This is a genomic window from Flavobacterium sp. YO64, from assembly GCF_004119505.1.
In the GTDB taxonomy this organism is placed as follows: domain Bacteria; phylum Bacteroidota; class Bacteroidia; order Flavobacteriales; family Flavobacteriaceae; genus Flavobacterium; species Flavobacterium oncorhynchi.
Genome location: NZ_NRQV01000029.1, coordinates 1 through 49632 on the forward strand (window position 1 = coordinate 1; position 49632 = coordinate 49632).

At 34.1% G+C, this 49632-nt stretch carries 36 protein-coding genes; 26 read left to right on the forward strand and 10 right to left on the reverse strand.

Features of this window, described 5'->3' with window-relative positions; all coding sequences use genetic code 11:
- Positions 1-236: 236 nt before the first annotated feature.
- The 4 genes from BOW57_RS16940 to BOW57_RS16955 form a co-directional block, all read right to left on the reverse strand.
- Positions 237-1067 carry a DUF4747 family protein gene (locus tag BOW57_RS16940; RefSeq protein ID WP_129055932.1) on the reverse strand — a complete coding sequence of 277 codons (831 nt, stop codon included), beginning with the start codon at positions 1065-1067 and terminating at the stop codon, positions 237-239.
- A 280-nt stretch (positions 1068-1347) separates the two neighbouring features.
- Positions 1348-2436, reverse strand: coding sequence for an efflux RND transporter periplasmic adaptor subunit (locus BOW57_RS16945; RefSeq protein WP_129055935.1), 1089 nt, complete (start codon positions 2434-2436; stop codon positions 1348-1350).
- A gap of 100 nt (positions 2437-2536) precedes the next feature.
- Positions 2537-5827, reverse strand: coding sequence for an efflux RND transporter permease subunit (locus BOW57_RS16950; protein ID WP_129055937.1), 3291 nt, complete (start codon positions 5825-5827; stop codon positions 2537-2539).
- A gap of 12 nt (positions 5828-5839) precedes the next feature.
- Complete coding sequence (locus BOW57_RS16955; protein ID WP_129055939.1) at positions 5840-7225, reverse strand: TolC family protein; 1386 nt, start codon at positions 7223-7225, stop codon at positions 5840-5842.
- A gap of 162 nt (positions 7226-7387) precedes the next feature.
- On the opposite strand from BOW57_RS16955, the gene BOW57_RS16960 reads away from it, so the two are divergent.
- The 3 genes from BOW57_RS16960 to BOW57_RS16970 all read left to right on the forward strand — a co-directional run bounded on the left by BOW57_RS16960 (position 7388) and on the right by BOW57_RS16970 (position 9689).
- On the forward strand, positions 7388-8425 hold the full coding sequence (locus tag BOW57_RS16960) for a sensor histidine kinase (RefSeq protein WP_089054061.1): 1038 nt from the start codon (positions 7388-7390) through the stop codon (positions 8423-8425).
- Positions 8425-9123, forward strand: coding sequence for a LytTR family DNA-binding domain-containing protein (locus BOW57_RS16965; RefSeq protein WP_129055941.1), 699 nt, complete (start codon positions 8425-8427; stop codon positions 9121-9123). Before BOW57_RS16960 ends, BOW57_RS16965 begins: the two co-directional genes overlap by 1 nt.
- Positions 9124-9215: 92 nt before the next feature.
- The gene (locus BOW57_RS16970; protein ID WP_129055943.1) at positions 9216-9689 is read left to right on the forward strand and encodes a PepSY-like domain-containing protein; all 474 of its coding nucleotides are present in this window, start codon (positions 9216-9218) and stop codon (positions 9687-9689) included.
- Between the two features lie 121 nt (positions 9690-9810).
- Here the strand turns inward: BOW57_RS16970 and BOW57_RS16975 are convergent, their stop codons facing one another.
- The 5 genes from BOW57_RS16975 to BOW57_RS16995 all read right to left on the reverse strand — a co-directional run bounded on the left by BOW57_RS16975 (position 9811) and on the right by BOW57_RS16995 (position 14048).
- Positions 9811-10575, reverse strand: a complete 765-nt coding sequence (locus BOW57_RS16975; RefSeq protein ID WP_129055945.1) for an SDR family oxidoreductase — start codon at positions 10573-10575, stop codon at positions 9811-9813.
- A gap of 149 nt (positions 10576-10724) precedes the next feature.
- Positions 10725-11648 (reverse strand): AraC family transcriptional regulator, encoded by a 924-nt coding sequence (locus BOW57_RS16980; RefSeq protein WP_129055948.1) that lies wholly within the window; start codon positions 11646-11648, stop codon positions 10725-10727.
- A gap of 170 nt (positions 11649-11818) precedes the next feature.
- Positions 11819-12379, reverse strand: a complete 561-nt coding sequence (locus BOW57_RS16985) for a 2'-5' RNA ligase family protein (protein WP_129055950.1) — start codon at positions 12377-12379, stop codon at positions 11819-11821.
- A gap of 24 nt (positions 12380-12403) precedes the next feature.
- Complete coding sequence (locus BOW57_RS16990) at positions 12404-12718, reverse strand: hypothetical protein (protein ID WP_129055952.1); 315 nt, start codon at positions 12716-12718, stop codon at positions 12404-12406.
- Between the two features lie 433 nt (positions 12719-13151).
- On the reverse strand, positions 13152-14048 hold the full coding sequence (locus BOW57_RS16995; RefSeq protein ID WP_129055954.1) for an alpha/beta hydrolase: 897 nt from the start codon (positions 14046-14048) through the stop codon (positions 13152-13154).
- A 445-nt stretch (positions 14049-14493) separates the two neighbouring features.
- Here BOW57_RS16995 and BOW57_RS17000 point away from each other — a divergent pair, with 445 nt between their 5' ends.
- The 9 genes from BOW57_RS17000 (at position 14494) to BOW57_RS17040 (ending at position 25837) form a co-directional block, all read left to right on the forward strand.
- Positions 14494-16089 carry an MFS transporter gene (locus BOW57_RS17000; RefSeq protein ID WP_129055956.1) on the forward strand — a complete coding sequence of 532 codons (1596 nt, stop codon included), beginning with the start codon at positions 14494-14496 and terminating at the stop codon, positions 16087-16089.
- Between the two features lie 47 nt (positions 16090-16136).
- On the forward strand, positions 16137-17453 hold the full coding sequence (locus tag BOW57_RS17005) for an MFS transporter (protein WP_129055958.1): 1317 nt from the start codon (positions 16137-16139) through the stop codon (positions 17451-17453).
- A gap of 99 nt (positions 17454-17552) precedes the next feature.
- Complete coding sequence (kduI, locus tag BOW57_RS17010) at positions 17553-18392, forward strand: 5-dehydro-4-deoxy-D-glucuronate isomerase (RefSeq protein WP_129055960.1); 840 nt, start codon at positions 17553-17555, stop codon at positions 18390-18392.
- A gap of 4 nt (positions 18393-18396) precedes the next feature.
- Positions 18397-19188 (forward strand): gluconate 5-dehydrogenase, encoded by a 792-nt coding sequence (locus tag BOW57_RS17015; protein WP_129055962.1) that lies wholly within the window; start codon positions 18397-18399, stop codon positions 19186-19188.
- Between the two features lie 23 nt (positions 19189-19211).
- On the forward strand, positions 19212-20615 hold the full coding sequence (uxaC, locus tag BOW57_RS17020; protein WP_129055965.1) for a glucuronate isomerase: 1404 nt from the start codon (positions 19212-19214) through the stop codon (positions 20613-20615).
- Positions 20616-20811: 196 nt separating this feature from the next.
- Positions 20812-21834 carry a sugar kinase gene (locus BOW57_RS17025; RefSeq protein WP_129024950.1) on the forward strand — a complete coding sequence of 341 codons (1023 nt, stop codon included), beginning with the start codon at positions 20812-20814 and terminating at the stop codon, positions 21832-21834.
- An 11-nt stretch (positions 21835-21845) separates the two neighbouring features.
- Positions 21846-22514 (forward strand): bifunctional 4-hydroxy-2-oxoglutarate aldolase/2-dehydro-3-deoxy-phosphogluconate aldolase, encoded by a 669-nt coding sequence (locus BOW57_RS17030; RefSeq protein WP_129055967.1) that lies wholly within the window; start codon positions 21846-21848, stop codon positions 22512-22514.
- 219 nt (positions 22515-22733) lie between these two features.
- Positions 22734-24179: a tagaturonate reductase gene (locus BOW57_RS17035; protein ID WP_129055969.1), complete on the forward strand. Its 1446-nt coding sequence runs from the start codon at positions 22734-22736 to the stop codon at positions 24177-24179.
- Between the two features lie 35 nt (positions 24180-24214).
- On the forward strand, positions 24215-25837 hold the full coding sequence (locus tag BOW57_RS17040; RefSeq protein ID WP_129055971.1) for a UxaA family hydrolase: 1623 nt from the start codon (positions 24215-24217) through the stop codon (positions 25835-25837).
- A gap of 189 nt (positions 25838-26026) precedes the next feature.
- Here BOW57_RS17040 and BOW57_RS17045 read toward each other — a convergent pair whose 3' ends face one another.
- Positions 26027-27055 (reverse strand): LacI family DNA-binding transcriptional regulator, encoded by a 1029-nt coding sequence (locus BOW57_RS17045; protein ID WP_089054078.1) that lies wholly within the window; start codon positions 27053-27055, stop codon positions 26027-26029.
- Positions 27056-27343: 288 nt separating this feature from the next.
- Between BOW57_RS17045 and BOW57_RS17050 the strand changes: the two genes are divergently transcribed.
- From BOW57_RS17050 to BOW57_RS17115, 14 genes are all read left to right on the forward strand, one after another.
- Positions 27344-28774 (forward strand): glycoside hydrolase family 28 protein, encoded by a 1431-nt coding sequence (locus BOW57_RS17050; RefSeq protein WP_129055973.1) that lies wholly within the window; start codon positions 27344-27346, stop codon positions 28772-28774.
- 44 nt (positions 28775-28818) lie between these two features.
- A complete protein-coding gene (locus BOW57_RS17055) occupies positions 28819-31950 on the forward strand; it encodes a TonB-dependent receptor (RefSeq protein WP_129055975.1) in 3132 nt (1043 codons plus the stop codon).
- Between the two features lie 12 nt (positions 31951-31962).
- Positions 31963-33636 carry a RagB/SusD family nutrient uptake outer membrane protein gene (locus tag BOW57_RS17060; RefSeq protein ID WP_129055977.1) on the forward strand — a complete coding sequence of 558 codons (1674 nt, stop codon included), beginning with the start codon at positions 31963-31965 and terminating at the stop codon, positions 33634-33636.
- Between the two features lie 103 nt (positions 33637-33739).
- On the forward strand, positions 33740-34675 hold the full coding sequence (locus BOW57_RS17065) for an alpha/beta hydrolase (RefSeq protein WP_129055979.1): 936 nt from the start codon (positions 33740-33742) through the stop codon (positions 34673-34675).
- A 10-nt stretch (positions 34676-34685) separates the two neighbouring features.
- The gene (locus BOW57_RS17070) at positions 34686-35651 is read left to right on the forward strand and encodes a DUF4861 family protein (RefSeq protein ID WP_089054083.1); all 966 of its coding nucleotides are present in this window, start codon (positions 34686-34688) and stop codon (positions 35649-35651) included.
- A 334-nt stretch (positions 35652-35985) separates the two neighbouring features.
- A complete protein-coding gene (locus BOW57_RS17075) occupies positions 35986-37185 on the forward strand; it encodes a glycoside hydrolase family 105 protein (protein WP_129055981.1) in 1200 nt (399 codons plus the stop codon).
- A 13-nt stretch (positions 37186-37198) separates the two neighbouring features.
- Complete coding sequence (locus BOW57_RS17080; RefSeq protein ID WP_129055982.1) at positions 37199-38404, forward strand: glycoside hydrolase family 105 protein; 1206 nt, start codon at positions 37199-37201, stop codon at positions 38402-38404.
- A 24-nt stretch (positions 38405-38428) separates the two neighbouring features.
- Complete coding sequence (locus BOW57_RS17085) at positions 38429-39649, forward strand: glycoside hydrolase family 105 protein (protein WP_129055984.1); 1221 nt, start codon at positions 38429-38431, stop codon at positions 39647-39649.
- Between the two features lie 301 nt (positions 39650-39950).
- Entirely contained in the window at positions 39951-41549 is a 1599-nt protein-coding gene (locus BOW57_RS17090; RefSeq protein WP_129055987.1) for a glycoside hydrolase 43 family protein, read from the forward strand.
- Positions 41550-41557: 8 nt separating this feature from the next.
- On the forward strand, positions 41558-43561 hold the full coding sequence (gene pelA / locus BOW57_RS17095) for a pectate lyase (protein ID WP_129055989.1): 2004 nt from the start codon (positions 41558-41560) through the stop codon (positions 43559-43561).
- A gap of 140 nt (positions 43562-43701) precedes the next feature.
- Positions 43702-45048 (forward strand): glycoside hydrolase family 28 protein, encoded by a 1347-nt coding sequence (locus BOW57_RS17100; RefSeq protein WP_129055992.1) that lies wholly within the window; start codon positions 43702-43704, stop codon positions 45046-45048.
- Positions 45049-45276: 228 nt separating this feature from the next.
- A complete protein-coding gene (locus BOW57_RS17105) occupies positions 45277-46023 on the forward strand; it encodes a rhamnogalacturonan acetylesterase (RefSeq protein ID WP_164973734.1) in 747 nt (248 codons plus the stop codon).
- A gap of 946 nt (positions 46024-46969) precedes the next feature.
- The gene (locus tag BOW57_RS17110) at positions 46970-49180 is read left to right on the forward strand and encodes a hypothetical protein (protein WP_129055994.1); all 2211 of its coding nucleotides are present in this window, start codon (positions 46970-46972) and stop codon (positions 49178-49180) included.
- Between the two features lie 22 nt (positions 49181-49202).
- The gene (locus BOW57_RS17115; RefSeq protein ID WP_129055997.1) at positions 49203-49601 is read left to right on the forward strand and encodes a hypothetical protein; all 399 of its coding nucleotides are present in this window, start codon (positions 49203-49205) and stop codon (positions 49599-49601) included.
- The last annotated feature ends 31 nt before the right edge of the window (positions 49602-49632 follow it).

The window sequence follows — 49632 nt, forward strand, 5'->3', positions numbered from 1 at the left end:
AGTAAAGGTTTTGGTCTCTTCAAGAAATTCAATAAAATCATTATCTGAAGAGGACATTATGATAGCCATTGCTGTAAAAAATAACGAAAAAATTATTGACAAAACAGTCATTGCAACATTATAAAATGACAACGTAAATTTCATATTTATATAATCGGGAAGAAAATAATATGTTATCAGAGTTGCAAAAAATGCAATTCCAAAATCCCAACAGTATATAAATGATTTTACACGTCTCATTCTTGATGATTTGTTCTTTTCTTAATTTTATCAAAAGTACTAGATAAATATTTTATAATATTATCAAATCCACTTTTTTCAATAGAATTTGGCAACATGTGAGTAATATCTTGATTTTTTTTAGCAGTACTAATTGTTATAAGTTCTCCATATTGATCAGATCCACTAGCTTCAGCAAAACCATATCCATCTTCAGACATTGCCATTTTGGCAATTGTTTCATCATCAAGTGAAATACCAGAATCATTTGAAGATTCCTGAATTTCTTTATATCTAGTTATTCCATTTTTTTGCATTCTTTCATCTGTTGCTCTCCATAAATCTGCATTATTAGGATTTGAAGGAACTAATCTTATAGCGACTCTTTTAATATTGGTAAGTTTTTTTGCTTTCTCAATAAAAGAATATTTTTCACTGATGCTGGATATAAAAAAATCAAAGATCTGTCCTTTATGATTATTCTTAAAGAGGTTTGTAAAAATTCTAACAAACATAGTTTTAGAAATTACGTTTTTAACTTCTTCAAAAGCAATAACCATTTCATCTGTATTAACCACAAAAAGAGATTTTGCAACTATATTATTAACCATTCCTCCTTTTTTTACAGTACCAGTTGATTCATCTAAAACCTCACCTCTCCCATAAGGATCGTATTTTACAAGATAGCCTTTTATGTAAGGACCTTTAACTTCTACTTCAACTATTTTGTATGAATAATTATTAAATCCCTCGGAAGCTGCGCTCTTTATTCCATCAACAATAAATGGCTGCTTTGGGCGGTTATCACTAATAATAAGGTGTAACCTATTGAAAAACATTTTTGACATTTTATTATTTTATTTTTGGTTATATTTTTTCAAATTTAATATTTTGGTTAATAAAGATTTTATGGAAAACCATAATATTTATAGGAATTAATCCTTTAGTTATCAAAATTATCAATTAGTCAAAATAAATATACAAGTATTTATACCTGATTATTAAAATAAAAAAGAACAGTTCCTCCAAAAAAGAAGAACTGCCCTTTTTATGCAAATTTTTAAATTTGCATTCCTAAGAATGCGTACAGTTTTTAGCAATCACTAAAATTAAAGACTAAAACGCAGGTTATTCGTTTATAGCATCTCCTTCTTTAGTTTCTTCGCTGGCAATTTTTACCAGTTTATCTTTTGGATTCAAATCGCCAAATATTTCTATTTTATCGTCAATTTCTCTTCCTTTTTTTACGTTAACTCTTGTCGCTTTACGATTAAGGACTTTGATTACAAAAACTCCTTCGGCAGCATTTACCACTGCTGATTTTGGAACTACAAATGTGCTGTCTTTTGCATTCAACGGCAGCAAAACTTCGGCAACCATTCCCGGTAATAAATTTCCTTTTGTGTTGTGAACGTCCATTTCTACACGTTCAGAACGTAATTTTATATCTAAAGCGCCAGACATTCTTGTAATTTTAGCGGTAAAAGTATCAGGCAGAGACTTTACATTAAAACTCATTTCTTCACCATTATGTAAATATCCTGTATACAATTCCGGAACAGAAACTGCCAAACGCAATTTACTTTGTTCCTGAATCGTTAATAACGGTAAATCTGAACCTTTTCCTGCTGGTCCGACAAATGTTCCTAAATTGACATTTCTAGCTGCTACAACACCATCAAAAGGAGCACGAATTTCAAGATAACCTCTCATAATTGCGACTTCTTTATGCGCCGCAATTGCCGCTTGTAATTGTGCATAATCAGAGTTCTTTTTTCCGCTTGCCATTTCAAGATCGTTTTTAGAAATCGTTCCTTCCACTTTGCTTGTTTCGTACAAACGATTGTAAGTGCTTTTGCTCGTAGCATAAATCGCTTCCATCGATTTTAATCTCGATTCGGCCGCAGCCAATTGCGAACTGATTTCTGGCGCTTCAAGTACAATTAAAAGCTGCCCTTTTTTTACTTTAGAACCAATATCAACTTTTAATGTTTTTACAAAACTGCTCACTTTTGCGTATAAATCTACTTGCTGGAAACCTGTTAATTCAGCAGGTAAGCGCAGTTCAGTAGTTAGCTTTTCTTTTTCTAAAAGAAACGTCTCTGTTTTAGGTTCGATTTCTGCCGCAGCGGTTTCTTCTTTTTTTGAATTACAGCTGTTCAGGAAAAATAATGCTGCAAAAAACAGCGCGGTTGGTTGTAATATTTTAGTCTTCATTTTATGATTTTGTATAAAAGATGATGTAATGTCTTATTTAATAAATAGGCAGAAAGGATAAAAGTGTCCGAGGTATTTTCACCACGTGGGACTTTCGGCTTTATGACTTTCCAGCTTTCGGCTTATTTAAGGATGAGATATAATGGATACTTTCTTCGTCTTCAGGATCTAAAGAAACAGATTGTGTTGATGCTTTTTCTTGTGCCCAGGCAAATATTTGCGGCAGAATTAATAGTACGGCAAAAGTCGAAAATAATAAACCGCCAATAACTGCACGTCCTAACGGAGAAACTTGATCGCCTCCCTCGCCATGACCAATTGCCATTGGTAACATTCCTGCAATCATTGCAACGGATGTCATAATAATTGGACGAAGACGCAGTGCTGCGGCTTCACGCGCTGATTCTAATGCGTTGCCGTTTATTTTTCGCAATTGCTCTGCATTGGTAACTAATAAAACAGCATTTGCAATCGAAACTCCGACAGACATAATAATTCCCATATAAGACTGTAAATTTAAAGTTGAGCCTGTTAATGTCAGCATGATTAAAGCTCCTAAAACTACCGCAGGAACTGTTGTTAAAATTACCAGCGAAACTTTGAATGACTGGAAATTAGCGGCTAACATTAAGAAGATTACAAAAATGGCAACCAATAATCCTACTTGCAAACTGCTTAATGTTTCCTCCAGTACTTTACTTAAACCAATAGGATTAATGAACAAACCACGAGGAAGTTCTCCTAAAGATTTAATTGTTACAGAAACATCTTTCGCTGCCGTCCCCAAATCGGTTTGATTGATGTTTGCTGTAACTGTAATGTATGGCATTGCCCCTAAATTGTCATTTTCACCGCTTACAAAGCCAGGTGTAATTTTTGCAACGTCGCTCAAAACAGGACGAAGCGAATTTTTTAATAACGGAATTTCTCCCATATCCGTTTTGCTTTTCATTTGATTCAATGGTACTTGAACCTGAACGTTGTATGATAATCCGGCTCTTTCATCAACCCACATATTTTTTTCGGTATATCGAGATGATGAAGTCGAAGCCACAAGCGAACGCGAAATATCATTCATATCTACTCCAAGTTCAGCAGCACGGGTTCTGTCAATATCAATGTTCATTGCTGGATAATGAATAGGCTGACCAATTTGAACGTCTCTGAAATACGAAATCGCTTTTAGTTTATCGACAATTTGATTGGCGTATAATTCATTTCGTTTTTTGTCTTTTCCTGCAATTCTAATTTCAATTGGAGTAGGAGAACCTTGGCTTAATACTTTATCCGTTAACTCGATTGGCTCAAAAGAAACTTTAGTGTCTGGCAGTACTTTTTTAAGTCGTGCTCTAAAGTCATCTTTAAAATCATCCATATCAACGTGATAATCCTTTAAACTTACCTGAAAAACGGCTTCATGCGAGCCTGCCATGAATAAATAAATTGGATTGATAGAGAATAAAGACGGGTGTTGTCCTACATACACAGAAGAAATTCCGATATGCTCTGGTCCAACCATTTTTTTCAATTCTTTTAAAACAATTACGGCTTGTTCCTCTGTTCGTTCCAAACGCGTTCCGTCAGGAGCACGAAGTCTTAATTGAAACTGACTTGAATTTACTTTTGGAAAAACATCTTTTCCGATAAAAGTAAGTAACACAATAGCTAAAACTGTTGCAGAAACCAAATAGACAATACTCGTTGCTTTTTTATGAACAAACAATCGATCTAGAGTTCTCATAAAGCGAACTCTGAAACGCTCAAAAGCACTTATTTTTCCGTCTTGATTGGTATCTTCTCTTTCAACCATTACTTTTTTCTGGCTGATTAAGTCTTTTTCAGATTCTGGTGTTAAACCGCAAGCATTAAATTCGGCTTCATCGTCTGTGATTTCTGGCGTGTGCTCATGTTTTGGATGTGCCTTCATTAACCAGTTTGCCATTACGGGCACAAATGTCTGCGAAAGCAAAAATGAAATTACCATCGAGAATCCAATGGCTAAAGCCAAAGGCAAAAATAAAGCTCCCGGAATTCCAACCATTGTAAATGCTGGTGCAAAAACGGCAAGAATACAAAGCAAGATCAATAATTTTGGTAATGCAATTTCTTGACAGGCGTCCCAAATAGCAAGTGCTTTTGGTTTTCCCATATCGAGATGCTGGTGAATATTTTCGATTGTAACCGTACTTTCATCCACCAAAATTCCAATTGCCAGCGCCAATCCGCTTAAAGACATTAAGTTGATAGTCTGTCCGAATAGTTTCAAGAATAAAACTCCCGAAATAATCGAAATAGGAATGGTTAAGATTACAATTAATGCGGCACGTTTATCTCCAAGGAATAATAAAACCATTAAACCAGTTAAAACAGCTCCAATAATCCCTTCGGTAATTAAACTTTTAACGGAATTAATTACATAAACAGATTGGTCAAATTCATAAGATAATTTTACATCTTCGGGTAATGTACTTTGAATCTTTGGAAGTTCGGCTTTTAATTTCTGAACCACATCCCAAGTCGAAGCATCTCCCGCTTTTGCAATACTAATATAAACCGAACGTTTTCCGTTTACTAATGCATAACCTTGCGTAATATCGGCACCGTCTTTTACGGTTGCAACATCGCCTAATTTTAAGTTTTGAACACTTCCTTTAAATAACGGAATGTTTTCAAAATCTTTAACTTCTTTAATCGTATTGTTAGTTGGTGTAATATAGTTTTTATCACCTATTCTCACGTTTCCAGAAGGAGCTGTTTGATTGTTTACACGAATAGCTTCTACAATTTGATCAGGTGTCATATTGTGCGAACGCAATAGATCTGGATCAACGTTTACCTCAATTGTTCTTGGGCTTCCGCCGAATGGTGCCGGCGATAATAAACCAGGAATCGAAGTAAACGAAGCACGAACATAAACGTTGGCTAAATCCTGTAATTCGTTATTTGATCTGATTTTACTGCTCAATACCAATTGACCAATTGGCAGTGAAGAAGCATCAAAACGAATGATAAACGGAGGCTGTGTTCCAGGAGGAAATGCTGCCTGAATCCTGTTCGAAAGCGAACTTAATTCGGCTGCAGCCTGCGCCATATTTGTGTTTTCATAATAGGTTAATTTCATAATCATTAACCCTTGAATATTTTTGGTTTCTACTGATTTTACACCATTGGCAAAAGGCAGAATGTTGACATAAGTCTTAGCGAAATAAGCTTCCATTTGATCTGGAGTATAGCCTCCAAATGGATGCGCAATATAAATAACCGGCAAATTCATTTTTGGCAGAATATCTACCTTAATGTCTTTGATGGCACCAATTCCGAAGAAAAATAGACCCGCAACCAATACTAATATGGAGATGGGTTTGCGGAGTGCAAAACGTATTAAATTCATTAGGATCTATAATTAAAATTCATTTATAAATAAGTCAAAATTGCCTGTTGCAGCTACTTTCAATAAATACGACTGCCATACATTATTGTTGACAATATCGCGATCGATTTCGGCAAGGTTTAAAGTGTAAATTGTTTGAGTCAAATCTGTTAAATCTGTTAAACCATTTTTGTATAAAGTCGATTTTTGAATGTAAGCTCTTTTTGCCGCATCAACCTGAATAGGTGCTTCGGCATAATTATCCATTGTAATTTTGATCTTATCTTCAGCAAAAGTCAATTGCGATTTCAATTCTCTGTCAGCCTGATTGTATTCTTCCTGCAAAGCTTGCGAAACAAATTTTTGAGCGCTCACTTGTTTGCTTGATCTAAAAGGAGTAGTTAAATTCCATGTAATTCCAATTCCAACTAAATAATTGCTTCGATCCGGATTTACGCCATCCCAATAATTTCTGCTAAATGCATGTTGATCTGTTGCATAACTATTCTCAAACCCTGAAGCTCTGGTTTGCAAAACACCAAAAGCACTCATAGTTGGATAATAAAAGCGTTTGTACAATTTTACCTGCTGATTGCTGTAATCGATTTTGGTTTTATAAAATTGCAATAAAGGATGAAGACTGTCTGTTGCAGTGTTTTCTTTTACAAGTTCTTTTGGTATTTGAGTTACAAAAAGCGTGTCTGCAGCAAAATCCTGAGGAGCAACGCCCATTAAATCGACCAATTTATTGTTCTGTTCTTTCACGAAATTCTTTGCAAGATTCAAAGCAATTTTAGCTTTCGAAACTTCGGCAGTTGCCAATGTTGAATCTACGCCGGCTAATAATCCGTTTTTAACCCTTGCAACAGCTGTTTTTTTGAAAACCTCTGCACGGCTTAAATTCTTTTGCTGAGAAATCAACAATCTTTGACTTGCCAATAGATTTAAATAAGCGGCAGAAATTTTGATTTCTTGTTGGAATTTTTCCTGTTCTAAATCTTTTTCCTTGGCCTGAACATCAATTTTAGACAGGTTGATTTTTTCCTGTGTTTTTCCAAAAGTGAAAAAATCCCAGTTCATGTTGACCAAATAAAGTGCTCCAAATGCCGAATTCCAGTTTTGTTGCGGAAGCGGAAGTCCAGAAGAAGCAACTCCAAGTCCGCCAAAACCATAAAGAGGTCCGTTTTGCCCATTTACAGTTCCGTAATCTTGTTGAGCCGATAAATTCAAGTTAGGCAGATAATCACGACGAGATTGTTTTAAAGTCTCTTTTGAAGCATTCGTGTAATTGTTTTTTGCTCGAATCGAACCGTAGTTTTCAAGCCCTGTTTTTATTGCTTCTTTTAAAGACAAGGTTTGAGAGTAACCGATCGAGGCAAAAATCAAGAAAAATAATAAAGTAATTTTTTTGAAATACATAAACTCAAGTGTGAAATTATAGAACAAATTTATTTACCTTGAACTGATAAAAGTCAGGTTAAGTGATGTACTGCAATTATAAATGACAAATTCAATTGGTCATTTTTACGAAATAATAATTAAAATTTTGTCCGTACTTTGTATCCTATTTAAGTTTTAAAAATGAACGAGAAGTTTGATAGTATAGTGGATAATAAATGGTGGCAGGAAATTGCCGTCGTCGCTTTTTCTTTTACCATTTATACGTTAAAAAACGATTGGATGTTGTTTAGTTCTATGGCATCCATTTTAATGGGTATTTTTTTCTACCTGATTCTTTATCTTCACGCTCAGTTTAATCGTTTCTTTCTTCTTCCAATATTATTTAAAACCCGTCGACCAGTTACCTATATACTATTAACGCTTTTTGGAGTTGTCGTTTTCTCAATTGTTTTGTATGAGATTACAACTTTAGATATGTTTAATAATTGTCGTTTGTATCAAAATTCGCATCAACGAAGTTATGTGTATCAGCTTGCGAGTGTTTTGGGAACATTAGTTTGTATTTTGAGTCCAATTATTGTTTTCAAATTTTATAGAATTCATAAAAGAAGAACAGACGAAGCGCTGCTTTTTAATCAAATGCAGTTGAACTCTTTAAAAGGACAATTGAATCCGCATTTTTTGTTTAATACTTTCAATACGCTTTACGGAATTAGTTTGGAGTTTCCAGACAGAACGCCGGATTTGATTATGAAGGTTTCACAGTTAATGCGTTATCAGTTAGAAAGTAACAGCAAACAATGCGTATCTTTAGAAGATGAACTGGAGTTTATAAACAGTTATGTGCAACTGGAAAAAGAACGAGTAGGCTATCGTTGTGATGTTACTTATGATTGTAAAATCGATAACGAGAATGCCTATAAAATATCACCAATGCTTTTAATTGCTTTTATCGAAAATGCATTTAAACATGGCACCTGCGCAATTGAAAAATGTTTCGTAAGAATTTTTATTACGGTCGAAAAAGGAGATCTTCATCTGCATGTAGTAAATTCTATTCCAACGAAGAAAACTGATGTTGTTTCAACCAAAATTGGTTTAAAAAACACAATCGAAAGGCTGAATTTGATTTATGGAAAAAACTATAAACTCGATATTCAGGAAGAAAAGAATACGTATATAGTCGATTTGAAACTGCAGCTGAAAAAGTTTGTCTAATGAAAGATCCAAAAAAGTGTATAATTGTTGATGATGAGCCGGCAGCACATTATGTTTTGGCGAATTATATTAAGCAGAATCCACAATTAGAATTGGTTTTTCAAGGTTATAACGGCATTGAAGCGATGGACTTTTTAAGAGAAAACAAAGTCGATCTGATGTTTTTAGATATCAATATGCCTGAAATTTCTGGAATGGAATTACTCAAAATAATTCCGAATCATCCTAAAACTATTTTAACAACGGCTTATTCTGAATTTGCGCTGGAAAGTTATGATTATGGAGTAATTGATTATTTACTGAAGCCTATTTACTTTCCGAGATTTTTAAAAGCTGTTGAACGCTTTTTCTCCACAGAAAATATAAAAGGAAAAGAAGAAGAGATTGTTATTGATACTCTAAATGTAAAAGTTGACGGTTATTTTATTGATATAGAATTGGATCAGCTTTTGTTTGCGCAAAGTTTTGGAAACTACGTAAAACTGCATACTCAAAAGAGAACTTATTTAGCTTCAATCACAACAACTGAACTTGAAAAATGCCTGCCGGAAAAGAATTTTATACGAATACACAAATCCTATATTGTGGCTTTGGATAAAGTTGACAGTACCGAAAAGGATTTTGTTACGATTAAAAATGAAAAGCTTCCAATAGGTATTACTTATAAGAGAGAACTTTCAGATCGTTTAAAAAAGTAAAAATTGTTAATAATATTTTGTTTAAAGTTTAATAAAAAGTAGTAATTTTAATACGGTTAGATTATGGTTTTTTAATTTGAAACTGAGGAAGTATGAAGAATATTTTGCTTGTAATGCTCTTTTTGTACAGTGGTTTATTGATTGCCCAGAATGGAATGTCTGAAAACAAGATTGTTACGCCGCCAGAAAAAGTGCTGTTTACTTTTCAAAAAGAATATCCAAATAAAGAAGCAGTTTGGTCACTCAATTATGTTGGAGACGATGATGATGAAATTAGATATGAAGCTAAATTTAATACGGATAAGAATATTAAAGCACTTGCAGTTTATGATAATTTAGGAATACTGAGAGCATTTGAACAGCAAATTCCGTTAAGCCAATTGCCGTTGAAGGCACAAAACTATCTGAAGAAAAATTATCAGTCAAAAGCAATAAGAGAAATTGCGGTAGTTGTAGACTATAAAAATATAACGACCTATGAAGTTGGAGTAGAAAAAGAGGGAAAATTTTATGATCTTGTTTTTGATAAAAACGGAGGTTTTGATGTGAGCATCGAAAAAAACTAAAATGTTTACTTACTAATTCAATTATATTTAGAACGACAAACCCGATAAGATTTTAAAGCTTATCGGGTTTTGTTTTTAGATTAATTAAAAGACTGAACAGTTTTATAAGTTGTAAGTTAAATTACAAATTCATACCGCCGGAAACCTCAATTCGCTGTGCATTTACCCAGCGTGCTTCTTCGGTGCATAAAAAAGCAACTACTGCGCCAATATCGTCTGGAAGCCCAACTCTTCCTAAAGCTGTTACGTTCGCTATATTTTTATTCAATTGCTCATTATCACGAACTGCGCCGCCGCCAAAATCGGTTTCAATAGCACCGGGAGCGACCACATTTACTTTAATTTTTCTTTCGCCTAATTCTTTTGCTTGATACTTAGTTAAGGTTTCAACAGCTCCTTTCATAGATGCGTAAGCGGCATAACCTGGAAATGAAAATCGTGTTAAACCAGTGGAAATATTTACGATTCCGCCTCCGTCGTTCATTACATTCAATGCTTTTTGAGTTAAGAAAAATGGACCTTTAAATTGAATATTGGTCAATTGATCAAATTCGGCTTCTGTTGTGCCAATAAATGAATTGTGAATTCCAATTCCCGCATTATTTACCAAGAAATCAATTTTTTCAGTTTTAAAAGTGCTTTTAAAAGTCGTTTGCACTTCTTTAAAAAAAGTATCAAAACTTGCGCTATCCGCTACGTTTAGTTGAAGAGAAGCTGCTTTTTGACCTAAATTTTCGATTTCTTTTACAACTAAGTCAGCTTCATCTTTTTTGCTGTTGTAAGTTATAATTACATCGATTCCTTTTTTTGCAATTGCAATTGCCATGTTTTTTCCTAAACCTCTGCTTCCGCCTGTAACCAGAGCTATTTTTGTTTCTATTGCCATTTTTATATTTGTTTTAAATTGATACTGCAAAGATAGGAGCGGGGTAGATTTCGAGAATTGTAAATATCAAATCGATGTTTGCAAAATTCAAATCAAAAAATGAATTTTCTAATTTTTAAACTCCAAACCTGAAACTTGAAACAAAACAATTAACTCCTAAAAGCCAAAGGTGTTAAAGAAGTTTGCTTTTTAAAGAAATTAGAAAAATGAGCTAATTCTTCAAAACCAAGCGAATAAGCGATTTCAGAAACATTCCAGTCCGTTTGTTTTAAAAGGATTTTGGCTTCGTTTGTTAATCGCGTACTGATTAATTCGGTTGTGGTTTTTCCTGTGTTTTCTTTTAAAACCTTATTTAAGTGATTTACATGCACAGATAGTCGTGCGGCAAAGTCTTTTGCAGTTCTTAATTCTAATCGTTGATGCGGAGATTCTATAGGAAATTGCCTTTCTAATAATTCAGCAAATAATGACGAAACTCGCGCAGCAGAATTGTGTTTAGAATAAAGAGCAGAAATGGGCTGTAATTTTTGACCAAAATGAATCAATTCAGCAACATAATTTCGGATTAAATCATATTTGTAGATATAATCAGAGTTGATTTCTTTTTGTATTTTATTGAAAATCAATTCCGCTTCTGAAACTTCTTCATCTGAAAGCTGAAAAATAGGATAACCGTCTGAAGCAAAAATTGGAAGTTCGTCAAGATCAATTCCGCTTTTGTTTTTAGATAGAAATTCGCTGGTAAAAACACAAAATTGTCCTGATTGATTAGTGTCTTGCGGAACGTAATTGTATGGAATTTTGGGTGTTGCAAATAATAAACCCTGTTTTTCGATTTCGATTATTTTATCGGCATATTCAGCTCTGTTATTCCCTTTTATCAAACTTATTTTATAATAAGCTCTTCTGTCATATGGCATAACGGATTTTCCCTGCAAACGCTCTAAAAGTTCTTTAATATCAAAAATATTAAAATGTCCAATCTCTTTTTGAATATCATTTGGCAGCAGCGAAGCAGGATTCACATTTGAACCTTCGGTAATATCCTGATAAAATGAATCTAGGGATTTCATATTGTGATGAATTGCGAAATTCAAATATACAAAAAATAAGTTTCGTGAACTTAACCGCGAAGAGTGCAAGGTTTTTCGCAAGGTTCGCAAAACATACACGCATTTTATGTCATTTCGAGGAACGAGAAATTACACTCGTGATTCGGGAAAGATTAAAAATTACTGAATAATTAAAAAAGACTTCCCTGTACAAACTCAGGTTCTGGATTACTTCCAAAAGGAAAAGCATCAATTACAAAAAACTGTTTTATTTTGGGATCAAATTCTCTAAGAACAATTTCATTGCATTCAAATTGAAGATCAATTTCTGTAAATAGTTGAGAAGCAATTTTAAGATTTTCGGGAGTTAGTCTTCTTCCTATTGATAGATGCGGATTATCACTTTTCTTAAGATTTAAAGATTTTAGTGTTTCATGAATTTTTTTCATGATTGGCACAAGATTATTTTTTGAATCTTTGGTTACGCCAATAAAAAAAGCACCGCTATTTGGGAAAGAATCAAAATGATCTAAAGATACTTTAAAAGGCGTAAAAGTGTCAGAAATTTTAGAAAGCTTTTGTTTGATTGAACCCAATTGAGATTCATCAATTTTGAATTCGCAAATCGTAATGTGCGCTTCAGAATTACAGCTGTTATACCATTCGATTTTACTCCGTAAAAAGTCTTTTAGCTTTTTAACGGGCTCAACTATTGATTTAGAATAAAATACAACTGAATATGTTTTTTCCATTTTGAGGCTTTAAATTATACAAATTTATAGCTTTCCTTTTAAATGTAATCGATGGAGAATTTCAGATTTTAATAAACCGCTTCCTCCTCCAAAATGTTCAATTACTTCTACTTCGGGTTGTTTTTTTAAGCAAAAAGAAGTGAATTCTTTCTCGATATGGTTTTCGATTCCAGAACTTAAAAGAACGATGTCGATTTTGTGATTTAAAAAGTGTTGCTGAGCCTCTTTTTCATTATTGAAAGCAATAGCATTCCAATTTTTATCGGCATTTACAAGACGAAGCAAAATGGCTAGAATTTCTTCGTTTTTGCCCAAAAGCAAGAATTCGAGAGTTTTCATAATCTTTTATTTAGATAACAAATTTACGAGTATAAAGGCAATGGTAACTTAATCTAGGACAAGAAATCAGCTTGTATCTTAGTTAATTACGTGATTTTTATTTAGAAATTGCACTTATTTTTAAATACAACATTTTGAGACACAATACTCTAGGATTTGTTAACATAAAAATAACGTAAAATAGTACAAAAATGAGGAAACCCGTAATGAAATCTGAAAAGACGGCTGTAGATTTGTCTTATAGAAATACCAAGATTATTTTTTTATTTTTCTATGATTAAACTGTTTTTGGAGAAACTTTTTAAAGGAAAATTAAGCACATTCATTTGTGTGGACTGCATTGTATAAATTTGCAATAATACAATAAAGTATAATTTTCTTAAGGTTTTTAGATTTGGTTATTTAGTTAATCATATCTAAAAACCTTTTTTTATTAAAGCAGTCCATTGCTTTTAAGCCATTCTGCACAGTCTTTAGTCCAATATTTACTGGTGTCTTGTACGCCTAATCCAAAACCATGTCCGCCTTTTTCATATAAATGTAACTCCGCTGCAACATTATTTTTTTTAAGGGCTAAATAATAATTAATGCTGTTTTCTGGTAGTACTGATTTGTCATCTGTAGCATGAATTAAGAAAGCTGGCGGTGTTTGAGGAGTAACTTTTTTTTCATTAGAGAAAGTATCTATAAGATCCTGTGAAGGATTATTTCCTAATAAATTGGTTTGTGAGCCTTTGTGTGTTATTTGATTTTCCATTGAAATTACTGGGTAAATAAGAAGCGAAAAATCAGGACGTGCACTTGTTTTAAAAGAGGATTCGTATACTTTGTCATCATAGTGGGTTGATAATGTTGAAGCCAAATGACCGCCTGCAGAAAAACCCATTATTCCAATTTTTTTCGGATCAACATTCCATTTAGCAGCATTTTGACGTACATAACGCATCGCTTCTTGTGCATCTTGGAGCGGGCCTATATTTTTATTTTTCATTATTAAATCGCTCGGAAGACGATATTTTAGTACAAAAGCTGTAATTCCTAAACTGTTGAGCCAAGCTGCTACTTTGGTTCCTTCTTTATCAATCGCCAAATGCGAATAACCGCCGCCGGGAAGAATAATAACAGCAGTATGATCGGGATTGCTTGCAGTGGGAAAAAACGCTGTAAGAGTAGGTGTTGAAACTAAGCTTGTACTTTGAATAATTCCGTTTTTAAAATCTGGTTTTTCTTTATAATCAGAAGATTTTATTTCGTCAGGAATTTGCTCCCAAAGATTTATAGTTTGATTTTGTGCCGATGCTGAAGCTAAGTTTCCAAGTATTAAAATCATAAAAAATGCAGCTTTTTTGAAGTATTGTTTTTTTGTGCTTTTCACGGTAAATAAAGTTGTTTAGGATTAATTTTAAGAGAACAGACAGATTAAGAATGTTAAATTTCATCAAAACTTAAATAATTAAAACCAAAATTGAAACATTCTATTTTTCAGCGGACAATTTTGATGCCGAAAACAGATTATTTTTGCATGTTCGCAATTAACAAATATATTGTTTAATATTTAATTTAGTAGTCATTTTTTTAAGTGATGTGTTTATTTATGCGACAAATATAAATTTTTATATAATTTATTTGGAATATAAAGATTTAAAACTATATTTGTGCAATCGATTACATTATTTTCGTTTGTTTGTTTTGGATTCTTGATTTTGATCTTTCGAATTTTACTTAATAGTGTGTTGATTTTCCAAAAAACTTTATAACTATAATAAGCCGTTACCATGAATCAAACCGATGCCGTTACCGTAAATCAAACCGTCAAATCCTCAGGAAAATATCGTTGGAGTATCTGTGCGCTGCTATTTTTTGCAACGACCATTAACTATTTAGATCGTCAAGTTCTATCGTTAACATGGAGCGATTTTATAGCTCCTGAATTTCACTGGACAAATAATGATTACGGAAATATTACAGCATTGTTTTCTATATTTTATGCTGTTTCTCTTTTGTTTGCAGGACGATTTGTAGATTGGCTTGATACAAAAAAAGGATTCCTTTGGGCAATTGGTATTTGGTCTGTAGGAGCTTGTTTGCATGCATTTTGCGGTATAGCAACTTCAGGAATTATAACTGGTAATTGGTTCGTAGGATTTCACGGCTCAAAAGAAATAATCAGTACAATAAATGATACTGCGTTGGTAATCAACGTGAGTGTAGCTTTGTTTATTTTTGCCCGCTTTGTCTTAGCAGTTGGTGAGGCAGGAAATTTTCCTGCAGCGATTAAAACTACAGCAGAATATTTTCCTAAAAAAGACCGTGCATTTTCAACAAGTATTTTTAATGCGGGTGCAACTGTAGGTGCTTTAGCAGCTCCGATTACCATTCCATTTATTGCAAAATCATTTGGTTGGGAAATGTCTTTTATCATCATTGGTGCTTTAGGATTTGTGTGGATGGGATTTTGGGTTTTTATGTATGATAAACCAGAAAGACACCCAAGAGTAAGTGCGGAGGAATTAGCTTATATTCAACAAGATGATATTGCAGATAGTAAATTAGAAGGTTATGTGCCGGAAACAACTTCAAAAGTTTCTTTTGTAGACTGCTTTAAATACAAACAAACTTGGGCTTTTGCTTTTGGTAAATTTATGACAGATGGTGTTTGGTGGTTTTTCTTGTTCTGGACGCCTGCTTATTTAAGCTCTGTTTACGGAATGGATTCTACAGAAGCAGCATTGCCATTATTTGTATTGTATATGATTACATTATTGTCAATTATTGGCGGATGGCTTCCAACTTATTTTGTGGAAAAGAAAGGAATGAATCCTTATGAAGGAAGAATGAGAGCAATGTTGATTTTTGCCTTCTTTCCTCTATTGGCTTTGATTGCACAGCCTTTAGGATATATCAGCTACTGGGTTCCAGTTGTAATTATCGGAATTGCAGGCGCGGCGCATCAATCTTGGTCGGCTAATATTTTTACTACAGTTGGAGATATGTTTCCTAAAAAAGCGATTGCAACTATTACAGGAATTGGAGGTTTAGCAGGTGGAGTTGGTTCGACTATAATTAACAAAGGGTCAGGTGTTTTGTTTGATTTTACACAACGAAATTGGAGCTTGGTAAACGGGCAGTCATTATTAGCAAAATATCCACAATTTTTAAATCCAGAAACTGAAAAAGCATTTTTAAAAGAGAGAGGTGTTGCGAACTTAGCTGAGTTTTTGAAATTATTATCAAAATCAGGAGAGACGGTTGTTGATGGTATAAATTCAGGCTATATGATTATTTTTTCAATTTGTGCGGTGTGTTATTTGATAGGCTGGATGGTAATGAAATTGCTTGTTCCAAAATACAGGCCAATTACAAATCTCTAACCAAGATTTTTTAAAACTAACTAACCAACCTAAACCACAAGCTAATCATGAACCAAGCTAATGCAGCAATAGGAAAATACCGTTGGACTATTTGCAGTTTAGTTTTTTTTGCTACAACTGTCAATTATCTGGATAGAAATGTAATAAGTTACCTAAGACCTTTTTTGGCGGAAGCTTTTCAATGGACACCAGAACAGGAGGTAATAGATTATTCAAATATAGAGCTGGCTTTTAAAATTGCGTATGCTTTAGGGATGTTGGTTGCAGGTGGAATTATTGATAAATTAGGAACTAAGCTAGGTTATGCAATTGCAACCGGTTTATGGAGTTTGGCCGCAATTGGACATGCTTTTGCGACAGGAACTGGAGGTTTTTTGATCGCTAGAGTATTTTTAGGAATTACAGAAGCAGGAAATTTTCCAGCGGCAATAAAAGCAACTGCGGAGTGGTTCCCGCAAAAAGAAAGAGCATTAGCAACAGGAATTTTTAATTCAGGGAGTAATATAGGGGCTATCATTGTGCCGTTGTCAGTGCCTTTTATAGCAGAGAATTATGGATGGCAATGGGCGTTTATTTTAACAGGAATTGTTGGTTTTATTTGGTTAGGATTGTGGTTTCTTTTGTATGAAGTGCCGCAAAAGCAAAAGCGTCTATCTCAAGCTGAGTTAGAATATATCACATCAGATCAAGCAGAAATTGCTGAAGTCGAAGATACAGGAAAAGTTTCTTGGTTAAAACTGCTTTCATTTCGCCAGACTTGGGCTTTTGCAATTGGTAAATTATTGACAGATCCAGTTTGGTGGTTTTATTTGTTCTGGCTTCCAGATTTCTTGATGAAACAATACAAACTGACAGCAACAGAAATTATATGGCCTTGTGCGCTGGTATATATGATTGGAAGTATTGGAAGTATTGGCGGCGGCTGGCTTCCTTTGAAATTGATAAATAATAATTGGCCGGCTTATAAAGCAAGAAAAGCAAGTATGCTGTTGTATGCTTTGGCAGTTTTACCAGTTTTGTTTTCGCAGTACTTAGGAGCAATAAATATGTGGTATGCAATTTTGGTTATTGGTTTTGCAGTTTCTGCGCATCAGGCTTGGAGTGCAAACATTTTTACAACTGTTTCTGATATGTTTCCTAAAAAAGCAACAGCTTCGGTTACAGGAATGGGAGGGATGTTTGGAGCGCTTGGTGGAATTTTACTAACCTTACTTGTACAGAAGAATATGTTTGTTTATTATACTAAAATAGGTAAAATAGAAACAGGTTACTTTATTATGTTCTGTATCTGCGGTGCTTCCTATTTATTGGCTTGGCTGATAATGCATATACTGGTTCCGAGGATGAAAAAGGTAGAATTATAAAGAAAAATGTAATTCAAGTTAAATAATTGTTGGTTTCAATTATGCTATTTCAATATAAAAAATTAATTTTGTGCAATCGATTACATTAAAATAAAAATTATGACAAAATATAGTTCAAGATACGCGTCAAGCCCTGAAGCTGTTAAAAAATATGATACACAGCAGTTAAGAGAAGAATTCTTAATTGATGATTTAATGCAGGAGGATGAAGTTGTATTGGTTTACTCTCATTACGACAGATACATTGCAGGTTCTGCGGTTCCTGTAAAAGGTGATTTGGCTTTAGAAACAATCGATCCGCTTAAAGCACCGTATTTTTTAGAAAGAAGAGAACTTGGAATTATTAATGTAGGAGGAAGCGGTTCTGTAGTTGTAGAAGGAACTTCTTATGAGTTAGGTTTTAAAGATGCTTTGTATATCGGAAGCGGGAATAAAGAAGTTGTTTTTAAAAGTAACGACAGCAAAAATCCGGCAAAATTTTACCTTAACTCTGCGCCGGCTCATACCACTTACCCAACGGTAAAAGTAAGTTTGGCAGAAGCTAATAAATTAGAATTAGGTACGATGGAAACGGCTAATCATCGTACTGTAAACCAAATGATTATTGGAAGCGTTGTAACAACCTGCCAATTACAAATGGGTATGACGGAATTAAGACCAGGAAGTGTTTGGAACACAATGCCGGCACACGTACACGATCGCAGAATGGAAGTATATTTTTATTTAGATATTCCAGAAAATCAAGCTGTTTGTCATTTTATGGGGCAGCCGCAGGAAACAAGACATATTTGGATGAATAATCATCAAGCAGTTATTTCTCCGCCTTGGTCGATTCACTCAGGTTCAGGAACCAGCAACTATACATTTATCTGGGGAATGGCTGGTGAAAATTTAGATTATGGAGATATGGATGTTTGTAAAATTACGGACTTAAGATAAAATCATGACAAACCTATTTGATGTAACAGGAAAAGTTGCCTTAATTACAGGAAGTACTCACGGACTGGGAATGGCAATGGCAAAGGGATTAGGAAATGCCGGTGCAACAATTGTTGTTAATGGTAATTCGTCTCAACAAAAGATTGATGAAGCTGTAAAAGAGCTAAAAAATGAAGGTATTAACGCTTTTGGATACAGGTTTAATGTAACAGATGAGAATGAAGTTATAGAAGCTGTAAAGAAAATCGAAAGTGAAGTTGGACCAATTGCTATTTTGATTAACAATGCTGGAATCATCAAAAGAATTCCATTACTAGATATGGAAGTTTCTGATTTTAGAGAAGTTATTGATATTGATTTGGTAAGTCCTTTTATAGTTTCTAAGCATGTTGCAAAAGGAATGATTGAGAGAAGACAAGGTAAAATAATCAACATTTGTTCAATGATGAGCGAATTAGGCCGCAGTACAGTTTCGGCTTATGCAGCAGCAAAAGGCGGTTTGAAAATGTTGACCAAAAATATGGCAACAGAATGGGCAAAATATAATGTACAAATTAACGGAATTGGACCTGGTTATTTTGCAACGGAACAAACAAAACCAATCAGAGTTGACGGACATCCGTTTAACGATTTTATTATAAGCAGAACACCGGCGGCAAAATGGGGAGATCCAGGTGACTTGGCAGGAGCTGCAATATTTTTATCATCGAAAGCAAGTGATTTTGTAAACGGACATATTTTATATGTTGATGGGGGAATTCTTGCCACAATTGGAAAACCTTCAAACGAAGATTAAATATCAATTTTTATTTAAAAGACATGAGCAATCAGACATTCATAAACGATAATTTTTTATTAGAAAATAAATTTGCTGAAGAGTTATATCATAACTATTCAAAAAATCAGCCTATAATTGATTACCATAATCACCTAAATCCTCAGTTTATTGCCGAAGATAAAATTTTTGACAATATAACTCAGGTTTGGATTAACGGAGATCATTACAAATGGCGTGCAATGCGTACACTAGGAATCAATGAGCAGTTTGTAACAGGAAATGGTTCAGATAAAGATAAGTTCTTAAACTGGGCGAAAACAGTTCCGTATACTATGCGTAATCCTTTGTATCACTGGACGCATTTAGAATTAGCTCGTTATTTTGATATCTACGATTTGCTGAATGAAAAATCGGCAGAAAAAATTTATATCGAAACGACTGAGAAAATTAATTCTCAAGCTTACAGTACACAAAATCTGCTAAAAAAAGTAAACGCTGAATTAGTTTGTACTACGGAAGACCCAATTGATTCTTTAGAATTTCATCAGAAATTGGCAAAAAATCCAATTGGAACAAAGATGAGTACAGCTTTCAGACCAGATAAAGCTATCTTAATTTCTAATGATGGTTATAATGCATATCTAGACACATTAGGGGATGTGTCTGGAGTTGCAATTAATACTTACGCTGATTTACAAACAGCATTAAGAAACAGAATTGAGTTCTTTAATGCAAATGGATGTAAATTGAGTGATCACGGTTTAGATCAAATTTATTTTGAAGAATTTACAGAATCTGAAATCAGTTCAATTTTCAAAAAGAAAAGAGAAAACAGAATCATAACTCCAGAAGAAGCTTTAAAATTCCAAAGTGCTGTTTTAGTATTCTTATCTGAAACTTATCATGAATTCGGATGGGTACAGCAGTTTCACTTAGGGGCATTGCGTAACAATAATGCTCGTATGCACAGAATTTTAGGCCCTGATACTGGTTGGGATTCTATTGGAGATTATCCGCAAGCACAAAAATTATCAAGCTTTTTGAACGCGTTAGACAGTAAAGATAAATTGACTAAAACAATTATCTACAACTTAAATCCTGCCGATAATGAAGTTATGGCAACAATGATTGGAAATTTCAACGATGGAAGCGTTCGTGGAAAAGTACAATTTGGTTCTGGATGGTGGTTTTTAGATCAAAAAGACGGAATGACAAAGCAGTTAAATGCGCTTTCAAATATGGGATTAATAAGTTGTTTTGTTGGAATGCTTACAGATTCAAGAAGTTTCTTATCATTCCCAAGACACGAGTATTTCAGACGTATTCTTTGTAATCTTTTAGGAGACGAAATCAAAAGAGGAGAACTTCCAAATGATATGGAATGGATTGGGAAATTAGTTTCTGATATTTCATATAACAATGCTAAAGAATATTTCAAATTTTAATTTTTTTTGAACCATTAAGATATTAAGGAAATTAAGTTTTGAGCTTAAAATTTATTTTTAAGATGAAAAGATAATAAAGCAGAAATGCTTAATAAAGTTAATTTTTTAAAGTATAGAATTAAAAAAGTAAAGCTTAATTCTCTTAATGTCTTAATGGTGAAAAAAAATATTTTTACTGGTAAAAACAATAAAAAATATGAGTAGAGTAGTTGCATTTGGAGAAATCATGCTGCGTTTATCAACAGAAAGACACTTGCGTTTTTCACAATCTACAGCATTTGGCGCTACGTATGGAGGCGGAGAATTCAATGTATGTGTTTCCTTAGCGAATTATGGTGTAAATGCTGAATTTGTCACAAGACTGCCTGAAAATGAAATCGGTTTTTCTGCATTAAAAGAAATCAGAAAAATGAACGTAGAGTCTAAAAATATTCTTTACGGAGGAGAACGTTTAGGGATTTATTTTCTTGAAACAGGTGCAGGAACACGAGGAAGCAACGTAGTTTACGATCGTGCGCACAGTGCAATGTCGACTATTGAAAAAGGACAAATTGACTGGGAAAAAGTTCTTGAAGGAGCTGAATGGTTTCACTGGAGCGGTATTACGCCAGCAATTTCACAAAGCGCTGCAGAAGCTTGTTTAGAAGCGATTAAAACGGCTCACAAACTTGGAATTAAAATTTCATGTGATTTAAATTACAGATCAAAACTTTGGCAATACGGTAAAACACCAAGTGAAGTTATGCCAGAAATGCTGAAATATAGTAATGTTATTTTAGGTGATATCGATACAGCATATTTTATGTTAGGAATTCCGAAAGTGAATCCAAATTATCAGGATGAAAAAACACTTCCTGTTTTGTATACAAAGTTGTTTGAATTGATTCCAAATTTAAAAGTGGCGGCTACAACATTGCGTTATTCTGTAAGTGCATCTCATCAAAGAATTGGCGGGATTTTGTTTGACGGAAAAGCGGTTTATCAAGCGGCTGTTAAAGAAGTAACGCCGGTTGTAGATAGAGTAGGAAGCGGTGATGCTTTCATGGGAGGATTGATTTACGGATTGTTAGAATATCAAAATAATAACCAGAGAGCATTAGATTTTGCAGTTGCAGCTTGTTGTTTAAAGCATACAATTGCAGGAGATTATAATTTGGTTACTTTAAAAGAAGTTGAAAATATGATTGATGGTGATGGTTCTGCATTAGTATCAAGATAATTAAGAGAAATATGGCAAAGTTTTCAAGAATAGAGGTTGCGCAGACAATGAAAGATAACGGAATGGTTCCATTGTTTTTTCATTCTGACATCGAATTAAGTAAAAAAGTTTTAAAAGCTTGTTATGATGGTGGTTCTAGATTGATGGAATTTACCAGCAGAGGTGACTTTGCTCACGAAGTTTTTGGAGCTTTAAATAAATATGCTTTGGCTGAACTTCCAGGAATGATTTTAGGAGTTGGCTCTATTACAGATGCAGCAGCAGCTTCATTGTATATGAGTTTAGGAGCAAATTTTATTGTTACACCAGTTTTTAGAGAAGATATAGCAATAGCTTGTAATCGTCGTAAAGTATTGTGGTCGCCAGGCTGTGGTACACTGACGGAAATTGCAAGAGCAGAAGAATTAGGCTGTGAAATTGTAAAATTATTCCCAGCAGATACTTACGGTCCGGAGTTTATTAAAGCAATAAAAGGACCATGTCCGTGGACAAACATTATGCCAACAGGAGGAGTTTATCCAACGGTTGAAAGTTTGAGCTCGTGGTTGAATGCTGGGGCAACTTGTGTAGGTTTAGGTTCACAATTGATTTCAAAAGACATATTAGATAATAAAGACTTCGAAGGACTGACTGCAAAAGTGAAGCAAGTTCTTGACATTATAAAAGATATAAGAAAATAAGATTAAGGGGTAATCATGCCAAACTCCTTATTTTATAAGTTTTTTTTAGATTTTTAGAGGTTGTAATTGAACATTACGCTTGCAAAATAATTTCTGTCACTCCTCACAGCGGGTTTTATTTTACATTCAAGTGTAATGTTTCATTTACAATTTAAAAGGCAGAAATAAAGATATAGGGTTTATAAATGGTTATTTATAACGCATTAAAGAAAATTTAAGATGAAAAAATTAAATAGAATAAATACAGGATTAGAAAAGTTACAGCCAATTAAGGTAGTTCAGTTTGGAGAAGGTAACTTTTTAAGAGCCTTTGTTGATTATGCTTTTTACAAACTAAATAAAGAAGTTGATTTTAATGCTGGTATTGCAATAGTTCAACCTTTGAAGGACGGTATGGTAAATATGATAAATGATCAGGACGGTCTTTATACCTTGTTTATGAACGGAATTAAAAAAGGTGAAAAGATACAAGACATTGAGTTAATTACTAATATCGTAAAAACTATAAACCCATATACTGAATTTACAAATTATTTGGCTTTAGCTAAAGAAGAAGAACTTCAGTTTATTGTTTCTAATACTACAGAAGCTGGAATTGAATTTATTGAAAGTGATACTCCAGATATGCAGCCGCCAGTGTCATTTCCTGCAAAATTGACTGTTTTATTATATGAAAGATTTAAGCATTTTAATGGAGATGCTTCTAAAGGAGTTACAATAATTCCTTGTGAATTAATTGATTATAACTCTGAGACGCTTAAAAAATATATTTTACAATATGTTGATTTATGGAAATTAGAAGATGCATTTAAAACTTGGGTATCAGATGCTTGTACCTATCATAGTACTTTGGTTGACAGAATTGTTCCTGGATATCCAAGAGCTGAAATTGAAGAATACAATAATAAATTAGATTATCAGGACAATTTAATTGTTGCGGCTGAACCTTTTTTCCTTTGGGCTATTGAAGGAGGAGATGATCTAAAAGCAAAATTGCCTTTTCACAAAACAGATTTGAATGTAAAAATCGTTGATGATATACGTCCTTTTAAAATGATTAAAGTTCGTATTTTAAACGGTGCGCATACGGCAATGGTTCCTTTTTCACTTTTGCATGGTAATAAATTAGTAATGGAAACTGTTAACGGAGATTTTACTGGAAAATTTGTAAATAGCGTTATTAGTGAAATTAGTGAAACTCTTGATATGGACAAAAATGAAATTACGGCCTATTCTGAGGAAGTAATGGACCGATTTAAAAATCCATTTATCAAACATGCGCTTGCTGATATTGCATTAAATTCTGTATCGAAATTCAAAGTAAGAGTTTTGCCTAGTTTATTAGGATATTATAAGGCTAACCAAAAATTGCCTGTTAATTTGACTTTTTCATTAGCGAGTTTAATTCGTTTCTACAAAGGAACTTGGAATGGTGAAAGTTTACCGGTTAAAGATGGTGAAGATATTACAGCTTTCTTCAGCGGACTTTGGAAATCGGATGATTATGAAAAAATCGCTCGTTTAACATTACAAAATAAAAGTTTCTGGGATGAGGATTTAACTGAAATCTCTGGATTAACAAAAGCAATTACAATTGCATTAGAGGAAATTGATGCAAATGGTATTGAAGCTGGCTTTGCTAAGTTTCAGGAAAGAATAAAATAAAAAAAAGATAAAAAAATAAAGAACAAGGGTTAATTATGGCAACGCAAAAAAAACTTATAAAAGTTCATCCAACCGACAATGTAGCGGTTGCTTTGGTGAATCTTACAGCGGGCGAAGTAATTGATTTCGAAGGAGAATCAATTACTATTGAGTCTGATGTAAAAATGAAACATAAGATTGCAATGGTTCCTTTTAATGTGGGAGACAGAATCATTATGTATGGTGTTTTGGTAGGAAAAGCAAGTGCAAGAATCGAAAAAGGAGGATTGCTTTCTACTGTAAACGTGAAGCACGAAAGCGATAAAGTTACTGGTAAAACAGAAACTATTGGCTGGACAGCTCCAAATGTTGATAAATGGAAAGATAGAACTTGGCAGGGTTTTCATAGAGAAGATGGTCAGGTTGGAACTGAAAATGTTTGGTTGTTTTTTCCATTAGTATTTTGTGAAAACAGAAACATCGAAATCTTAAAAGATATTTTTGAGAAAGAATTGATGAAACCAAAAGAAAATGATTACCAGTTATTACTGCGTTCTTTGGTAAAATCAGAAACAGGCGGAGCAGGTAATGAAGCGGCTTCAAATGATGCTAATTTGTTTAATAATATTGAAGTAAAATTCATTACGCACCAAGGCGGCTGCGGCGGAATTCGTCAGGATTCTCACAGTTTAGCTAAATTATTAGCAGGTTATGTAAATAATCCTAATGTTGCTGGTGCTACTGTTTTGAGTTTAGGATGTCAGAATCTGCAAATTCAAATTTTCAAAGACGCTTTAGATGCAATAAATCCAAATAGTAAAAAACCAGTTTTGATTTACGATCAGCAATCTATTGGGACAATTGAAACTATGTTGAGCAGTGTTGTAAAAGATACTTTTGAAGCAATTAAAAAAGCAAATGAAATAAAGAGAGAACCAGCTCCATTATCTAAACTAAGAATTGGTTTAGAGTGTGGTGGATCTGACGGATTTTCTGGAATTTCAGCAAACCCAACATTGGGAGTGTTATCTGATCATTTAGTTGCTTTGGGAGGAACTACAATTCTTTCTGAATTTCCTGAATTATGTGGAGTAGAACAAGAATTGGTAAATCGTTGTATAGATGATAAGGATGGAAAACGTTTCTTAGACTTAATGCAATGGTACGAAAAAACAGTTGTAGATGCAGGTTCAGGATTCGATATGAATCCTTCTCCAGGTAACATTAAAGATGGTTTGATTACAGATGCAATGAAATCGGCTGGTGCTGCTAAAAAGGGAGGAACATCGCCAATTACAGGTGTTTTCGATTATGGAGAATATATTAACGAACCAGGCTTTACATTGCTTTGCACACCAGGTAATGATGTTGAATGTACGACTGCAATGGTAGGTTCTGGTGCAAATATGGTATTGTTTACAACAGGTTTAGGAACGCCTACAGGTAATCCAATTGCTCCAGTTGTAAAGATTTCATCAAACACGCAATTAGCGGCTAAAATGTCTGATATTATTGATATTGATACTGGCGGTATTATCACTGGTGAAAAATCAATTGATGAAATGGCTGATGAAATGTTAGAATTCATTATTGATGTTGCAAGTGGTACAATTAAAACCAAAGCGGCGATTTTAAATCAAAACGATTTTATTCCTTGGAAAAGAGGAGTTTCTTTATAAGAAGAGATTTAAACATATATATATTAAGACGCACAGCAGTGCGTCTTTTTCTTTACCATATAAATGATATAAGTTCATTCTAGATTGTACTTACAATAAAAAAGCAGCTCCGTAAGAGCTGCTTTTTTTGTTACATTTTAAACTAAACTTAAATTTACTTATGTAACTTATATGGTTTCAGACGAAAAACTAAAAGGTAGTTCTGGATGATGATTTACGAATGTGTAATTCTGGAGCAAGAACAACCTTTTTTTCGATTTTAATAGTATCGGTTTTGTCTACTTGTTCTAAGAAAACGCGAGCAGACATTTTTCCCATTTCCAGGGGAGATTGATCAACAGAAGTAATAGACAATTCCATGAATTTGGTAAAAGGTTCATTACTAAATCCTGCGACACAAAATTCTTTTGGAATACTGATGTTTCTCTCTTTTAGCTCTTGTATTGCACCTAAAGCGGCAAAATCACTCGAAGAGAATATAGCATCAGGAGGTGTTTCTAATTGTAATAATTTGTCAACTGCTTCTTTTCCGGCATCAACACTACTTTTTACAGGGATTACATATTCTTCTCTAAATATCATTCCGTTGTCAAGTAAAGCTTGTTTGTAACCTAAAAACCTGTTTTTAAAAATATCTAATGATTGGTCACCAGATAAGTGAGCAATACATCTACAGCCTTCATTAATTAAGTGTTTTGTGGTTAAATAACCGCCTCTAAAGTCGTTAATAGTTACAGAGCTCACTCCGTCGATATGTTTACTTCTATCAAAAAAGATTAAAGGAACGTTTTTTTGCAGTACGTTATGAAAAGCATTGTCGTTTTCAGAGGTAACATCAGTAACAGACATGATTATGCCGTCGACCTGTGCATCTATTAAAGTATATAGATTTTCATTTTCTCTTTTTTTGCTTTCATGAGTTTGGCAGATAATTACCTGATAACCGTGCGGATGCAGTTCTTCTTCAATTCCTCTAATAACCGAGGCGAAAAAATTGCTGTCAATTCTAGGTACAATTACTCCAATATTATTGCTTCTGCCGCTTTTTAATGCTAATGCAAGCTTGTTTTGCTTGTAATTCATTGAAGCAGCTGTTTTAATAACCAATTCCCGAGTGCTTTCTTTTATTTTAGGATTATTATTAAGTGCTCTGGAAACAGTAGCTGCAGTGATATTTAATTTTTCGGCAATATCATAAATGGTTACTTTTTCGCTCATTAAAAAGAGATTTTACAAATTAATTTATAGACAAAAATACATTTTTTTATATAATGTAATATTTAATGTTATCGATTACCATAATTCATTACTCAAACGATTTCTGTTTTACAATGATAATAAATTATAATATTTTTTGCATTAAATGTAATAATAATTATTAATAAAAATTAAAAGTATAAATTTTTTCTAAATAAATTTGGTTCGTTGAAACATATTTTCTAATTTCGTGTAATCGATTACATAATTATTGATGTTTTCGCTTATTAAACTATTAATTCTGTTCAAATGATTAAAGATAAAGGTGTAACGTGCAAAAGGGTTGTTTTTTACAGCATAATGGTTGTGATGGTTTTATCATGTTCAAAAAAGATTAATAGTGTAACAGAAGCGGATCCTTGGAAAAGAATGGAATCGATAATAAAAAGTATTCCAGAAACTCATTTTCCAGATAAAACATATAATGTAAACGATTTTGGAGCAATAGCTGATGCAAAAACGTCAAATACTTTAGCTTTTGAAAAAGCAATTAAAGCTTGTGCATCAAATGGAGGAGGAAAAGTTTTGGTTCCGAATGGGAAATACCTTACAGGTCCGATTCATTTAGAGAGTAATGTAAATCTGCATTTAGAAGATAATGCTGAAATTCTTTTTAGTCTGAATCCAAAAGAATATCCAATTGTTCATACTTCTTGGGAAGGAACTGAAGTAATGAATTATTCACCGCTTATTTACGCTAAGGGTAAAACGAATGTTGCTGTAACTGGAAAAGGAACTCTAAACGGACAGGCAGACAGTACAAATTGGTGGATTTGGTCTGGCGGAAAAAATTATGGCTGGAAAAAAGGTATTCCGTCTCAGAATGATCCAAACAATCGTGAAGTTTTGGTAGATATGGCTGAAAAAGGTGTTCCAATAGCGGAAAGAGTTTTTGGAGAAGGAAGATATCTGCGACCAAATTTTATTGAGTTTTTTGAATGTAACATCGTTTTAGTAAAGGATATAACGGTAATAAATGCTCCTTTTTGGATTTTACATCCTATCAAAACAAACAATATGATTATTGACGGTGTAACGGTAAACAGCCACGGACCAAACAACGATGGCTGCGATCCTGAGTATTCTCAAAATATAATAATTAGAAACTGTACTTTCAATACAGGTGATGACTGTATTGCGATTAAAGCAGGTCGTGATGCTGATGGAAGAAGAGTGGGATTACCAAGTAAAAATATCATTGTGCAAAACTGTAAAATGATCGACGGGCACGGAGGCGTAGTTATTGGAAGCGAAATATCAGCCGGTGTGAATAATGTTTTTGTAGAAAACTGCAATATGGACAGTCCAAATTTGGATCGTGCCATTCGAATCAAAACCAATTCAAAAAGAGGCGGTGTAATCGAAGATGTTTATGTTAGAAACCTTGAAGTAGGAACTGTGAAAGAATGTGTATTGAAGTTAAACATGTTTTATAATGTTTACGGATCACAAACTGGAAATTTTGTACCAACGATAAGGAACATAAGTCTTGAGAATGTAAATGTAAAAAATGGTGGAAAATACAGCGTTTGGGCAGAAGGTTACAAGGAATCTCCAGTAGAAAATGTAACCCTTAAAAACGTAAAAATTCAAAAAGTAGATTCGATCTATAAATTAAAAAATGTAAAGAAAATAAAATTTATTAATACCTATATCAATGAAAGAAAAGTAAATAATTAAGGACAAGTAACTATCAATTAACCAAAAAACCACTAAACAAAATTATGAACATTAAACAATCATTAAAGAGAAAAATAAAATACAATATTGTATTTTTATTTTTCCTAAATTTTCTGGTGAGCTTTTCAGCAAAAGCACAGTCTACCACAATAGAAGGGAAAATTACAGATGCGTCGGGATTGTCACTGCCAGGGGTAAACATTAACGAGAAAGGAACCAAAAATGGAACTTCGACAGATTTTGAAGGAAGTTTCAAGATAAATGTAACAAGTAATAAAGCAGTTTTAATAATAAGCTATCTGGGTTTTCAAACTCAGGAAGTAAGTGTTGCTGGAAAAAGCAAAGTAAATGTTAGTCTTGTAGAGCAGTCAAATTCATTAAATGAAGTTGTAGTAGTAGGATACGGTTCTGTTAAGAAAACAGATCTTACCGGTTCAGTAAGTACAATTAATGCGGCTACAATTACAGAAAGAAATACAATCAGTCCGCTTGAAGCAATTCAGGGAAGTACTCCTGGAGTTCAAATTTCATCTAGTACAGGTCGTGCGGGTGATGGATTTAAAGTAGTAATTAGAGGAAATAACTCTCTAATCGCAGATTCTAGTAATCCAAGCATGGTTGGTTCTTCTCCACTATATGTAGTTGACGGAGTTCCAATGGATGGAATTGATTTCTTAAATCCACAGGATATTGCTAGAATGGATGTTTTAAAAGATGCGTCTTCAGCGGCAATTTATGGTTCTAGAGGATCTAATGGAGTTATTATTGTTACGACAAAAAGTGGTACAAGTGCAAAAGCAGGTATCAGTGTAACATTTGATACTTCTTATGGAAATAAAACAGCAGCTAGACTTCCAAAAATGATGACTGGAGAAGAATGGTGGAAATTTCACCAAGTGGCTTACATGAGTGCTACTCCTGCAACGCAGACTCCAGCTCAATTAGCAGCATTAGCAGGAAATCAAAGTCCATTATTAGTTTCACGCGCCAATAGCGGTTATAATTATGACTGGTATGATGCAGTACTTAAAACTGGAATGACTGAGAATAACTACTTAAATATTTCTGGTCGTTCAGATTCTGGTTTGAGTTATAACTTAGGATTTGGTATTCAAAGTGACAGAGGTCTTATAGATAATGATTCAACAGACAAATACTCTTTTAAATTAGGACTAAATCATAAAATTAATGACAAGTTTTCTACAGGAGTAAATGTTACAATTGCAAGATTAGACAATCAATTAGGAAGTGATTTAGCTATGCAGGATGCTTTTAGACTAAGTCCTTTAATGTCTCCTTGGGCTGTTGATGCAGCTGGAAATGAAAAAGTAGGAACTTTATTTTTCTTACCTGGTAAATTAACTTATCCTGATGGTTCTTGGGCAATTAATAAAACGTCTACAGTAAACCCATTAATGGAGATTGCTAATTCTTCTCAAACAGAGAAAACATGGCAGACAGTTGGTAATGCTTATTTTCAATATCAGCCTTTAAAATGGCTTTCGTTCAAAACTACATTTGCTGCAGGTATTATGGATACACAAGGCTCAAAGGCTTATACTGCACAAACAAATGCAGGGGTAACATTAAATGGAAAGAATTCTGCAACTCTTGAAAACTCAAATAACTTCAATTATACTTGGGACAATCAAATTGATTTAAAACATACTTTTAACGATGTACATGATTTTAGTTTATTGTTATTACAAAGTTTGTACTCAAATGTTGATGAGTTTTCTTCTTTGTATTCTAACAATCAGCCTTTTGATGTAGGAACAGATAACATGGGTTCTGGAGTACAAACCAGTTATGTAGTAAAATCATCTTATGCAAAGAATACCTTAAACTCTTATGCAGTTCGTTTAAACTATGCCTATAAAGACAAATATTTAATTACAGCTTCTACAAGATGGGATGGTTCTTCTGTTTTATCTGAAGGTAATAAATGGCAGAGTTTCCCTTCTGTAGCATTAGGATGGAAAATCAGCAAAGAGTCTTTCTTAGAAAACAGTTCAGTAGTTTCTGATTTAAAATTACGTGCGAGTTTAGGTTATACAGGAAATGATAACGTTGCGCCATATACTTCTCAAGCATTACTAAATCAGCAGACATTTTATGCTGCAGGAGCAAATGTTGTTTCTGGATGGCAGTCAGAAAATTTAGCGAACCCAAATTTAACTTGGGAAAAAACAAGAGAATACAATTTAGGAGTTGATTTTGGATTCTTAAAAAACCGTATTAGCGGTAGTGTTGACGTTTATGACAGATTATCAGATGATTTAATTTACAAGCAGCAATTACCAGCAGAAACAGGCTGGAAAAATACATTTGCCAATGTTGGATCTGTAAGTAACAAAGGTATTGAGGTTTTATTGACAACAAAAAACATTAAATCTAAAAATGTAAATTGGGAAACAACTTTTACATTTACTAAAAACGTAAACAAATTAGAGTCAATTTACAATCAAGATAAAGTAAGTGATATTGGTAATAAACTGATTCTTGGAGCACCTTTGAATCCTAATTACAATTATGTTTATGATGGAGTTTGGCAAGAAAGTGAAGCTGCTCAAGCAGCGACTTACGGAATGGCTCCTGGACAAGCAAGACCAAAAGACTTAAATAATGATGGTAAATTTAATCAGGATGATAGAACTGTAATTGGTAATCCAAACCCAGAATGGCAGGGAAGTTTTTATTCAAAATTAACTGTTGGACAGTTTGATTTCAATTTCTCAGTTTTAACTAGCCAAGGGCAAACTGTTTTGAGTACTTTTCACCAAAACTTTGCTGATGTAAGCGATAGAGGACGTCAGAAAATTGCAATGGACTATTTTATTCCAACTAATGGTACAGGAATTCCTGCTAATGCAAACACTCAAAATCCAAGACCAGGACCAGTTGCAACAGGAGCTGGAGCTTATTGGACTTCTTTATTTGGATATTATAGAGATGCTTCTTACGTGAAAATTAAAAATATATCTTTAGGTTATACACTAGATTCTGAATTGTTGAAAAAACTAAAAATCAGTAATCTAAGAGTTTATGTAAATGTTTTAGACCCATTTGTATTTACAAAATTTGACGGGTACGATCCAGAGTGGGCAGGTTCGCCATTTGGAGTAAATCGTCCAGCATCTGTTACTACACAATTGGGATTAAGTGTTAAATTTTAATAAAGATATCAAATGAAAAAAATAATAATAATGTTAGGAATAATCGCTGTATCTGTAAGTTCATGCAGTGATTATATTGAAGAAGAAAGCCGTTCTTATGTACCCGCAGATGCAACCTATAAAACCGCATCTGGATTTCAATTATTGGTAAACACAAATTACGCTTGGTTAAAAGGTATATATGGTGGAAATCCGTGGCTTTTTGAGTCAGGAACAGATATGTATGCAGAAGGAAGAGGGCCAGAACCTGCAGGTTTAAGTCAATATACACTTTTAATACCTTCATCAGATAATGTGGCAGATTTATACAATCCTTGTTATCAATTGATTCAGGCGGTAAATAAAACGATTCATTTTTCGACTATAACAGAGCAGACTTCAATTTTAAATGCTCAGGTAGGTGAAGCAAGATTTTTAAGAGCACAAGCTTACTTTTTGTTGGTGCAGACTTACGGTGGTGTTCCAGTTGTAAACGATTATATTTCAACACCAATTTTATCTTTTACCAGAAATTCAGCCGAAGAAGTATATACACAGATTATAGGTGATTTAGATTTCGCATTGGCAAATGTTGGAACTGCAGCTTATAGCTCAGCAGGAAAAGTAAACAAAAGAGCCGTAAATGATTTATTGGCAAAAGTTTACTTAACAAGAGGATACGAAACATTTGGTAAAGCAGATGATTTTACTAAGGCTGCATCTTATGCTGATGCTGCGATTGCAGGACAAACTTTGGCAATTGCTTTTGATCAATTATTTAAACCTGGAAACGATTTAAATGCTGAAACGATTTTTTCTGTACAATATGATAAAGCATCAACAAGTACAGACCCAACAAAATTAGGGAATAATCAGTTTTACTATTTTAGTTCTTACTTAGGTGGAGCAGAAACTGGAGCACCGTTAAGAAGCTACAATTTATGCCCGACAGATTATGCTTTAGGATTATATGAAAAAGGAGATAAAAGATGGGATGCTACTTTCATGACTGAAATTCTTGAAGGTCCAGAAACTACAAATGGAGTTACTAAAACTATTTTGTACTATCCATACTATAGAAGTTCAAATCCAGCATCATTAAAAGTAAGACACTTTTACGAGCCAAAATGGTTTACGCCTGCTGACAGAACAGCTTGGGAAACTGCAAATGCCTCAAGAAAAGCGGCTACGTTTGTTTACCACCCTTGGGGAGAGTATTCTGCAGCTCATACTTTAATTAAAAATTTAGACTGTTACACTATTCCAGTGAAGAAGTTTGACGATCCAGATCCAACTACACCTTCAAGTACAGGACCAGTTAGTACAAGAGATATTATCGTATCTCGTTTGGGAGAAACTTACTTAATTGCTGCCGAAGCGTATTTAAAAGCAGGACAACCAGGAACAGGTTTAGCTCGTTTAAATGAAGTAAGAAGAAGAGCGGGAGTTGCAAATGCGACAATCGGACAATTCACTATCGATTATATTCTTGATGAAAGAGGTAGAGAATTGTTAGGCGAATATAAAAGATGGTTTGATTTGAAGCGTACAGGAACATTGGTTGACAGAGCTTCAGCATATAATTATAAAATTAAAGCATCCAACTTTGTTGGTGTAGGCGGTAAACTTAAAATCTTAAGACCAATTCCACAATCGGTTTTAGATTTAAACCAAAATAAAGATTTTCCTCAGAATCCTGGTTATTAGTAATTGATTAATATTTTGAGACTATTGTTTTTTTGAAGCAGTTAAAAAGGAGTTTGGCCAAAGTGCCGAACTCCTTTCTTAACTAAAAAGTAAAAGGATTTTAATGCGAAAAATTGTATTGATTTTATTAGGGTTTACATGCTTTGCAAATGCACAGCAGACTTATAGTGTCGACACTTCGTACACCGTAAAAAGCACCTATGCTAAGTTGATAAAAAAATACCCGTCGATTACAATTCCAGTTATTGCTGAGAATGAAAATATCGATAAAATTGGCGATGTGGCTTATTTTACATCAAAAGAAAGAACACTGCATTTAGATGCTTTTGTAAATAAGAAACAAAAACAAAATCCCGCTGTAATCATGATTCACGGCGGCGGATGGAGATCAGGAAATAAAAGCCAAATGAATCCTTTGGGGCAAGAAATAGCTTCAAAAGGCTATTCTTGTTTTACAATAGAATACAGATTATCGCTCGAAGCAAAATATCCGTACGGCGTGTATGATGTAAAAAATGCGATTAGATTTATAAAAGATAATGCAAAGAAATTCAATGTAGATCCAAACAAAATTGCGGTTTTAGGCTGTTCTTCGGGAGGGCAAATGGCAGCTTTGATTGGTACAACAAATGGAATTTCGGCTTTTGATGATCCTTCAAATAAAAGTAAATCATCTTCAAAAGTAAATGCAATCATCAATGTAGACGGCATTTTGGCATTTAGACATCCAGAATCTTCTGAAGGAGAGATGGCATCGTTTTGGCTTGGAGGTTCTTATGAAGAAAAAACAGAGAACTGGAAAAACGCATCGGCTTTAAGCCATGCTAATAAAAATACACCTCCAATATTGTTTATAAACAGCAGTATCGACAGGTTTCATGCCGGAAGAGATGATATGATAAAAATTCTAAATCAATATAAGATTTATAGTGAGGTTCATACAATCGAAAATTCGCCTCATTCCTTCTGGTTTTTTCAGCCTTGGTTTAATCCAACCGTTGATTTTACAACTAATTTTTTAAAAAAGACATTCAAATAATTGCAATAAAATGAAAACAAAAATCACAGTCGCAGCCTTATTTTTAATTGGTTTGACATCAGTAAATGCTCAAAAGTATGATATTAAAACCGCTAAAACATATGCCGAAATTTCTGCTAAAACAGATGGACATTGGGAGGGAAGGAAATACAAAGGCGGAACCGTTTTTAAAAATGTAGACAGACTAAAACTAGCTCCAGAGCATACAGATCATTCTTTTGATATTCGTTACGAAGGTCCGGGATGGGAAAGTAACCGAATTGGATACCGATTGTATCTAGACTGGAGAAATGCGATTGATATTTTTGGAAAGAAAACTTCTAAAATGATTCTGCCAATTGTAGGTCAGGATAATTTTGATTCGTATCACGAAATGAGCGATTGGGGAGCGGATATTCTAAAAGCAGGGAAAGGAATTGGGATTGGATCAATTGATCGTTATTTAAACAACGAAAAACTGCATTTCCGTGAAGTAGATTCTACAATTGCAACTGTTGTAAATAAAAACAACGAATCTGGCGTAAAAGTGAATTATTATGGATGGAAAACAGCTTCTGATAAAATTGATTTTACTTCAACTTTAACAATAAAACCAGATCAGCTTTATACAAAACATACTATTCAGGCTTCAAAAGAAATTAAAGGAATTTGTACCGGAATTGTAAAACAGAAAAATACAGAACTTCTTAAAAAAGAAAGTAAAAACAAAAAATGGGCATATTTGGCAACTTACGGTGTACAGTCTTTAGTTCCAGATAAATTAGGAATGGCTATTTTTTATGAAGTAAACACAATCGAAAATATTGCTGATACTGATTTAGATTATTTATTAGTTTTTAAACCAACAACAAAAGCGACTTCATTTTACCTTTTAGGGGCTTGGGAACAAGAGCAAAATGGCATAAAATCGAAAGAAGATTTCGTGAAATATTTAGACGCTCAATTAGAAATTCTGAACAAAAAAGGAAAAATGTAGATTTTAGTTTTTATCACTCCTGATAGCTATCGGGATAAATGAATAATAAGATTAAAAAAATCTGCAAGATCTGCTATCCGTGCGATAGCGAACAGGCGAAGCAAATTTGCGTGAAAATAATTTAACAAATAGAAGCATAGAATTTATTGTTTTTTAAAAGAGTATAAAAGAAGCTCGCTTTTTACGCATAGAATACTATGTGTGTTAACGCAAGTGAAACGCCTTTTATCAAGTACCAAAAGCTATGTTTCTATGTGTTTAAAATGCAAGCAAAGAATAATCCAAATAATCCATTATCCTGATAGCTTTGGGAGTGGTAAAACAAAATATAAGAATGAATTATAAAAAAACAGTCTTTGCGTTTTTCTTATTGTACAGCATTTTTACAACTGGTCAGAACAATGATAATCAGAATAAAATTGCAGTTGCAGCCAATTCAAAATGGTCAGAGAAAACAGCAGTGACAATTCTGAATAAATACCCGAAAGCCTGGCAGATCGACGGAACCGAAAAACCAAAATGGGATTATAAAATGAGCTTGACTTTGTCTGCTTTTGAGAAATTGTATTTGAAAACAAAAGACAAAAAATATCTCAATTACATCAAAGAATATGCAGATGAACTGATTGACAGCAACGGAAATATAGCCAAATACGATATTAAAGAGTATAATATTGATTATGTAAATCCTGGAAAATTACTGTTTAATTTATATGAGGAAACAAAAGACAATCGCTATTTAACGGTTATCAAACAATTAAGAACACAGCTCGAAAGTCAGCCAAGAACACCAAGTGGAGGATTTTGGCACAAACAAATTTATCCGAATCAAATGTGGATTGACGGTTTGTACATGGCAGAACCTTTTTATGCCCAATATACGGTTAAGTACGAAAAAGGTAAAAGCTTAGGCGATATTGCGAAACAATTTGAATTGGTTCACAATCATTTATTAGACAAAAAAACAGGATTGCCTTATCAGGCTTGGGATGAAAATAAAGAAATTGGCTGGGCAAATCCCGAAACAGGAACTTCGCCAACAATTTGGAGCAGAGGAATTGGCTGGTATATGATGGCATTGGTAGAAACATTGGATTATTTTCCTAAAAGTAATCCAAAGCAAAAAGAATTAGTAAGTTATTTGAATGAAATAGCAAAGAATTCGGTTAAGGCTCAAAGCCCTTCAGGATTGTGGTATCAAGTTGCCGATAAACCAGAATTGACAGGCAATTATTTAGAATCCTCAGGTTCTGCAATGATTATTTATGCTTTGGCAAAAGGAGCAGATAAAGGATACTTGAATGCATCGTATAAAAAAACAGCGCAAAAATCTTTTGATGCATATGTAAAGGAATTTGTCAAAACAAATGAGAATAATGAGATTACCATTTCAAATGTTTCATCCAATGTAGGATTGGGTGGAAAACCTTTTCGTGATGGTTCAAATGAATATTATGCAAAAAGTAAAACAAAAGACAATAGTTCGCCGGCATTAGCGGCATTTTTACTGAGTGCAGTAGAATTAAATAAATAACAAACGATTTATTATGATAAAGAAAAGCCATTTTAGTTTTGCCCGAATTGTACTGATAAGTGCGATTGTATTTTCGTTTAATGCAATTTCGGCGCAGTCTTCTAGTACTATTTCAAAAGATCTAAAATGGTCAGAGCGAATGGCGCTTTCTATTATCAAGCGTGCTCCAAAAGCTTGGCAGGTCGATAATAACGAAAAACCAAAATGGGATTATAAATTGGGTTTATTGATGACTTCTTTTGAAAAACTGCATCAAAAAACAAATAATCCTGTTTATGGCGATTACATTAAAGCTTATGGAGAAACAGTAGTTAATCCTTTGGGAGAAATTATGAATTATAAACTCGAAGATTATAATATCGATTATGTAAATCCGGGTAAGTTTTTGTTTGAACTTTACAAAAGAACAAATGATAATCGTTATCTAACAGCTATGCAGACTTTAAGAAAGCAGTTAGAAACACATCCAAGAACAAATTCAGGAGGATTTTGGCACAAAAAAATATATCCGTACCAAATGTGGCTCGACGGTTTGTATATGGGAACACCATTCTATGCACGTTATACAGTTGAGTTTGACAACGGTAAAGATTTAGATGATGTTGCCAAACAATTCGAACAAATTCACCTGCATACGCTGGATAAAAAAACTGGATTGCTTTTTCATGCTTGGGATGAAAGTAAAGCGATGCCATGGGCAAATAAAGAAACAGGAACTTCACCAAATTTCTGGTCACGTTCTATTGGCTGGTATATGATGGCTTTAGTTGATGTTCTGGATTATATGCCAAAAGAGCATCCAAAAAGAAAAGAACTAATTCAGTATTTAAACGATATTTCAAAAGCTGTTGCAAAATATCAAGACAAATTAGGATTATGGTATCAGGTTACCGATGCAGGAAATAAAGAGGGAAATTATCTTGAAGCTTCGGGATCTGAAATGTTTGTTTACGCTTTTGCGAAAGGAGCAAAAAAAGGATATTTACCAGCATCGTATAAAAAACTCGCTTTAAAAGGTTTTGACGCCATTACTAAAAAAATGGTTACTGTTGATGCTGATGGCGAAATTCATATTACACAAGTTTGCGCCAGTGCAGGATTAGGAGGAAATCCGTACCGCGATGGTTCTTTTGAATATTATATAAAAGAGAAAATAAAAATAGATAACTCACACGGTTTAGGGCCATTTATTTTGGCTGCATTAGAAGTAGAACAATAGTAGAATTTTTAAATATATTTTGAAATGAAAAATAGTAGGAAACACAGTTTTATGTCGGTTTTATTAGTTTGCGTAATGGCTTTTACAGGCTGTAAAGTAACTTCACAGGAAACTGCAAAAAAGGAAATCGTTATTTCGAAAGACATGAAATGGTCAGATAAAATGGCTTTAACCTTGATGAAACGTCATCCAGAAAGTTACATGATCGACGATTCTAAAAAACCAAAATGGGATTATGTTCATGCCTTAGTATTACACTCTATCGAAGAATTGTACAAAAAAAATCCAGATCCGCGTTACAAAGCCTATATAAGAGGTTATGTAGATGAATTGGTACAGGAAGACGGTACGATTAAAACGTACGAACTAGACAAATACAATATCGATTTGGTGGTTCCGGGGCGTTTACTTTTTGCTATTTATGCCGAAACAAAACAGGATAAATATTTAAAAGCAATGCAATTGGTTCGCAAACAATTAACAGAGCAGCCTCGTACAGCGAGCGGCGGATTCTGGCACAAACAAATTTATCCAAACCAAATGTGGTTAGACGGTTTGTATATGGGAGAACCATTTTACGCAGAATACACATTGACTTTTGAAAATGGAAAAAGTTTTGATGACATCGCAAAACAATTTGAGTTGATTCAATTGCACGCAACAGATCCTAAAACAGGATTATTGTACCACGGTTGGGATGAAAGTAAAGCAATGCCTTGGGCAAATAAAGTTACAGGAAACTCACCAAATTTCTGGTCAAGAGCTTTAGGCTGGTATGCAATGGCGCTTGTTGACGTTTTAGATTATATGCCAAAAGAGCACCCAAAGAGAGCAGAATTAATTAAGTATTTAAACAATGTATCTGCAGCTTTGGCTAAATATCAAGATAAATCTGGATTGTGGTATCAGGTTACAGATAAAGCAGGAGGAAAAGGAAACTATTTAGAAGCTTCAGGATCATCAATGTTTGCTTATGCTTTTGCAAAAGGGGCAAACAAAGGATATTTACCAGCAAAATATAAAAAATTAGCCAACAAAGCTTTTGACGGATTAACAACTATTTTAATCAAAAAAGTTGATGAAGACGGCGGTATTACATTAACAAACTGCTGCCAAGTTGCAGGTTTAGGAGGAACTCCGTACCGTGATGGTTCTTATGAATATTACGTAAACGAAAGAAAAAAAGACAACGATCCTAAAGCAACTGGTCCTTTTATTTTAGCTGCTTTAGAATTAAATAGATAATTTATAATTGTTAATTGTGAGTTATGAATTATTAGTGAAGACGGTCTGCTTTGTCTTGTTGAGCGAAGTCGAAGCATCGAACAGAAACTCCAATTACAAATTAAGGTACAAACCCGATAGGTTTTAAAACTTGTCGGATTTAAAACACAAAACTTGTCATTTCGACCGAAGGGAGAAATCTCACTCGTAATTCGACAAAGATTGAAGACATTCTGTACGGAATTTCTAGTGCGATTTACTTCGTCTATTCGCTATCGCTCGAGTCTCCCTTCGGTCGAAATGACAAAAAAACAAAACAAAAATGAAAAGTATAAAAATCGCAGTTCTTCTCCTTTCCGTATTTTCATTTCAGAAAAATGAAGCACAAGTATGGACACCAGATAATGGAGACGGAACATATACAAATCCAATTATTCATGCCGATTATTCAGATCCTGATGCAGTAAGGGTTGGAGATGATTTTTATATGACAGCATCGTCTTTTAATTGTATTCCGGGATTACCAATCTTACATTCAAAAGATTTAGTAAACTGGAAAATTATAAGCTATGCGCTGCCAAAACAGCCGCCTTTTGAAACCTATGATAAAGTGCAGCACGGAAATGGTGTTTGGGCGCCAAGTATTACTTTTCATAATAACGAGTTTTATATTTACTATCCAGATCCTGATTTTGGGATTTATATGATAAAAGCTAAAAAGGCTGAAGGACCTTGGTCAGAACCGCTTTTAGTAAAAGCTGGAAAAGGACTTATTGACCCGAGTCCGCTTTGGGATGATGATGGAAAAGTATATCTAGTGCATGCATTTGCGGGAAGCCGCGCGCAGATTAAAAGCTTAATTGTGGTTTGCAGCATGAATGTCGAAGGAACAATTGCTAATAATGATGAAGTAATGGTGATTGACGGACATGACGGCGAAGGCACGATTGAAGGACCGAAATTCTACAAAAGAAACAATTACTATTACATTTTTGCACCAGCAGGAGGAGTACCAACGGGCTGGCAGACTATTTTAAGATCTAAAAATGTTTTTGGACCTTATGAAAAGAAAAAAGTTTTAGAACAAGGATCAACCAAAATAAACGGTCCGCATCAAGGAGCGTGGGTGCAGACTCAAACAGGGGAAGATTGGTTTATCCACTTTCAGGATAAAGGTGCTTACGGAAGAATTGTGCATTTACAGCCTATGAAATGGGAGAAAGACTGGCCGGTTATGGGACAGGATTTTGATAAAAATGGAATAGGAGAACCGGTTACAACCTATAAAAAACCAAATGTTGGTAAAAAATATCCAATAGAAAATCCAGCAACATCAGATGAATTTAACGAACCAAAATTAGGATTGCAATGGCAGTGGCACGCAAATTCTCAGATCAACTGGGGATTACCTACAAGTCTTGGTTATTTGAATTTGTTTTGCATGACCACAATTAAGGACAGTAAAAGAATTTTTGATGCACCAAATTTACTGCTTCAAAAATTTCCTGCTGAAGAGTTTTCGGCGACAGCCAAATTAACTTTTAATGCAAGATTAAACGGAGAATCGACAGGACTGATTATTATGGGATTGGATTATAGTTATTTATGCTTAAAAAACGATAACGGAAAATTATATCTCAATCAAAAAACAGGAACTTTTAATAAAACCGTTTCAGAAACAGAAACAAAACCTATTTTAATTTCAAGCAATACAATTTATTTGAAAGTAAAAGTAAAAAAAGGCGGAATTTGCAGTTTCTTTTATAGCTTAGATGATAAAAACTATCAGCCGATAGGAAGTGATTTTACTTCAATCGAAGGAAAATGGATTGGAGCAAAAATGGGACTTTTTGCTTTAAGTGAAAAAGTAACAAACGATTCAGGAAGTGTGGCAGTTGATTGGTTTAGAGTAACGAAATAAAATTTAGAATGGTTCAGTTAAAAAAAATCCTATTGCTTTTTAGTATTGTTTTGAGTTTTAGCACTCAGGCACAAAACACCTATAAAAACTGGCAGGATATAATTCGTAAAAACGATGCTTCATGGTTTGGTACCGAAGAAGCTAAAAAGATTGCCGAAAATGTACTGCTTTACCAAAGAGATATTGGGGGCTGGCCAAAGAATATTCAAATGCAGAATGAGCTGACTTCTTCGCAGAAAAAGGATTTACTCGATATTAAAAAGACCACAAAAGAAACCACAACAGACAATGGAGCAACCACTCAGGAAATGCTTTATATGTCTAAAATGTATGCTCAGGTAAAAGACGAGCGTTACAAAGAATCATTTTTAAAAGGGTTAAATTATTTACTGGAAGCGCAATATGCAAATGGCGGCTGGCCTCAATTTTATCCTTTAAAAAAGGGATATTACACCCATATTACCTACAATGACGATTCGATGGTTCGTATTTTAGAGGTGATGAAAGAAGTAAGCGAGGAAACAGATTTCTACAGCATTAAACCATCAAAAGAAATTATTGCCAAAACAAAAACAGCTTTTGATAAAGGAATAGACTGCATCATCAAAACACAATACAAACAAAATGGAGTTTTAACGGCTTGGTGCGCACAGCATGATGAAGTTACGCTGCTTCCTGCAAAAGCGAGAGCGTATGAACTGCCTTCGCTAAGCGGAAAAGAATCGGCTAAAATTGTACTGCTTTTAATGGCAATTAAAAAACCGTCACCAGAGGTTATGACTGCTGTAAAAAGTGCCTATGCATGGTTTGAGAAAACAAAAATTACCAATCTTGAAGAAAAGCGTGTTTTAAACGATGCAGGAAAAGTTATTGATAAAAAGATGATTCCAACTCAAAATGCTGCGCCAATTTGGGCAAGATTTATGGAATTGGACAATAACGAACCTTTCTTTTGCGATCGTGACGGAATCAAAAAGAAATCACTAGATGAAATTGGTGCGGAACGAAGAAATGGTTACGCTTGGTATACAGATGAACCAAAAGAAGTATTGAAAAAATATACCGCTTGGGGAATTAAAAATGGTACAAAAGTTTCAGAAGCAGCATCAGAGAAGAAGAAAGTTGTTTTTTTTACCGTAGCACAGGATGGTTCTGGAGACTTTACCAAAATACAAGATGCCATATATGCGAGCCCCTCTTTTCCTTATGAAAAAGTAACGATACTTATTAAAAACGGAACATACAACGAAAAGCTTAGAGTGCCTGAATGGAACAACAATTTGATTTTATTTGGCGAAAGTAAAGAAAATACGATCATTACTTTTGATGATAATTTTTCGAAAATCAACTTAGGGCGAAACAGCACTTTTTATACATCAACACTTTTAGTAGAAGCAGACGATTTTACAGCGTTTAACCTAACCATTAAAAACGCTTCGGGCGATAAAGGTCAGGCAATTGCATTATCGGTTACCGGCAATCGTGCTAAAATTACCAGCTGTATTATTTCAGGAAATCAAGATACCTTATATTTATCAGGAAAAAATGCCAAGCAGTATTTTAGAAACTGTTATATCGAAGGTACAACCGATTTTATTTTTGGCGGAGCCACAGCTTTATTCGAAAACTGCATTATTCACAGTATTAAAAGTTCATACGTAACAGCTGCTTCAACTCCCGAAGGTGTTGCTTATGGTTTTGTTTTTAAAAATTGTAAACTAACCGCAGAACCTGCTGCAAACGCCGTTTATCTGGGCAGACCATGGCGTATTTATGCCAAAACCGTTTTTATCGACTGCGAATTAGGCAAACACATAAAACCCGAAGGCTGGGAAAATTGGTCAAAACCCGATGCAGAGAAAAAAGCCTTTTATGCTGAATACAATAACAGCGGCGAAGGATTTCAACCAAAGAAAAGAGTCGCATGGTCGCATCAGCTTACAAAAACAGAAGCAGAGCAATATTCGATAGAAAATATTCTAAAAGATACAGTGCCTAATTGGTACCTTTAATTAAGGTGCTGAGGGACTAAGGTTCTAAGATGCTAAGTCTTAGACGAAATATCTCAGAACCAAAAAGACGAACAGCACGGCGTCTCTACAAGAAAAACCTCAGAACCTCAGAACCTCAGAATCTTAGAACCTTAAAAAAAATGAAATATCTACTTCTCCTCTTAATATCCTGCGTTTCCTTTGCTCAGAAAAATGATTTTCCAACAGCAAAGGTTGATTCTATAGTAAACAGAATTCAGCTTCCTGTATTTCCTGCTTATCAAGTTAATATTGTAAAAACAGGAGCAAAAGGCGACTCTATTACAAACAATAAGGCTGCGTTTGATAAAGCAATGGCGCTTTGTAAAAAGAAAGGCGGAGGAACCATTATTGTTCCAAAAGGAATTTATAAAATAAACGGGCCTATTCATTTTGTGAGTAATGTAAATTTGAAAATAGAAAAAGGCGCCAAAATAAAATTCAGCGACAATCCTCAGGATTATCCTTTGGTTTTAACCAGCTGGGAAGGCACCATGCTTTACAATTACAGCCCGCTTATTTATGCTGCAGACTGTACTAATATTGCACTGACTGGCGAAGGAACTATTGATGGTGAAGGCGGGAAAGTTTGGAAAAGCTTTAAAGCAAAAGAAGGTCCAGGCAAAGAATTAAGCCGAGATATGAATCATAATAATGTGCCGTTAAAAGATAGAAAATTCGGAGAAGGTTATTTTTTACGTCCGCAGATGATTCAGTTTTTAAATTGCAAAAATGTACTTGTTGAGAATGTCAGAATTGAAAATTCGCCGTTTTGGTGTCTGCATCTTTTAAAATCACAAAGTATTACAGTTCGAGGCATCAGCTATAAATCATTAAACCATAATAATGACGGAATCGATCCTGAATATGCAAAAGATGTTTTGATTGAGAATGTAACCTTTAACAATGGTGATGATAATGTTGCTATTAAAGCGGGGCGAGATCATGAGGGAAGAGCAAATACAGCAACACCAAGTGAGAATATTGTAATTAGAAACTGTAATTTTAAAGGACTTCACGGAGTTGTAATAGGCAGCGAAATGTCGGCAGGAGTGCAAAATGTATTTGTTGAGAACTGTAAAACAATAGGTTATTTAAAACGAGGAATTTATTTAAAAACTAATGCCGACCGCGGCGGTTACATTAAAAATGTTTTTGTTAGAAACATACAATTAGATCAAGTTGAAGATTGTCTTTATATGACTGCTAATTATCATGGAGAAGGCAAAGGCTGGCAATCGGATATTTCAAACATTCATTTTTCAAATATTACTTGTAACAAAGCATCAGAATCTGGAATTGTAATTCAGGGTTTCCCAGACAAAAAAATTAGAAACATATCGCTGAACAATATCGAAATAAAAGAAGCAAAGAACGCCCTGTCAAACGAAAACGCAGAGAATGTTTTGATGACAGATGTTTTTATAGGCAAAAGAGCAGGAGTGCCTACAGCAGTTTCTAAACCTTAATTTTTTTAGGTTCAAAGGAGCAAAGGAACAGAGGAACAGAGGTTTTCTGATGATCTACACCGCAATGCGTTTATACAAAGTATTGTCCTCCTGAGCGAAGTCGAAGGATTTTCAAGCTGTAAAGGTCTTCGACTTCGCTCAGACTGACAAACGGAGAATATAAAATATAGAAAAAAAAACTTAGCTCCCGATAGCTAGCAGGAGCATGAAACATAAAAACAAACAAAAATGAAAAAATATATCTTCTTAACACTACTAATTACATCAGTTTGTTTTGCACAAAAAACGACTTTATACACAATTGGCGATTCGACAATGGCAAATAAAAAAGACCCTGATAAAAATCCAGAACATGGATGGGCACAAGTATTGCAGTCTTTTTTTAAAGATGATATTGTAGTTGTAAACAAAGCCGTTAACGGTCGAAGCACCAAAAGTTTTATCAACGAAAAACGCTGGGATTCAATCTATAAAAAATTAAAAAAAGGCGATTATGTTTTTATCGAATTTGGACATAATGATGAAAAAATCGAAGACTCAACACGTTATACAAATCCGCATACGACCTATCGATATAATCTGATTCGTTTTGTAAAAGACAGCAGAGAAAAGGGAGCAATTCCAGTTTTATTGACTTCAATTGCCCGACGTAATTTTAATGAAAAAGGAGTTCTCGTACCTACGCATGGTGATTATCCACTCGAAACCCGTTTGACCGCACAGGAATATAAAGTCCCTTTTATAGATTTAGAGTATTATACAGAACTTCTAGAGCAGTCTTACGGTCCTGAAAAGTCAAAACAGTTGCATTTGCATTTTAAAGCAGGCGAGAACCCTTATTATGATAAAGATAAGGCCGATGATACGCACCTTTCTTTGCTTGGAGCCACAAAAATAGCACAGATAGTGATCAATCAAATAAAGCAATCAGGAGATCCACAGCTAAAAAAACTTAAGGATAATTGTAAAATGTAAAATGTTTGTAGTTTATGGCTGTTGACAGTTGCAATTTGACAGTTGTTAATCGTTAGATTTCGACATTCAGCACTAACAATTAACCATTATCCATTATTTTTTTTTGTCTTAAAATGTTGCTTTAAAATCTTTTAATGGCAATAAAACAGTAATTGCGAAGCTAATTTTGCAACTGTAAATATCATACTGGCTGTGAAATTCTCAGTAAGATTTTTTACCTTTTTTACATAATATTTTAAAAAGAGAAAGCATATTGTTTTCTCTTTTTTTTATGTTTAAAAGCCTATTTTAGAGTTGTTAGTTTATAGTTTTTGACCGAAAGCCTGCATTCTAAAGCATAACCTAAGCATAGAAAACGTATAGAGATAATAGCAGCCTATGGTTTTAAGGTGATTAGATTACACCTTTATCATTTAAAATTACCATCAACAATTATCTATTCACAATTACCATCAACTTTTGCCTTAAAATGCTGTATAAAAAACTTTTAATATCTATTTTGGAATGATTTAGCTGTTATATTCGTGAATAATAAATACTGTTGTTTTATTAGTTGTTTTTAGAATTTATAGTAACACAGTTTTATAAGCCATAATAATTTTTTCGAAAATGAGAGGATACGAGTTCTCTCATTTTTTTTTCTTCTTTTTAGTCTAAATACTTAGTCTCCGTATTTTCAAACTATAGTAATTCCATAAGTAAACAGAGTAGGAATAATGACTTTATACTTTAAAAGTTATGATTATTGTTTACTGCAAAGAGCGTTTTAAAGGTAAAAAACATCGCCTAAATACTAAAAAAATAGATGAATGGTACATTTCTGTAGAATTGTCTTAATCTGTTATATTAAAAACTTTTACTGGTAAAATAAGCTGAATTTAAGAAAGAAGTTTGCAACTTAAATTGAAACTATCAAAATTATTAAACAGCAAATTAAAAGTAAATTATGAAAACAAAAGTTACTTTATTTTTAGCGCTTCTTTTATTCTTTTTTATTGGCAGTTACGCATTTGCACAAAATGTATCAGGAACTGTCAGTACAACAGGATGTCTTAGCGGAGGTGTTATAACCGCAAAAAATGATGCGAGTTGGGTAGTGCCCCAATATCAATTACTCAAGGGCGGCTTGGTTATTGCTCCATTTGCGGGTGATGCGACCCAATTTTCAGATGATCCTGTTTTTACAGGGCTTGCGTCTGGTAGTTATGTGCTTAAAGGGCGTAATACCAATTCAGGAACCCAGTTTACCAGTGCTTCTATAACAGTATCGGACGGTTATACAGTGATGAAAGTGGCTACGCCTACTAAAATTGCAGGATGTACAGGAGGTTTAGAAGTATTGACTACGACAGTAACGGGTGGTAAACAGCCTTTTACTTACAATATTGCTTTACAATCAAGCCCTGGAATTAGCATACAGAGCAGCGGTGCAATTAATGCCGCTTCTTTTGCCTTTAACGGGTTACCGGTTGGTAATTATATTGTAAGCGTTACCGATTCATGCGGGCAGACCGTTACAGGGGCAACGGCTATTTCACTTGCAACGGTTACTTTGAATGATGTTAAAGCAACTACATCATATCCTACGCGTTCGGTTGGTATGAATTGTGCTTCGAATATTGTTATGACTGTTGAATTAGGCTTTCAGTACGTCGTAAACAGTACTACAGTTTCTACAGCAGATGCCGCTTTGTTTAGCTGGAAGGTAAAATATCAGGGAATAGAATATGGTAAAGACACCAATGCAGACGGTTATAGTGATGCTGATGGAGAAGGATATCCATTAACCACAAAAACAATAACAATGCCTAAGATTGCCACTCGAGATGGTGTATTTGCAGATATACCAAATATGAGAATTGTCATAATTGACAAGTGCGGTAACAAGAAGGAATTTGCAGTTACACAATGGTCGAGTGGAGGGGCGATGACACCTTTAAATTGCGGGGGATCTGGAGTAGTAAAGGTTGTATCGAATCTTTTAACCTGTTTCCCAATTGACATAAAGTTTACAAATACAGCTGATGCTGCAGATGTAGTGACAAAAACAATTTCAGGAGCAGCTAATGTTTCTATAACATTAGATGGTTTTACACCTGGCGCTACGTACCATGTTACTTATGAAGATGCTGGCGGCAATACGACCAATGATTATGCGACAATGCCTGCCTCGCAGAATATAACGATTCCAGCAGCTAGTAGTCTTGTAATGTTGCAAAGTACTTATGGGGTTCAGCCCAATCTTAATGTTTTAGGATATGGTAGAGCGATGGTATCGATTGTTCCAGCTGTCAGCACAAATGTAACATTTAATATATTAACTTCAGATAATCCTCTGGCACCGGTTGGTTCTACGGGTACTGGAGTAGTTACTCAAAATGGTACAGGAACTTTTAACGAAATAAATGCATCAGATCCAAGTGGTTACTGGCCACAAGGAAATTATACCGTTGCAGTTACAACAGAATGTGGTACAAAAAATGTGAATTTTGTCGTGCAGGGTTATAAAGCCACACTTTCTGGTTATACTGCAGATCCAATCTGCGGAGGATTTAATTATACCATGAAAGGAATTTTTGATGTACAAAGTGCTTATCAGGTTATTGTGGTTTCAGGACCATCAAATGTTGGGCAGGTGCGAGACTTAGCCAGTACTACAGCTTCACTGCCTTTTAATGGTTTAAATTTTGGGACGTATGTTTTTGGTTTACGAATTAAAGGAGGTTCAACCAATGTATATACTCAAACGGTTACTTATGATGCCAGCAATACAATTACAGTAGACAAAGGCAATACTGGAGGTTTTGTGTGTACTGAGGAAGCTACAAATGGTACCTTGACTATTACAGCAGCTACTATTTCTCCAGCTCCTAATAATGTATTGCAATATGCTTTGAGTTTAAATGGAGGCGCAACATATGGTGCTTATCAATCATCTAATCAGTTTACAAACTTAGGAAAAGGTTCTTACTATTTTAAAATAAAAGACGGTTGTGGTAACGAGATTACGCAGACTTCTCAAATAGGAGTAGCTGGTGCACCAAATGCAACAGCAGAAAGTTTATACAATCCAACTTTATGTAAACCAAATACTGGTGTAATTTCGCTGGATGTTGATATTTCAAGCGCAGTAACGTATTCATGGACAGGTCCGTGATAATAAGAAAGTTTTTTTAAAAATGTTTAAAAGAAAATTTAAAGATGAATTTGAATTTTCTGAGGATTCTTTTTTATTAAAAAACGAAGAAGAATCAAAAGATTTTGATCGTTCTATTTTTGTTATTTATGAGAAATCAGAATTAATTGATTTTTTAAAATTAGATAAAAAAGGAAGAAACGTTATGATCTGCTTTTCAAATAAAAATCTTCTGAGCGGTTTGTTTTTTCTAGAAGACATAAAAAACCTTTGTTTAGTTGATATTACAAAGAGCAGAACAGAAATATTTAGAGATTTAAAAGAGTATTTTAAAAATAAATCAGACCTGATGCCTAAACTGCCAGAAATTGCATTTACAAATCCAAGTATTACTCAGATGCAGTTTAATAGTTTTCAAAAAGCTTTATTTTACATGTCATAGATTGCATTGCGAAAAATGCAATAATAAAAAA

Bases quoted from the DNA above. Each gene is read 5' to 3' on its own strand.
- BOW57_RS17050 (WP_129055973.1), top strand. From the start codon at position 27,344: ATGATTAAAGATAAAGGTGTAACGTGCAAAAGGGTTGTTTTTTACAGC.
- BOW57_RS17000 (WP_129055956.1), top strand. From the start codon at position 14,494: ATGAATCAAACCGATGCCGTTACCGTAAATCAAACCGTCAAATCCTCA.
- BOW57_RS17060 (WP_129055977.1), top strand. From the start codon at position 31,963: ATGAAAAAAATAATAATAATGTTAGGAATAATCGCTGTATCTGTAAGT.
- BOW57_RS16945 (WP_129055935.1), bottom strand. From the start codon at position 2,436: ATGAAGACTAAAATATTACAACCAACCGCGCTGTTTTTTGCAGCATTA.
- BOW57_RS16975 (WP_129055945.1), bottom strand. From the start codon at position 10,575: ATGGCAATAGAAACAAAAATAGCTCTGGTTACAGGCGGAAGCAGAGGT.
- BOW57_RS17035 (WP_129055969.1), top strand. From the start codon at position 22,734: ATGAAAAAATTAAATAGAATAAATACAGGATTAGAAAAGTTACAGCCA.
- BOW57_RS17100 (WP_129055992.1), top strand. From the start codon at position 43,702: ATGAAATATCTACTTCTCCTCTTAATATCCTGCGTTTCCTTTGCTCAG.
- BOW57_RS16960 (WP_089054061.1), top strand. From the start codon at position 7,388: ATGAACGAGAAGTTTGATAGTATAGTGGATAATAAATGGTGGCAGGAA.
- BOW57_RS17055 (WP_129055975.1), top strand. From the start codon at position 28,819: ATGAACATTAAACAATCATTAAAGAGAAAAATAAAATACAATATTGTA.
- BOW57_RS17110 (WP_129055994.1), top strand. From the start codon at position 46,970: ATGAAAACAAAAGTTACTTTATTTTTAGCGCTTCTTTTATTCTTTTTT.
- BOW57_RS16940 (WP_129055932.1), bottom strand. From the start codon at position 1,067: ATGTCAAAAATGTTTTTCAATAGGTTACACCTTATTATTAGTGATAAC.
- BOW57_RS17030 (WP_129055967.1), top strand. From the start codon at position 21,846: ATGGCAAAGTTTTCAAGAATAGAGGTTGCGCAGACAATGAAAGATAAC.
- BOW57_RS16980 (WP_129055948.1), bottom strand. From the start codon at position 11,648: ATGAAATCCCTAGATTCATTTTATCAGGATATTACCGAAGGTTCAAAT.
- BOW57_RS16955 (WP_129055939.1), bottom strand. From the start codon at position 7,225: ATGTATTTCAAAAAAATTACTTTATTATTTTTCTTGATTTTTGCCTCG.
- BOW57_RS16970 (WP_129055943.1), top strand. From the start codon at position 9,216: ATGAAGAATATTTTGCTTGTAATGCTCTTTTTGTACAGTGGTTTATTG.
- BOW57_RS16995 (WP_129055954.1), bottom strand. From the start codon at position 14,048: ATGATTTTAATACTTGGAAACTTAGCTTCAGCATCGGCACAAAATCAA.
- BOW57_RS17025 (WP_129024950.1), top strand. From the start codon at position 20,812: ATGAGTAGAGTAGTTGCATTTGGAGAAATCATGCTGCGTTTATCAACA.
- pelA (WP_129055989.1), top strand. From the start codon at position 41,558: ATGGTTCAGTTAAAAAAAATCCTATTGCTTTTTAGTATTGTTTTGAGT.
- BOW57_RS16950 (WP_129055937.1), bottom strand. From the start codon at position 5,827: ATGAATTTAATACGTTTTGCACTCCGCAAACCCATCTCCATATTAGTA.
- BOW57_RS17065 (WP_129055979.1), top strand. From the start codon at position 33,740: ATGCGAAAAATTGTATTGATTTTATTAGGGTTTACATGCTTTGCAAAT.
- uxaC (WP_129055965.1), top strand. From the start codon at position 19,212: ATGAGCAATCAGACATTCATAAACGATAATTTTTTATTAGAAAATAAA.
- BOW57_RS17040 (WP_129055971.1), top strand. From the start codon at position 24,215: ATGGCAACGCAAAAAAAACTTATAAAAGTTCATCCAACCGACAATGTA.
- BOW57_RS17075 (WP_129055981.1), top strand. From the start codon at position 35,986: ATGAATTATAAAAAAACAGTCTTTGCGTTTTTCTTATTGTACAGCATT.
- BOW57_RS17015 (WP_129055962.1), top strand. From the start codon at position 18,397: ATGACAAACCTATTTGATGTAACAGGAAAAGTTGCCTTAATTACAGGA.
- kduI (WP_129055960.1), top strand. From the start codon at position 17,553: ATGACAAAATATAGTTCAAGATACGCGTCAAGCCCTGAAGCTGTTAAA.
- BOW57_RS16990 (WP_129055952.1), bottom strand. From the start codon at position 12,718: ATGAAAACTCTCGAATTCTTGCTTTTGGGCAAAAACGAAGAAATTCTA.
- BOW57_RS17090 (WP_129055987.1), top strand. From the start codon at position 39,951: ATGAAAAGTATAAAAATCGCAGTTCTTCTCCTTTCCGTATTTTCATTT.
- BOW57_RS17080 (WP_129055982.1), top strand. From the start codon at position 37,199: ATGATAAAGAAAAGCCATTTTAGTTTTGCCCGAATTGTACTGATAAGT.
- BOW57_RS17005 (WP_129055958.1), top strand. From the start codon at position 16,137: ATGAACCAAGCTAATGCAGCAATAGGAAAATACCGTTGGACTATTTGC.
- BOW57_RS16965 (WP_129055941.1), top strand. From the start codon at position 8,425: ATGAAAGATCCAAAAAAGTGTATAATTGTTGATGATGAGCCGGCAGCA.
- BOW57_RS17105 (WP_164973734.1), top strand. From the start codon at position 45,277: ATGAAAAAATATATCTTCTTAACACTACTAATTACATCAGTTTGTTTT.
- BOW57_RS16985 (WP_129055950.1), bottom strand. From the start codon at position 12,379: ATGGAAAAAACATATTCAGTTGTATTTTATTCTAAATCAATAGTTGAG.
- BOW57_RS17115 (WP_129055997.1), top strand. From the start codon at position 49,203: ATGTTTAAAAGAAAATTTAAAGATGAATTTGAATTTTCTGAGGATTCT.
- BOW57_RS17085 (WP_129055984.1), top strand. From the start codon at position 38,429: ATGAAAAATAGTAGGAAACACAGTTTTATGTCGGTTTTATTAGTTTGC.
- BOW57_RS17070 (WP_089054083.1), top strand. From the start codon at position 34,686: ATGAAAACAAAAATCACAGTCGCAGCCTTATTTTTAATTGGTTTGACA.
- BOW57_RS17045 (WP_089054078.1), bottom strand. From the start codon at position 27,055: ATGAGCGAAAAAGTAACCATTTATGATATTGCCGAAAAATTAAATATC.